Source organism: Streptomyces sp. NPDC050703 (genome assembly GCF_040654435.1).
GTDB lineage: Bacteria > Actinomycetota > Actinomycetes > Streptomycetales > Streptomycetaceae > Streptomyces.
In genome coordinates, this window is the sequence record NZ_JBFAHX010000030.1 from 1 (window position 1) to 55340 (window position 55340).

54 protein-coding genes (1 of these 54 running past the window's edge) are annotated in these 55340 nt (G+C 72.1%); 29 read left to right on the forward strand and 25 right to left on the reverse strand.

Features of this window, described 5'->3' with window-relative positions; all coding sequences use genetic code 11:
- Window positions 1–359: 359 nt before the first annotated feature.
- The 11 genes from AB0I16_RS24980 (at window position 360) to AB0I16_RS25030 (ending at window position 12097) form a co-directional block, all read left to right on the forward strand.
- Complete coding sequence (locus tag AB0I16_RS24980; RefSeq protein WP_363251773.1) at window positions 360–881, forward strand: hypothetical protein; 522 nt, start codon at window positions 360–362, stop codon at window positions 879–881.
- 131 nt (window positions 882–1012) lie between these two features.
- Window positions 1013–2260: an amidohydrolase gene (locus AB0I16_RS24985; RefSeq protein WP_363251858.1), complete on the forward strand. Its 1248-nt coding sequence runs from the start codon at window positions 1013–1015 to the stop codon at window positions 2258–2260.
- A 218-nt stretch (window positions 2261–2478) separates the two neighbouring features.
- Window positions 2479–3564 (forward strand): BMP family ABC transporter substrate-binding protein, encoded by a 1086-nt coding sequence (locus AB0I16_RS24990; protein ID WP_363251774.1) that lies wholly within the window; start codon window positions 2479–2481, stop codon window positions 3562–3564.
- A gap of 278 nt (window positions 3565–3842) precedes the next feature.
- Window positions 3843–4895: a BMP family ABC transporter substrate-binding protein gene (locus AB0I16_RS24995; RefSeq protein ID WP_363251775.1), complete on the forward strand. Its 1053-nt coding sequence runs from the start codon at window positions 3843–3845 to the stop codon at window positions 4893–4895.
- A 255-nt stretch (window positions 4896–5150) separates the two neighbouring features.
- Window positions 5151–6740, forward strand: a complete 1590-nt coding sequence (locus AB0I16_RS25000; protein WP_363251859.1) for an ABC transporter ATP-binding protein — start codon at window positions 5151–5153, stop codon at window positions 6738–6740.
- Window positions 6737–7885, forward strand: coding sequence for an ABC transporter permease (locus tag AB0I16_RS25005; protein ID WP_363251776.1), 1149 nt, complete (start codon window positions 6737–6739; stop codon window positions 7883–7885). The genes AB0I16_RS25000 and AB0I16_RS25005 overlap by 4 nt, the downstream gene beginning before the upstream one ends.
- A complete protein-coding gene (locus AB0I16_RS25010) occupies window positions 7882–9144 on the forward strand; it encodes an ABC transporter permease (RefSeq protein ID WP_363251777.1) in 1263 nt (420 codons plus the stop codon). Before AB0I16_RS25005 ends, AB0I16_RS25010 begins: the two co-directional genes overlap by 4 nt.
- Window positions 9141–9542: a cytidine deaminase gene (locus AB0I16_RS25015; RefSeq protein WP_363251778.1), complete on the forward strand. Its 402-nt coding sequence runs from the start codon at window positions 9141–9143 to the stop codon at window positions 9540–9542. The genes AB0I16_RS25010 and AB0I16_RS25015 overlap by 4 nt, the downstream gene beginning before the upstream one ends.
- A 124-nt stretch (window positions 9543–9666) precedes the next feature.
- Window positions 9667–10944, forward strand: coding sequence for a thymidine phosphorylase (locus tag AB0I16_RS25020; protein WP_363251779.1), 1278 nt, complete (start codon window positions 9667–9669; stop codon window positions 10942–10944).
- 123 nt (window positions 10945–11067) lie between these two features.
- Window positions 11068–11652 carry a Uma2 family endonuclease gene (locus AB0I16_RS25025; protein WP_363251780.1) on the forward strand — a complete coding sequence of 195 codons (585 nt, stop codon included), beginning with the start codon at window positions 11068–11070 and terminating at the stop codon, window positions 11650–11652.
- A gap of 64 nt (window positions 11653–11716) precedes the next feature.
- On the forward strand, window positions 11717–12097 hold the full coding sequence (locus tag AB0I16_RS25030) for an STAS domain-containing protein (protein WP_363251781.1): 381 nt from the start codon (window positions 11717–11719) through the stop codon (window positions 12095–12097).
- On the opposite strand, the gene AB0I16_RS25035 is transcribed toward AB0I16_RS25030, so the two are convergent.
- Together AB0I16_RS25035 and AB0I16_RS25040 are read right to left on the reverse strand one after the other, a co-directional pair.
- Entirely contained in the window at window positions 12008–12991 is a 984-nt protein-coding gene (locus tag AB0I16_RS25035) for a sigma-70 family RNA polymerase sigma factor (RefSeq protein WP_363251782.1), read from the reverse strand. The two genes, AB0I16_RS25030 and AB0I16_RS25035, sit on opposite strands and share 90 nt — an antisense overlap.
- Window positions 12992–13105: 114 nt before the next feature.
- A complete protein-coding gene (locus tag AB0I16_RS25040) occupies window positions 13106–14398 on the reverse strand; it encodes an MFS transporter (protein WP_363251783.1) in 1293 nt (430 codons plus the stop codon).
- Window positions 14399–14460: 62 nt separating this feature from the next.
- On the opposite strand from AB0I16_RS25040, the gene AB0I16_RS25045 reads away from it, so the two are divergent.
- A complete protein-coding gene (locus tag AB0I16_RS25045; protein ID WP_363251784.1) occupies window positions 14461–15420 on the forward strand; it encodes a LysR family transcriptional regulator in 960 nt (319 codons plus the stop codon).
- A 17-nt stretch (window positions 15421–15437) separates the two neighbouring features.
- Here the strand turns inward: AB0I16_RS25045 and AB0I16_RS25050 are convergent, their stop codons facing one another.
- Window positions 15438–16202: an alpha/beta hydrolase gene (locus AB0I16_RS25050; RefSeq protein ID WP_363251785.1), complete on the reverse strand. Its 765-nt coding sequence runs from the start codon at window positions 16200–16202 to the stop codon at window positions 15438–15440.
- A gap of 102 nt (window positions 16203–16304) precedes the next feature.
- On the opposite strand from AB0I16_RS25050, the gene AB0I16_RS25055 reads away from it, so the two are divergent.
- Both AB0I16_RS25055 and AB0I16_RS25060 read left to right on the forward strand, forming a co-directional pair.
- Window positions 16305–17474 (forward strand): adenosine deaminase, encoded by a 1170-nt coding sequence (locus tag AB0I16_RS25055; protein WP_363251786.1) that lies wholly within the window; start codon window positions 16305–16307, stop codon window positions 17472–17474.
- A gap of 153 nt (window positions 17475–17627) precedes the next feature.
- Window positions 17628–17981, forward strand: coding sequence for an ATP-binding protein (locus AB0I16_RS25060; protein ID WP_363251787.1), 354 nt, complete (start codon window positions 17628–17630; stop codon window positions 17979–17981).
- A 69-nt stretch (window positions 17982–18050) separates the two neighbouring features.
- Here AB0I16_RS25060 and AB0I16_RS25065 read toward each other — a convergent pair whose 3' ends face one another.
- The 5 genes from AB0I16_RS25065 to afsQ1 all read right to left on the reverse strand — a co-directional run bounded on the left by AB0I16_RS25065 (window position 18051) and on the right by afsQ1 (window position 21787).
- On the reverse strand, window positions 18051–18254 hold the full coding sequence (locus AB0I16_RS25065; protein WP_363251788.1) for a PspC domain-containing protein: 204 nt from the start codon (window positions 18252–18254) through the stop codon (window positions 18051–18053).
- A gap of 89 nt (window positions 18255–18343) precedes the next feature.
- Window positions 18344–18901, reverse strand: coding sequence for a VanZ family protein (locus AB0I16_RS25070; protein WP_363251789.1), 558 nt, complete (start codon window positions 18899–18901; stop codon window positions 18344–18346).
- Window positions 18902–18963: 62 nt separating this feature from the next.
- A complete protein-coding gene (locus tag AB0I16_RS25075) occupies window positions 18964–19566 on the reverse strand; it encodes a hypothetical protein (RefSeq protein WP_363251790.1) in 603 nt (200 codons plus the stop codon).
- Window positions 19563–21113 (reverse strand): HAMP domain-containing sensor histidine kinase, encoded by a 1551-nt coding sequence (locus AB0I16_RS25080; protein WP_363251791.1) that lies wholly within the window; start codon window positions 21111–21113, stop codon window positions 19563–19565. The genes AB0I16_RS25075 and AB0I16_RS25080 overlap by 4 nt, the downstream gene beginning before the upstream one ends.
- Entirely contained in the window at window positions 21110–21787 is a 678-nt protein-coding gene (afsQ1, locus tag AB0I16_RS25085) for a two-component system response regulator AfsQ1 (protein WP_030779097.1), read from the reverse strand. The genes AB0I16_RS25080 and afsQ1 overlap by 4 nt, the downstream gene beginning before the upstream one ends.
- A gap of 216 nt (window positions 21788–22003) precedes the next feature.
- Here afsQ1 and AB0I16_RS25090 point away from each other — a divergent pair, with 216 nt between their 5' ends.
- Window positions 22004–22729 (forward strand): SigE family RNA polymerase sigma factor, encoded by a 726-nt coding sequence (locus AB0I16_RS25090; protein WP_363251792.1) that lies wholly within the window; start codon window positions 22004–22006, stop codon window positions 22727–22729.
- Window positions 22730–22932: 203 nt separating this feature from the next.
- Here AB0I16_RS25090 and AB0I16_RS25095 read toward each other — a convergent pair whose 3' ends face one another.
- Window positions 22933–23574, reverse strand: coding sequence for an ATP-binding protein (locus tag AB0I16_RS25095; protein WP_363251793.1), 642 nt, complete (start codon window positions 23572–23574; stop codon window positions 22933–22935).
- A 216-nt stretch (window positions 23575–23790) separates the two neighbouring features.
- On the opposite strand from AB0I16_RS25095, the gene AB0I16_RS25100 reads away from it, so the two are divergent.
- Window positions 23791–24231, forward strand: coding sequence for a hypothetical protein (locus tag AB0I16_RS25100; protein ID WP_363251794.1), 441 nt, complete (start codon window positions 23791–23793; stop codon window positions 24229–24231).
- Between the two features lie 83 nt (window positions 24232–24314).
- On the opposite strand, the gene AB0I16_RS25105 is transcribed toward AB0I16_RS25100, so the two are convergent.
- From AB0I16_RS25105 to deoC, 3 genes are read right to left on the reverse strand one after another with little or no spacing between them, the layout of a single operon-like run.
- Entirely contained in the window at window positions 24315–25199 is an 885-nt protein-coding gene (locus AB0I16_RS25105; protein WP_363251795.1) for an aldehyde dehydrogenase family protein, read from the reverse strand.
- Window positions 25192–26640: an aldehyde dehydrogenase family protein gene (locus AB0I16_RS25110; RefSeq protein WP_363251796.1), complete on the reverse strand. Its 1449-nt coding sequence runs from the start codon at window positions 26638–26640 to the stop codon at window positions 25192–25194. The genes AB0I16_RS25105 and AB0I16_RS25110 overlap by 8 nt, the downstream gene beginning before the upstream one ends.
- 3 nt (window positions 26641–26643) lie before the next feature.
- Entirely contained in the window at window positions 26644–27582 is a 939-nt protein-coding gene (gene deoC, locus AB0I16_RS25115) for a deoxyribose-phosphate aldolase (protein WP_103557615.1), read from the reverse strand.
- A gap of 1260 nt (window positions 27583–28842) precedes the next feature.
- Here deoC and AB0I16_RS25120 point away from each other — a divergent pair.
- Window positions 28843–29481, forward strand: coding sequence for a PH domain-containing protein (locus tag AB0I16_RS25120; RefSeq protein ID WP_363251797.1), 639 nt, complete (start codon window positions 28843–28845; stop codon window positions 29479–29481).
- 21 nt (window positions 29482–29502) lie between these two features.
- On the opposite strand, the gene AB0I16_RS25125 is transcribed toward AB0I16_RS25120, so the two are convergent.
- From AB0I16_RS25125 to AB0I16_RS25140, 4 genes are all read right to left on the reverse strand, one after another.
- The gene (locus AB0I16_RS25125; protein WP_363251798.1) at window positions 29503–30711 is read right to left on the reverse strand and encodes a hypothetical protein; all 1209 of its coding nucleotides are present in this window, start codon (window positions 30709–30711) and stop codon (window positions 29503–29505) included.
- A 164-nt stretch (window positions 30712–30875) separates the two neighbouring features.
- Window positions 30876–32519, reverse strand: a complete 1644-nt coding sequence (locus AB0I16_RS25130) for a phospho-sugar mutase (RefSeq protein ID WP_363251799.1) — start codon at window positions 32517–32519, stop codon at window positions 30876–30878.
- 882 nt (window positions 32520–33401) lie between these two features.
- Window positions 33402–34226, reverse strand: coding sequence for a purine-nucleoside phosphorylase (locus tag AB0I16_RS25135; protein WP_363251800.1), 825 nt, complete (start codon window positions 34224–34226; stop codon window positions 33402–33404).
- Window positions 34227–34361: 135 nt separating this feature from the next.
- A complete protein-coding gene (locus tag AB0I16_RS25140) occupies window positions 34362–34799 on the reverse strand; it encodes a gamma-glutamylcyclotransferase (protein ID WP_363251801.1) in 438 nt (145 codons plus the stop codon).
- A gap of 120 nt (window positions 34800–34919) precedes the next feature.
- On the opposite strand from AB0I16_RS25140, the gene AB0I16_RS25145 reads away from it, so the two are divergent.
- Window positions 34920–36368 (forward strand): NAD(P)H-quinone dehydrogenase, encoded by a 1449-nt coding sequence (locus tag AB0I16_RS25145; RefSeq protein WP_363251802.1) that lies wholly within the window; start codon window positions 34920–34922, stop codon window positions 36366–36368.
- A 176-nt stretch (window positions 36369–36544) separates the two neighbouring features.
- Window positions 36545–37516 (forward strand): DeoR/GlpR family DNA-binding transcription regulator, encoded by a 972-nt coding sequence (locus AB0I16_RS25150; RefSeq protein WP_363251803.1) that lies wholly within the window; start codon window positions 36545–36547, stop codon window positions 37514–37516.
- Between the two features lie 67 nt (window positions 37517–37583).
- Here the strand turns inward: AB0I16_RS25150 and AB0I16_RS25155 are convergent, their stop codons facing one another.
- Window positions 37584–38198, reverse strand: coding sequence for a TetR/AcrR family transcriptional regulator (locus AB0I16_RS25155; RefSeq protein WP_363251804.1), 615 nt, complete (start codon window positions 38196–38198; stop codon window positions 37584–37586).
- Between the two features lie 330 nt (window positions 38199–38528).
- The gene (locus AB0I16_RS25160; protein WP_363251805.1) at window positions 38529–40304 is read right to left on the reverse strand and encodes a biotin carboxylase N-terminal domain-containing protein; all 1776 of its coding nucleotides are present in this window, start codon (window positions 40302–40304) and stop codon (window positions 38529–38531) included.
- Window positions 40305–40645: 341 nt separating this feature from the next.
- Between AB0I16_RS25160 and AB0I16_RS25165 the strand changes: the two genes are divergently transcribed.
- Window positions 40646–41080, forward strand: coding sequence for a hypothetical protein (locus tag AB0I16_RS25165; protein ID WP_363251806.1), 435 nt, complete (start codon window positions 40646–40648; stop codon window positions 41078–41080).
- Here AB0I16_RS25165 and AB0I16_RS25170 read toward each other — a convergent pair.
- The 4 genes from AB0I16_RS25170 to AB0I16_RS25185 form a co-directional block, all read right to left on the reverse strand.
- Entirely contained in the window at window positions 41058–41666 is a 609-nt protein-coding gene (locus AB0I16_RS25170) for a nucleoside triphosphate pyrophosphatase (RefSeq protein ID WP_363251807.1), read from the reverse strand. The two genes, AB0I16_RS25165 and AB0I16_RS25170, sit on opposite strands and share 23 nt — an antisense overlap.
- Window positions 41667–41686: 20 nt before the next feature.
- Window positions 41687–41815: a hypothetical protein gene (locus AB0I16_RS25175; RefSeq protein ID WP_363251808.1), complete on the reverse strand. Its 129-nt coding sequence runs from the start codon at window positions 41813–41815 to the stop codon at window positions 41687–41689.
- 89 nt (window positions 41816–41904) lie between these two features.
- Window positions 41905–42111 (reverse strand): acyl-CoA carboxylase subunit epsilon, encoded by a 207-nt coding sequence (locus tag AB0I16_RS25180; RefSeq protein WP_363251809.1) that lies wholly within the window; start codon window positions 42109–42111, stop codon window positions 41905–41907.
- A gap of 23 nt (window positions 42112–42134) precedes the next feature.
- On the reverse strand, window positions 42135–43709 hold the full coding sequence (locus AB0I16_RS25185; RefSeq protein WP_363251810.1) for an acyl-CoA carboxylase subunit beta: 1575 nt from the start codon (window positions 43707–43709) through the stop codon (window positions 42135–42137).
- Between the two features lie 124 nt (window positions 43710–43833).
- Here AB0I16_RS25185 and AB0I16_RS25190 point away from each other — a divergent pair, with 124 nt between their 5' ends.
- The 5 genes from AB0I16_RS25190 to hutH all read left to right on the forward strand — a co-directional run bounded on the left by AB0I16_RS25190 (window position 43834) and on the right by hutH (window position 50044).
- The gene (locus AB0I16_RS25190) at window positions 43834–44697 is read left to right on the forward strand and encodes a biotin--[acetyl-CoA-carboxylase] ligase (protein WP_363251811.1); all 864 of its coding nucleotides are present in this window, start codon (window positions 43834–43836) and stop codon (window positions 44695–44697) included.
- Between the two features lie 236 nt (window positions 44698–44933).
- On the forward strand, window positions 44934–46010 hold the full coding sequence (locus AB0I16_RS25195) for an adenylate/guanylate cyclase domain-containing protein (RefSeq protein WP_363251861.1): 1077 nt from the start codon (window positions 44934–44936) through the stop codon (window positions 46008–46010).
- Between the two features lie 154 nt (window positions 46011–46164).
- The gene (locus tag AB0I16_RS25200) at window positions 46165–46962 is read left to right on the forward strand and encodes an enoyl-CoA hydratase-related protein (protein ID WP_363251812.1); all 798 of its coding nucleotides are present in this window, start codon (window positions 46165–46167) and stop codon (window positions 46960–46962) included.
- Window positions 46963–47059: 97 nt separating this feature from the next.
- The gene (locus tag AB0I16_RS25205; protein WP_363251813.1) at window positions 47060–48229 is read left to right on the forward strand and encodes a diguanylate cyclase; all 1170 of its coding nucleotides are present in this window, start codon (window positions 47060–47062) and stop codon (window positions 48227–48229) included.
- Between the two features lie 267 nt (window positions 48230–48496).
- Window positions 48497–50044, forward strand: a complete 1548-nt coding sequence (gene hutH, locus AB0I16_RS25210; protein ID WP_363251862.1) for a histidine ammonia-lyase — start codon at window positions 48497–48499, stop codon at window positions 50042–50044.
- Here hutH and AB0I16_RS25215 read toward each other — a convergent pair.
- On the reverse strand, window positions 50025–50393 hold the full coding sequence (locus tag AB0I16_RS25215) for an LPXTG cell wall anchor domain-containing protein (protein ID WP_363251814.1): 369 nt from the start codon (window positions 50391–50393) through the stop codon (window positions 50025–50027). The two genes, hutH and AB0I16_RS25215, sit on opposite strands and share 20 nt — an antisense overlap.
- A 110-nt stretch (window positions 50394–50503) precedes the next feature.
- Between AB0I16_RS25215 and AB0I16_RS25220 the strand changes: the two genes are divergently transcribed.
- The 3 genes from AB0I16_RS25220 (at window position 50504) to AB0I16_RS25230 (ending at window position 53060) form a co-directional block, all read left to right on the forward strand.
- Window positions 50504–50863, forward strand: coding sequence for a hypothetical protein (locus AB0I16_RS25220; RefSeq protein ID WP_363251815.1), 360 nt, complete (start codon window positions 50504–50506; stop codon window positions 50861–50863).
- A 290-nt stretch (window positions 50864–51153) separates the two neighbouring features.
- Complete coding sequence (locus AB0I16_RS25225) at window positions 51154–52416, forward strand: Ig-like domain-containing protein (protein WP_363251816.1); 1263 nt, start codon at window positions 51154–51156, stop codon at window positions 52414–52416.
- A 188-nt stretch (window positions 52417–52604) separates the two neighbouring features.
- On the forward strand, window positions 52605–53060 hold the full coding sequence (locus AB0I16_RS25230) for an ASCH domain-containing protein (RefSeq protein WP_363251818.1): 456 nt from the start codon (window positions 52605–52607) through the stop codon (window positions 53058–53060).
- A gap of 15 nt (window positions 53061–53075) precedes the next feature.
- Here the strand turns inward: AB0I16_RS25230 and AB0I16_RS25235 are convergent, their stop codons facing one another.
- The gene (locus AB0I16_RS25235; RefSeq protein WP_363251819.1) at window positions 53076–53462 is read right to left on the reverse strand and encodes a VOC family protein; all 387 of its coding nucleotides are present in this window, start codon (window positions 53460–53462) and stop codon (window positions 53076–53078) included.
- Between the two features lie 170 nt (window positions 53463–53632).
- A complete protein-coding gene (locus tag AB0I16_RS25240; RefSeq protein WP_363251820.1) occupies window positions 53633–54685 on the reverse strand; it encodes an NAD(P)-dependent alcohol dehydrogenase in 1053 nt (350 codons plus the stop codon).
- 117 nt (window positions 54686–54802) lie between these two features.
- On the opposite strand from AB0I16_RS25240, the gene AB0I16_RS25245 reads away from it, so the two are divergent.
- Window positions 54803–55340 carry the 5' portion of a helix-turn-helix transcriptional regulator gene (locus AB0I16_RS25245; RefSeq protein WP_363251821.1) on the forward strand. The gene runs 383 nt beyond the window's last position, so the window shows 538 of its 921 coding nt (coding positions 1–538); its start codon is at window positions 54803–54805; the stop codon falls past the right edge of the window.

The following is a 55340-nucleotide window of genomic DNA, read 5'->3' on the forward strand; positions in this document are numbered from 1 at the left end:
CCCATTCGTGGCCGCCCGGTCAATGGCAGCTTCGCGGTGGAGCCCCGCCAGTCAAGGGTGGAGCGAAAGCGGAATCGGCGCAGCCGACGCGACCGGTAGGGAGCGCCCTTATACTGGCGGGGCGGAGGCGCCACACTTCCGGGGAACCGGGCGGCCCTGGCAACCGGGCAACGCCTCAGGCCGGCCCCACCTCCCGCCCCCACCCGGGGGAGGCGCCACACTTCCGGGGAACCGGGCGGCCCCGGCAACCAGGCAATGCCCCCGGCCGACCCCACCTCCCCCACCCGGGGGAGCCCACACCCCCCACCTCCACCCCCACGCCGACGCGCCCCCGATCGCCCGGCGGCAGCATCGAGCGCATGATGAGAATGATCGCTCTGCCCGGCGTGCCCCGCTGGGCCGCGTTCGCCGCGCACGCCGTGCCCTGGCTGACCCTGCCGTCCGGGGTGTGGCGCGTGGCCCTGGTCGCCGGGCTGCCCGTGGCCGCCGTCGAGCAGCGGGGAGCCGCTGAGGCCACGTACGTACTGATGTTGAGCGTGGTGTCGGAGGGGCTCGCGTTGCTGACGCTCGGGCTTGTGCGCGGGTGGGGTGAGATCGTTCCCGGGTGGGTACCCGGACTCGGCGGGCGACGGGTGCCGACGCTCGCCGCCGTGGTGCCGGCACTGCTCGGCGCCGCGGGGCTGTTCGCGATCGGGGGCTGGGCCTTCTACGCCCAGCTCGCCGGACTCGGAAGAGAGGGAGGTGTCACCGACGGCGCGGCGCAACACGTGCTGCTCGTGGTCTGCTACGTTCCGCTGATCGCCTGGCCGCCCCTGCTGACGGCGGTCGCCCTGGCCTATTACCGGCGCCGGACGACCCGCGCATCCTCCACGGCGGCGTAAAAGTTTACCCATCCCGACCAGCGGCCATGCGCCACGAGGCCAGAAATTCTTCCCCTAACGGGCTGAACTTTTGTTGATCGTGGGTCAGTTGACCGCTCCCCAGCCCTACCCTTCAGAGGGTGAACCAACTGATGTCCCGTGCGTCCGAACAGGAGTCCGACGACGTGTCAGGAACGGAGTCCGCTCCCGCGGAAACGCTTCCCGGCGCGCTGCCCGAACCGCTGCGCGTCGAGCTCACCGCCTTCCGTCGTGACCTCCACATGCACCCGGAGCTCGGCAACCAGGAGTTCCGTACCACCGCGGCCCTCAAGGCCCGCCTGGAGGAGGCGGGCCTCGCGCCCCGGGTGCTCCCCGCGGGGACGGGGCTCGTCTGCGACATCGGGGAGTGGGACGGCGTGCGCCCGATGCTCGCCCTGCGCGCCGACATCGACGCGCTGCCCATCCCCGACACCAAGCGCGGCGTGCCGTACCGCTCCACCGTGCCCGACCGCGCCCACGCCTGCGGCCACGACGTGCACACCACCGTCGTGCTCGGCACCGGCATCGTCCTCGCGGACCTGGCGGCGAAGGGGCAGCTGCCCTTTCCGGTGCGGCTGATCTTCCAGCCCGCGGAGGAGGTGCTGCCGGGCGGCGCCGCCGACGCGATCAAGGCGGGCGCCCTGGAAGGCGTGGGCAAGATCCTCGCCGTGCACTGCGACCCCCGCGTCGACGCGGGCCGCATCGGGCTGCGGCACGGCCCGATCACCTCCGCCTGCGACCGTCTGGAGGTCTCGCTCGACGGGCCCGGCGGGCACACCGCCCGCCCCCATCTGACCACCGACATCGTGACGGCGGTGGCCAAGGTCGCCACCGAGGCGCCGTTCCTCGTCGCCCGCCGCGTCGACGCCCGCTCGGGGCTCTCGCTGACGTGGGGCCGCATCGAGTCGGGCCACGCCCCGAACGTCGTGCCGCAACACGCGGAGCTGGCGGGGACCGTGCGCTGCCTGGACCTCAAGACCTGGCGGGAGGCGCCCGACCTGGTGCACGCCGCCATCCAGGAGGTCGCCGACCAGTACCGCGCCAAGCTGGAGATCAACTACGTACGGGGCGTCCCGCCCGTCGTCAACGCCCCCGGAGCGGCCGATCTGCTGCGGGACGCCATGGTCGCGCGGCGCGGCCCGCTCTCCGTGGAGAGCACCGAGCAGAGCCTCGGCGGCGAGGACTTCTCCTGGTACCTGGAGCACGTGCCGGGCGCCATGGCCCGACTCGGCGTACGCAAGCCGGGCGAGCGCGGGGTCCGCGACCTGCACCAGGGCGACTTCGACGCGGACGAGTCGGCGATCACGGTCGGCGTCGAACTCTTCACCGCGGCCGCCCTCCTGGACGCCGCACGCATGTGACGCGGGCCGTCACGTACGTGACGCGGGAAGCCGCGTAGGTGACGTGAGAAAGGGGAGGGGTGCCTACCGGGTGCCCCTCCCTCAGGCGTGCGACAAGTACGCGGCACGAATGGGTAACGGCCGCGCGAAAACCCGTTCCCCTCCCTTTCTACGCGCGTTAATGTGCGCCGAAATCAACGCCGCCAACGGTGCGTTGGGAAACGTGAGGAGTACGTCCTATGCGTCGTGTATCGAAACTTTCCCAGGTGGCCGTGGCGGTGGCGTCGCTCACCCTCGCGGCTTCCGCGTGCGGCAAGACGAGCAGCGAGGCGTCCAAGGACGACGGGGGCAAGGACGGCAAGGGCTCGGCCGGTTCGTCGTACAAGGGCAAGGGCATCGGTCTCGCCTACGACATCGGTGGCCAGGGCGACCAGTCCTTCAACGACGCGGCCTTCAGCGGCTACGACAAGGCCCGCAAGGAGTTCAAGATCGGTGGCGTGGACATGGAGCCGGGTGACGGCGAGTCCAGCGCCGACAAGGTCCAGCGCCTCGAACAGCTCGCCAGGCAGGGCTACGACCCGGTGATCGGCGTCGGCTTCGTCTACGCGCCCGCCGTCGAGGCGGCCGCCAAGAAGTATCCGAAGACCACTTTCGGGATCATCGACGACAACACCGTGAAGGCCGACAACGTCGCCGATCTCGTGTTCCACGAGGAGCAGGGTTCGTATCTGGCGGGTGTGGCCGCCGCGAAGGCGAGCAAGGCCAAGCACGTCGGATTCATCGGCGGAGTGGACATTCCGCTCATCCACAAATTCGAGGCCGGATTCGTCCAGGGCGTGAAGTCGGTCGATCCGAAGATCGAGATCGAGAAGCGGTATCTGACGGAGAAGCCCGAGGAGGGCGGCTTCTCCAGCCCCGACAAGGGGCAGAACGCGGCGAGCGGACAGATCGAGGCGGGCGCCGACGTGATCTACCACGCCGCCGGCCTCTCGGGGCAGGGCGTCATCCAGGAGACCGGCTCGCAGAAGAAGTGGGCGATCGGCGTCGACTCCGACCAGTACGCGCAGAAGGCGCTCGCCAAGTACAAGGACCACATCCTCGGCTCCGCGCTGAAGGACGTCGGCGGCGCGGTGTACGACCTGTCGAAGTCGGTCGTCGAGGGCAAGCCGATGAAGGGCGAGCAGCGCTACGACCTCAAGTCGGGCCGCGTCGGGTTCGCCGACTCCAACCCGAAGTACCGGGAGATGAAGGACGTCGTCGCCGCGGTCGAGAAGGCCAAGGAGGACGTCATCAGCGGCAAGGTCGAGGTCAAGACCGAGCCGTGACCCGCGGCGGCGCCGCGGCCCCGCACGTTGTACGTAGTACGCCGTCGGCACGTTGTACGTAGTACGTCCCCTGCCACCTGGGCGCCCCTGTCATCGGGGGCGCCTTTGGCGTGTTCGTGCCCCCGTCATCCCCCCGACGCCGCGTGGCCACAGGTCGATAACGGACCGGACAGAAGGGTTCTTATGTCAGGTCTACGCGCGTTACGCTGCGGCGAAATCAGCGCCAGGTGAGGCGCTCGTACGTGCTTGTGCTTGCTTGACTCAAGGAGTTCGTCTCTATGCGCCGGGTGTCTCGAATAGCTGTCGCGGGCGCCGCGACCGCGGCCCTTGCCGTCTCCGTCTCCGCCTGTGGTGGCACGTCCAGCGACGCCGCCGCCAGCAAGGACGACAAGAACAAGGGCGTCGCCATCGCCTACGACGTCGGTGGCGCCGGCGACCAGTCCTTCAACGACGCCGCGACCGTCGGCATGAAGAAGGCCGCCGCCGAGTTCAAGACCGGCGAGAAGGCCGTCGAGCCGGTCGACGGCGAGTCCGACGCCGACAAGACGCAGCGCCTGACGCAGCTCGCCAAGCAGGGCTACAACCCCGTCATCGGTGTCGGCTACGCCTACGCGCCCGCCATCAAGGAGGTCGCGGAGAAGTTCCCGAAGACCACCTTCGGCATCGTCGACGACGAGACCGTCAAGGCGGACAACGTCGCCGACCTGGTCTTCAGCGAGCAGGAGGCGTCCTACCTCGCGGGCGTCGCCGCCGCCAAGACCACCAAGTCCAAGACCGTCGGCTTCATCGGCGGCGTGGACGTCCCGCTCATCCACAAGTTCGAGGCGGGCTTCGCCCAGGGCGTCAAGGACACCGACCCCAAGGTCAAGGTCGTCAAGCAGTACCTGACGGAGAAGGCCGAGGACGGCGGCTTCTCCAGCCCCGACAAGGGCAAGACGGCCGCGCAGGGCCAGATCGAGAAGGGCGCCGACGTGGTCTACCACGCCGCCGGCCTCTCCGGCCAGGGCGTCATCGAGGCCGCCGCCGCCAAGAAGGTCTGGGCGATCGGCGTCGACTCCGACCAGTACAAGCAGGACGCGCTCGCCAAGTACAAGAAGCACATCCTGACGTCCGCCACCAAGGACGTCGCGGGCTCGGTCTACAACCTGGCGAAGGCCGTCGAGGACGGCAACGCCAAGGGCGGCGTCGTCCGCGCCGACCTCAAGTCCGGCGGTGTCGCGCTCGCGGAGTCGAACCCCGAGTTCATGAAGATGAAGGACGTCCAGGCCGCCCTCGACAAGGCCGAGGCGGGCATCAAGGACGGAAAGATCAAGGTCAAGACCACGCCGTGAGGCCAGGCCGCAAGGCCATGGCGTGACGGCGTGACGCCGTGACGGCAGCGGGATGTCCGTGCGACGGGGTGTGGGGGAGGATGGTTCACCCCGCGCCCCGTTCGCGCGGCCCGCGGCCCGACTCCCCCTCGTACGGCGGTACTTCGCACGAGGGACCTCCTCAGCAGCATCCACGAGGACCCAGCAGCACCACATAGCAGGGGCACTGCGCGCGTAGGCGGCCCCTTTCCTTCAGTTCCCCGAGGAGAGTGCGCCATCGACGCGTCCACCAACCCTCCGCCCATCGCCGTCGAACTCGTCGGCATCACCAAGCGCTTCCCGGGAGTCGTGGCCAACCACGACATCCGCCTCGCCGTCCGCAAGGGCACCGTGCACGCCCTCGTGGGCGAGAACGGCGCCGGCAAGTCGACCCTGATGAAGATCCTCTACGGCATGCAGAAGCCGGACGAGGGCACCATCACCGTCGACGGCGAGCAGGTCGCCTTCGCCAGTCCGGCGGACGCGATCGCGCGCGGCATCGGCATGGTCCACCAGCACTTCATGCTGGCCGACCAGCTGACCGTCCTGGAGAACATCGTGCTCGGCAGCGAGAAGCTGCACGGCATCGGCGGCGCCGCCCGCCGCAAGATCGCCGAGATCTCCGAGCGCTACGGCCTCGGGGTGCGCCCCGACGCGTACGTCGAGGACCTCGGCGTGGCCGACCGGCAGCGCGTGGAGATCCTCAAGGTCCTCTACCGCGGCGCCACCACGCTGATCCTCGACGAGCCCACGGCCGTGCTCGTGCCGCAGGAGGTCGACGCGCTCTTCGACAACCTGCGCGAGCTGAAGTCCGAGGGCCTGTCCGTCATCTTCATCTCCCACAAGCTGGGCGAGGTCCTCTCCGTCGCCGACGACATCACCGTCATCCGGCGCGGCACGACGGTCGGCACGGCCGTCCCCGCCGAGACGACACCGCGCCAGCTCGCCGAACTGATGGTCGGCAGCGAGCTGCCGACCCCGGAGACGGCGGAGTCGACGGTCACCGACCGGCCGATGATCCAGGTCGAGGGCCTGAAGCTGCTGGCCGACGGCGAATCGGGCCGGGCGCTGCTCGACGACATCTCGTTCACCATCCACGAGGGCGAGGTCCTCGGCATCGCGGGTGTCGAGGGCAACGGCCAGACCGAGCTGATCGACGCGCTCATCGGCCTGAAGCACGCCGACTCGGGCGTGATCCGCATGGCGGGCGAGGACATCACCGCCCACCCCACGCGCAAGCGGCGCGAGGACGGCATCGGCTACATCCCCGAGGACCGCCACCGCCACGGGCTCCTCCTGGAGTCCCCGCTGTGGGAGAACCGCATCCTCGGCCATGTCACCGAGCGGCCGAACGCCGGCGGCAAGGTGGGCTTCTGGCTGGACCTCAAGAGCGCCCAGGCCGACACGCGCCGCATCGTCGAGGAGTACGACGTCCGTACGCCCGGCATCGACGTGACGGCGGCCTCGCTCTCCGGCGGCAACCAGCAGAAGCTGATCGTCGGCCGCGAGATGAGCCACAAGCCGCGCTTCCTGATCGCCGCCCACCCCACCCGCGGTGTGGACGTCGGCGCGCAGGCGCAGATCTGGGACCAGATCCGCGAGGCCCGCCGCGAGGGCCTCGCCGTACTGCTGATCTCCGCCGACCTGGACGAGCTGATCGGCCTCTCCGACACCCTCCGCGTGATCTACCGCGGGACGTTCGTGGCGGACGCCGACCCGGCCACCATCACGCCGGAGGAGCTGGGGTCGGCGATGACGGGTGCCGCCTCCGGTCACCTGGAACACGTCGAGTCCGGTGACGGCTCCGAGGAGGACGACAACCGATGAAGAAGTTCGACAGGGAGCGCGTGCTCCTCGCGGTGGCCGGACCGGTCATCGCCCTGGTCGTGGCCGTGGCGCTGACCTCGGTCGTGCTGCTCGCCTCGGGCAAGAGCCCGATCGAGCCGTACAGCCTGATGCTGGAGCAGGCCACCTTCTCCGACATCCAGGTCCTGATCCTCAATCAGGCGGGGATGTACTACCTGGCGGCGCTCGCGGTGGCCATCGGCTTCCGCATGAACCTGTTCAACATCGGCGTGGACGGGCAGTACCGCCTGGCCGCGATGGTGACCGCCGTCGTCGGCACGCACCTCGCGCTGCCCTCGTTCCTGCAGATCCCCATGCTCATGCTGGTCGCCATGCTCACCGGCGCCTTCTGGGCCGGCATCGCGGGCATCCTCAAGACCACCCGCGGCGTCAGCGAGGTCGTCGCGACGATCATGCTCAACGCCATCGCGACGAGCGTCATCGCCTACCTCACCCTCACCGAGAACTTCGGCGTCCCGGTCGGCAACAACCAGACGACCGGTGTCATGGAGAAGTCCGGCTGGTTCCCCGGCATCAAGGTCGCGGGCGGCGAGATCTACGGCTTCGTGGTCATCGCGGTGCTCGCGGGCGTCCTGTACTGGCTGATCCTCAACCGCACCCGGTTCGGTTTCGACCTGCGCGCCACCGGCGCCTCCGAGTCGGCCGCCGCGGCCTCCGGCGTCAACGCCAAGCGCATGGTGCTCAGCGCCATGCTGATCTCCGGCGCGGTCTCGGGCCTCGCGGGCCTGCCGATCCTGCTCGGCGACACCCACACGTACAGCCTCTCCTTCCCCGCGGGCCTCGGCTTCACCGCCATCGGCATCGCGCTCCTCGGCCGCAACAACCCGGTCGGCATCGCCTTCGCGGCGCTGCTCTGGGCCTTCCTCGACAAGGCGTCGCCCGCCCTCGACTACGCCCAGCCGGAGGCGTACGACAAGGAGATCGCGGTGATCATGCAGGGCCTCATCGTGATCGCGGTCGTCGTCTCCTACGAGGAGGTGCGCCGCTGGGGCCTGCGCCGCCAGCAGCGCCGTGTCGGTGAGGAACTGGCCGCCGCCGCCCGGGCGAACGGCAACAACGGCAACAACGGCAACAACGACTCCGTGAAGGAGGTGGCTGCCCGATGAGCACGGCAACCGTCGCCAAGCCCCCGGCCAAGCAGCCCTCGCCGGGCCGCCGCCGCGTCTCGCTCCCCGTCCTGCTGCTGATCATCGCGGGCGTCCTGGTGCTGACCTCCGTGGTCCGCCTCGTCACGGGCGCGGACGGCATCACGTCCACCGGCCAGATGTCCACGGCCCTCAAGCTCGCCGTGCCGATCGGCCTCGCGGGCCTCGGCGGCCTGTGGGCCGAGCGCGCGGGCGTGGTCAACATCGGCCTTGAGGGCATGCTGATCCTCGGCACCTGGTTCGGCGCCTGGGCGGGCTTCCAGTGGGGCCCGTGGGTCGGCGTCCTCTTCGGCATCCTCGGCGGCGCGCTCGGCGGACTGCTGCACGCGATCGTCACGATCACGTTCAACGTCAACCACATCGTCTCCGGTGTCGCCCTGAACATCCTCGCCCTCGGCGCCACCCGCTACCTCGCCACCTTCGCCTTCGAGGGCGAGGAGGGCGGTACGTCGAAGCAGTCGCCGCCCGTCGAGTCGCTCGGCGACTTCTCCGTGCCGGGCCTCTCCGACTGGCTCCAGGACCTGAACGACAAGCACTGGTTCCTGGTCTCCGACCTCGCGGGCCTGGTCGGCGGCCTGATCACCGACCTCTCGCCGCTCACCGTCATCGCCGTGGCGATGGTGCCGCTGAGCTGGTGGGTCCTGTGGCGCACCTCGTTCGGTCTGCGCCTGCGCTCCTGCGGCGAGAACCCGATCGCCGCCGAGTCGCTCGGCGTCAACGTCTACAAGTACAAGTACCTGGCCGTGGTCATCTCCGGCGGCCTCGCCGGACTCGGCGGCGCCTTCCTCTCCCTGGTCGCCTCCAACATCTACCTGGAGGGCCAGACCGGCGGGCGCGGCTACATCGGCCTCGCCGCGATGATCTTCGGCAACTGGATGCCGGGCGGACTCGCGCTGGGCGCGGGCCTGTTCGGTTACACCGACAGCCTGAAGCTCCGGGGTGGCGGCACCAACGTCCACGCGCTGCTGCTGCTCCTCGCGATCCTGCTGGTCATCGGCGCGGTCTACCTCGTCTGGCGCAAGCGGTACATCCCCGCGGCGATCACCGCGGCCGTCTCCGCGCTGATGTTCGTGTGGTACGGCTTGACCGACGAGGTGCCCAACCAGGTCGTCACCGCCACGCCGTACGTGGTGACCCTGCTGGTCCTCTCGCTCTCCGCCCAGCGGCTGCGCATGCCGAAGGCGGACGGAATGCCGTACCGAAAGGGACAAGGCAAGTGACGACTGCTTCCGCGGACACCGACTGGGACGCCCTGCGGGAAGCCGCGCGCGCGGCCATGTCCCGCGCGTACGCGCCCTACTCCGGGTTCCCGGTCGGTGCCGCGGCCCTGGTCGACGACGGCAGGACGGTCTCCGGCTGCAACGTGGAGAACGCCTCCTACGGCCTCGGCCTCTGCGCCGAGTGCGGCCTGGTCTCCCAGCTCCAGCTCACCGGGGGCGGCCGGCTCACCCACTTCACGTGCGTGGACGGCAAGGGCGAGATCCTCATGCCGTGCGGCCGCTGCCGCCAGCTCCTGTACGAGTTCGGGGGCGCCGGCCTCGTCATGGAGACGCCCTCGGGGGTGCGGACGCTCGGCGATATGCTGCCGGACGCGTTCGGCCCGCAGCACCTCAACTGAACAACGGCCCCGCACCCTGGAGACTCCCGTGGTGCGGGGCCGCCTTCATCTCCGCCCTCTATGCGCGTAGAGTCCCGAACACATCCGCATACGTACGCTGTTGTACCGCTGGAAGGACATGCCAATGGACGTCATCTCCGTCATCCGCACCAAGCGCGACCGGGGCGAGCTCAGCGACGAGCAGATCGACTGGGTCATCGACGCCTACACGCGCGGCGCGGTCGCCGACGAGCAGATGTCCGCCCTCGCCATGGCGATCCTGCTCAACGGCATGAACCGCAAGGAGATCGCCCGCTGGACCGCCGCGATGATCGCCTCCGGTGAGCGCATGGACTTCTCCTCGCTCTCCCGCCCGACCGCCGACAAGCACTCCACGGGCGGCGTCGGCGACAAGATCACGCTGCCGCTCGCCCCGCTGGTCGCCGCGTGCGGCGCGGCCGTCCCGCAGCTCTCGGGCCGGGGCCTCGGCCACACGGGCGGCACCCTGGACAAGCTGGAGGCCATCCCCGGCTGGCGCGCGCTGCTGTCCAACGAGGAGATGCTGAGCGTCCTCGACGGCGTCGGCTCGGTCATCTGCGCGGCCGGCGACGGCCTGGCGCCCGCCGACAAGAAGCTCTACGCCCTGCGGGACGTGACCGGCACCGTCGAGGCGATCCCGCTGATCGCCTCGTCGATCATGTCGAAGAAGATCGCCGAGGGCACGGGCTCGCTCGTCCTCGACGTGAAGGTCGGCACGGGCGCCTTCATGAAGAACCTCGGCGACGCCCGCGAGCTGGCGTCCACGATGGTCGAGCTGGGCACCGACAGCGGCGTCCGCACGGTGGCTCTGCTGACGGACATGTCGACCCCCCTCGGCCTCACGGCGGGCAACGCCCTTGAGGTCCGGGAGTCCGTGGAGGTCCTCGCGGGCGGCGGCCCCGCGGACGTCGTCGAGCTGACCCTCGCCCTGGCCCGCGAGATGCTCGACGCGGCGGGCCTGAAGGACGCCGACCCGGCGAAGGCGCTGGCCGACGGCTCGGCGATGGACGTGTGGCGCCGCATGATCGCGGCCCAGGGCGGCGACCCGGACGCGGAGCTGCCGGTGGCCCGCGAGACGCACGTGGTGAAGGCCCCGTCGTCCGGCGTCCTGACCCGGCTGGACGCGTACGACGTCGGCGTCGCCGCCTGGCGCCTGGGTGCGGGCCGCGCCCGCAAGGAGGACGTCGTCCAGGCGGGCGCGGGCGTGGAGCTCCACGCGAAGCCGGGCGACTCCGTGGAGGCGGGCGCCCCTCTCCTCACCCTGCACACGGACACCCCGGAGCGCTTCGACTACGCGCTCCAGTCCCTGGAGGGGGCCTTCGACATCGCTGCCGAGGGGGCGTCCTTCGCGCCGACGCCGATCGTGCTCGACCGGATCGGCTGACCCCACCGCCCCGGGGCGGTGCCTTGGCCAAGGCGTACTCGTACGGGTGAACGGGACCGGTGGACCGCCACCGGTCCCGTTCGGCATGCTGGGATCGGTGACGCATCTGAGAAGGGGACCGCCATGGGCGCACTCACCGTAGGCCATGAGCCTGGTCAGAGCTGGGACGACCTCGTCCGGCTCTGGGAGGAGATGGAGTGGCCCGAGGGCAGCAAGGTGGAGATCATTGAAGGGGTCATCACCGTGTCGCCCAGTCCCTCGAACAATCACAACGAGATCGCTGAGCTGATTCACCGGCAGCTGAGTTCGATCCCATTCGAGCTTGGCATTTACCACGAGCAGACCATTCTTGTGCCGTCTCGGACGAGTGCCTACATCCCCGATCTGGTCGTGGCCCCGCGAGCGGACGTAGTGGGAAAGGGGGAGCAGCACATTCCGGCTGCTGCCGCCGAACTGGTCCTTGAGGTCACGTCACAGTCGAACGCAAGTCACGACCGCATCAGTAAGGTCGCGGGCTATGCGGCGGGTGGCGTACCTCTGTACCTGCTCGCCGACCGTTGGGCCTCCGGCGGCCCCACCATCACCCTTTACGGAGACCCCCGAGGCGGCGTCTACCGTGCGCTTCGAACCTGCAAGTTCGGCGAGGCGGTCAAGCTCCCCGCCCCCTTCGACCTGGAGATCGACACCAGCGCGTTCCCCGTGGACTGACGCACGCAGGCTTCACCGGGCGGCCCCACCGATGAGTTCCGCCCGCCCCGCCGGTCCACCCTGCATGGCCGACCCCGAAGCGCACCCCCGAGCACACCTCATCCGCATCGCGGGCCCTCTGCGCCCGGAGGACGTGCCCCGCCTCTGCGAAGAGGTGACCGCCGCGAGGCACGGCCCCGGTGCCGACGTCATCTGCGACGTCACCGCCGTGACGACCTCCGACCTCGCGACCGTCGACGCCATCGCCCGGCTCCAACTGGCCGCCCGCAGAGCGGGGAGACGGATACGGCTCCGCAACCCCGCCCCCGCCCTGCTCGCCCTCCTCGGCCTCCTCGGACTGACCGAACTCCTCGGCCTAGTCGTCGAGGTGGAGCGGCACCCCGAAGAGGGGGAACCACCGCTGGGTGTCCAGGAAGCAGTGGAAGCCGGCGATACGGCCCTGTGAGATCTCGATGACCTGGATCGACCAGGGCATGTAACCGCCGTTCTCCGGGTCGGGCTTGTACTGCGCGAAGCCCGGCGTGCCGTTCACGTCCACCGGCAGGAGGCGGCCGTTGGCGCACGCGGCGCCCATCGTGGACATGAAGCCCGTGATGTCCCCGGTGCCCCGCAGCCACAGGTCGAACGGCGGCATCGTCATGACGGCGTCCTCGGCGAGCAGCGCCGTGAGCGCCGCCATGTCATAGCCCTCGAAGGCGGCGACATAGCGGTCGAGGAGCTTCTGCTGCTCCTCGTCGAGCGGGTCGGAGACGGCGGTGTCGTCCTCCGGGCGCTCGGCGAGGGTGGCGCGGGCCCGCTGGAGAGCGCTGTTGACCGAGGCCACGGAGGTGCCGATCAGCTCGGCGACCTCACTGGCCTTCCACGCGAGGACCTCGCGGAGGATCAGCACGGCCCGCTGCTTCGGCGGCAGGTTCTGCAGGGCCGCGACGAACGCCAGGCGCACCGACTCCTTGGCGACGGCCGCCTCGGCGGGGTCGTGGAGCGACGGCAGGACGCGGGCGTCCGGCATCGGCTCCAGCCAGGTGTTGTCGGGGCGCGGGGTGAGCGCCGCCTGCGCCAGCGGGGCGGCGGCGGTCAGGTCCATGGGGCGGGCGCGGCGGTTGCCCGCGTTCAGCATGTCCAGGCAGACGTTCGTCGCGATGCGGTACAGCCAGGAGCGGACGCTGGAGCGGCCCTCGAACTTGTCGAAGCCGCGCCAGGCCCGCACCATCGTGTCCTGCACGGCGTCCTCGGCCTCGAAGGCCGAACCCAGCATCCGATAGCAGTACCCGGTCAGCTCGACCCGGTGCTTCTCCAGCGTGACGTCCAGATCGGTCGTCGTCCCTGCCATGTCGCTCATCCCCACCCCTGAAGCCATGTCCGAACGGCCCCGCGAAGGGCCTGCATCGGAAGCTACAGCAGCCCACCGACAACGGCCCCCCGAGTCGGAGAACCCGCAGGCCGGGGCCTGTTGTCAGGCCGACGCGGGGACGGCCCGCCCGCTCGCGCGGGCCGCGCGCGAACCCCACAGAGTGACCGACACGACGCCAAGCACCGCCAGGAGCCCGAGCCCCACGGTCCAGGACCAGCCGCCCGCGTGGAAGGCGACGGCACCGAGCGTGCCGCCCGCGCTGGACCCCAGGTAGTACGCGGACTGGTACAGGGCGGAGGCCTGCGCGCGGCCCGTGGCCGCCGTACGGCTCACCGACGACGACGCCACCGCGTGCCCGGCGAAGAACCCGGCGGTGATCAGCACCAGGCCGAGCAGCACCAGGCCCAGCGAGGGGGAGAGGGACAGGAGCAGCCCGCCCGCGGTCGTGCTCACCGCCAGGTAGAGCGCGCCGCGCCGGCCGAGCCTGGCCACCAGCTTGCCCGCGGCGGCGGAGGAGACCGTACCGACGAGGTAGACGAGGAAGACCGAGCCGATGACGCCCTGCGGGAGCGAGAAGGGCGCCTCGGTGAGCCGGTAGCCGATCACGGTGTAGACCGCGCCGAAGACGGTCATGAACAGCGCCCCGATCGCGTACAGCCTGCACAGCAGCGGGTTCGACAGGTGCGTACGGACCGTGCGCCCCAGGGCCCTCGGGCTCAGGGAGGCCGGGGTGAAGTGCCGCGGCGCGGGCAGCAGCGCGCGGAAGGCGACGGCGCACAGGACGGCGACGACGCCCACGACGCCGAGCGCCGCGCGCCAGCCCCACGCCTGCGCGACCCAGCCGGTCACGATGCGCCCGCTCATGCCGCCGATGGAGTTGCCCGCGACGAACATGCCGATGGCGGCGACCAGCGCCTTCGGCCGCACCTCCTCCGCGAGGAACGCCATCGCCGACGCGGGGAGCCCCGCCAGGGCCGCGCCCTGCACGGCGCGCAGCGCGATGAGCACCTCGACCGACGGGGCGAAGGGGACCAGGAGGCCGACGGCGACCGCGACGGTCAGCGAGGCGGTCATGACCGCGCGCCGCCCGAAGCGCTCGCTGAGCGCGCTGAGGGGGAGGACGAGGAGAGCCAGTGCGCCCGTCGCCGCCGACACCGTCCAGCTCGCCGTGCTCGCGCTCACCCCGAAGTCGTCGGAGACGAGGGGGAGGAGGGCCTGCGTGGAGTAGAGGAGGGCGAAGGTGGCGACGCCCGCGAGGAAGAGCGCGAAGCTCATCCTGCGGTAGCCGGGCCCGCCGGGCGCCATGCGCGAGTCGGCGGCCGAGGGGGCGGGGGACGACGGGGTGAGGGCGACCGCTGGGGTGGTGGCGGGCGCCCCGCTACTGGCAGGAGGCATGCCCCGAACGTACGACCGCGTTTCTGATGCGTCCAATGCATGGAATCGCCATAATCGTTCCCATGCAGCATCAGCACAGGCCGGCGGCGCGCGTGTCACACGACAGTGACCCGGAGGACATCGTGACGCTGCTCGCCCCACGCCTCGCGTACTTCGCGGGCGTCGCGCGTACCGAGCACGTCACGCGCGCCGCCCAGGAGATGCAGATCCCCCAGTCGACGCTCTCCCGCGCCCTCGTACGCCTCGAAAGGGACCTCGGGGTCGAGCTGTTCGCGCGCCGCGGGCGCACCGTCTCGCTCACCCCGGCCGGCCGCACCTTCCTCGCCCCGGTCGAGCGTGCCCTCGGCGAGGTGGAGCGCGCCGCCGAGTCGGTGCGGGCCGACGCCGACCCGGAGACCGGCAAGGTCGCCTTCGGCTTCCTGCACACCATGGGCTCGGAGACCGTGCCGGGGCTGCTCCGCGCCTTCCGCGCCGACCACCCGCGGGTGCGCTTCAGCCTCGTGCAGAACTACGGCGAGGCGATGCTGGAGCGGCTGCGCGCCGGTGAACTCGACCTCTGCCTCACCTCGCCCGTGCCCGACGCCCCCGACCTGGTCGCCCGGCGCCTCGACGAGCAGCGGCTGCGCCTGGTCGTCCCCGACGACCATCGCCTGGCCGCGCGCAGGCGCGTCCGCCTCGCGGAAGCCGCCGAGGAGGCCTTCGTGACCCTCGAACCCGGCTACGGCCTGCGCCGCATCACGGACGACCTCTGCCAGGAGGCGGGCTTCAGGCCCCGCGTGGCCTTCGAGGGCGAGGAGGCGGAGACCCTGCGCGGCCTGGTCGCGGCGGGCCTCGGCGTGGCGCTCCTGCCCCCGCCCGCCGTGCCGCGCCCCGGCGTGGTGGAGCTGACGGTGACGGGCCAGCGGGCGGTGCGCGAGATCGGCGTCGCGTGGCTGGACGGCCACCCGGACACGCCGCCGGTGACGGCCTTCAAGGCGTTCCTGCTGAGCAGGAAGGGCAAGCTGCTGCAGCAGTCGACGTGACCGGGCCGGCCACCGCCTCACCGCCGGAGCGACTGCCCGAAGCCGGAGGCCAGCGGCATCCGGAGCCCCAGGGGCGGCGGAGCCGCCAAGGCGTCCTCCAGGGGCCGGGCGAACCCGGCACCGAACAGCGTCCCCATCACGAAGTCGGAGGCCAGCGCGAGGACTTCGCCGTGGTGCTGGCTCAGCCGGTGCCCGTCCGAGTGCACCTCGAACCGGCACACGTCGCGGTTGGCCTTCTTGGCCCGCTGCGCGAGCCGGAACGACAGCTCCGGATCGGTGCGTTCGTCGTTCGTGCCGTGCACGATGAGGACCCGCCGCCCCGCGAGCTGCTTCACCGGTTCGGGCGGCGCCGCCATGTCCTCCTCCGGCAGCCAGGGCGCCAGCGCGAGGACGGACTCGACGGCGCTGTGCCCGCCGGCGCGCAACGCCGCCCTGCCGCCCATGTCCACCCCGGCGAGGCAGACGGGGACGTCGCCGTAGAGGCGTACGATCTCGTCCGCCGCCCAGGACGCGTCGTGGGCGAGCTGCGCCTGCGCGCCGTTCCAGCCGCGGCTGCGGTAGTGCACGACGTGCGCGGCGAGCCCCGCCGCGCGCCCGTCGTGGGCCAGCCTGCGGCCGAGCGCGCGCACGGCGCCCGCCGCGAGCGGAGAGGGTCTGCGCGTGGATGTCTCGGTGCCGCCGGGCAGCAGCAGGACCGCGCCGCTCACCGCCGAAGGAGCCGTTCCGACCACGCGCCCGAGCCTGGGCGCGCCCGCGGGCCCCGCCGTCCCATGCTGTGCCATGACAGAACAGTGTCAGAAGCGACGGTGTACGCCACCCGTCCGCAGGGTCACTGTTACGTATCGACCAGTGAGTTCTACGCGCGTAGGCGCTACAGTGCCGAAATGACGAGCCAGACTCACACGCCCGGTCACACGGACCGCGAGACGCCCAGCGCCGAACAGATCCGCCGCGCCCCCAAGGTGCTCCTCCACGACCACCTGGACGGCGGCCTGCGCCCCGGCACGATCGTCGAACTCGCCCGGGAGAACGGGTACGGGGCACTGCCCGAGACCGACCCCGACAAGCTCGGGATCTGGTTCCGCGAGGCCGCCGACTCCGGCTCCCTGGAGCGGTATCTGGAGACCTTCGCCCACACCTGCGCGGTCATGCAGACGAAGGACGCCCTCAAGCGCGTCGCCGCCGAGTGCGCCGAGGACCTCGCCGAGGACGGCGTGGTCTACGCCGAGATCAGGTACGCCCCCGAGCAGCACCTGGAGCAGGGCCTCACCCTCGAAGAGGTCGTCGAGGCCGTCAACGAGGGCTTCCGCGAGGGCGAGCGCCGCGCGAAGGAGAACGGCCGCCGCATCCGCGTGGGCGCCCTGCTCACCGCCATGCGGCACGCCGCCCGCGCCCTGGAGATCGCCGAACTGGCCAACCGCTACCGCGATCTCGGTGTCGTCGGCTTCGACATCGCGGGCGCGGAGGCGGGCTTCCCTCCCACCCGCCACCTCGACGCCTTCGAGTTCCTGAAGCGCGAGAACAACCACTTCACGATCCACGCGGGCGAGGCGTTCGGCCTGCCGTCGATCTGGCAGGCCCTCCAGTGGTGCGGCGCCGACCGCCTCGGCCACGGCGTGCGCATCATCGACGACATCGAGGTCGCGGAGGACGGCAGCGTCCGCCTCGGCCGCCTCGCCTCCTACGTACGGGACAAGCGCATCCCCCTGGAGCTCTGCCCGACGTCGAACCTCCAGACGGGCGCCGCGACCTCGTACGCCGAACACCCCATCGGCATGCTGCGGAAGCTGCACTTCCGGGCCACGGTGAACACCGACAACCGGTTGATGTCCGGCACGAGCATGAGCCGCGAGTTCGAGCACCTGGTCGACACGTTCGGCTACACGCTCGACGACATGCAGTGGTTCACCGTCAATGCGATGAAATCAGCATTCATTCCTTTCGATGAGCGCCTCGCCATGATCAACGACGTGATCAAGCCCGGCTACGCCGAGCTGAAGTCCGAGTGGCTCTTCCGCCAGACCGTGTCCACCGGCACGTCTGCCGCGAAGTAGCGCACGGTCCGCGCGGCGCCGCGGAGCACGGGAGCGGCCGGGGCCGTACGTCACCCGGCCGCTTTTTCGCGTCCCGCCGCCCGTGATCCGGCGGCGGCCCGGTCGTTGAACCGCCCGGATACCCGTCATCGAATTCGCAAGGACGCCCTGAAGATGAAGCAGTCCGCCGCCAAGACCCTCGGTGTCGCCGCTCTCGGTGTCGCCTTCGCCGCCGCGGGAGCCGGTGCGGCGAACGCCGCCGCGGCCCCCGTCGTACCCGCCCCCGCGGCCCTCGGCACCCTCGCGTCGGCCCTCCCGGTCGGCCAGATGGCCGACACGCGGCCCGAGGGCGGCGCCGAGTCCGTCGCCGCCAGGCAGGGCGCCCTCCTGGGCGGCATGGCCGCCGCGCGGCCCACCGCGGAAGGGGCCGTCCAGTCGCTCACGTCGACGGAGCGCGAGCATGCGCTCGGCGCCGTGCTCGACGGCCTGCCGGTCAACGGCAGCGGACTGAACGGCATGCCGCTCTAGGGCCACGGCCGACGCGGCCGACGAAGGGGCGCCCCTCCCGCCGCGGGAGGGGCGCCCCTTCGTCTTCGGTCACCAGGCCGTGCGGCCGGCCTTGTCCTCGGAGGGCAGCAGGAACCACATGGCCAGGTAGAGCAGGAACTGCGGGCCCGGCAGCAGGCAGGAGACCAGGAAGATCACGCGCATCGTCTTCGCGGAGGTGCCGAAGCGCCTGGCGAGGGCTGCGCACACTCCGCCGATCATCCGGCCGTGGGTGGGGCGGGCAAGGGCGGTCATGTCGGGCTCCTTCTCGAACCGTGGGCGGGAGGACTCTGGTGTGCCTCGATGTCTCCAAGCTACGGCCGAAACCGGAACGAAGCGTCGCTCTACGGTGCGATCCCGACCCTGGGAATCGTCGGGGTCGGACCCTGAGATGCCTCCTCCCGCGGGAGGGCGGTGCCGCGCTCCGTCCCGAGGCGGTGGCGGAGCCTGGCCCGCGCCGCGGGCACCACCGCGAGGTGGACGGCCGCCACGCCGAGCGTGTTCAGGAGCAGCGAGTCGATGTCGACGACCTGGCCGGGCACGCCGGTCTGCAGCAGCTCGATGCCGAGCGAGAGCAGCGCCGCGGCGGCGACGGTTCGCACCAGGGAACCCCACGGCGACACGACGAGCCGGCCGCCGGCCAGCGGGAGCAGCACGCCGAGGGGCGCGAGCAGCAGCACGGCCTCGCCGATCCTGCGGGTGGCCTGCACCCCGCCGAGCGCCAGATCCGCCTTGATCCCGGCGAGCGGCTGCAGATTCGCGGCGCTCACCCAGGGCACGTCCAGCGGACGCAGCGTGATCCATCCGACGAGCAGAAGATGCGCGGCGAGGAGGAGTCCTCCCGCCGCACGGAAGCGGATGGCGGCAGTACGGCCGCCCGAGCCTTGACGCACGCCCCCCAAGACGTCATGGGCGGCAGGATCGGTTCCGCGTCCACGCGCCTGTTACCCGGCGGTCGCTTCTGTTACCGCACCGTCTCAGAGGGCGGCTCCACCGAGCCGGGCCGCGACCGGACCTCCGGCGCGCACGTGTAGCGCCGCAGCGGATCGCCACCGGGGCCGCCCATGATCACTGTCTGGTCCTCGGCCGACGCGGCACTGTCGGCCAGGGTGCACACGATCTGCGCGAGCGCGAAGGCGGAAAGGTCCTGCGGCGGCCTGCTCAGGCGCACCGCCTCCTCGGGCTCGCCCCGCGAGGGCCCGGTGACCGTGACGCCGCCGCGTACGTCCGTGGCGAAGCCGGCCTGCTTCTCGGCCTCCGAAGGGGGCGCGGCCAACTCGTCGAGCAGGGCCTGCGCGATCCGAACCCGGTCGCTGGCCGCCCTGGACTCGTGGACCCGCACGGCACGGTCGACGGTCACGAGCTGGGCCGCGCAGACCAGGAAGACCTGCACGGGGACCTCGCTGCCCGACTGCGACGCGATGCTGGAGCCCGACATCAGGCACGGCACCCGCGACGGGGCGGGCCCGAAGTCGGTCGGCACCTCCGTGGACCTGATCCCGCATCCGGCGAGCCCGGCGGTCAGGACGGCGGTGACGACCGCGGCGCGTATCCGACGCCCGGTCATGCGGCGCCTCCCTCGGTCTCGGCACGCTCTTCGGGGCTCCCGCCGTCCCGCGGCAGCCGCAGCGTGAAGACCGCTCCGCCCTGCGGGCAGTTGGCCGCGGAGATCTCACCGCCGTGGATGTGCGCGTTCTCCAGGGCGATGGACAGCCCCAGACCGCTGCCCTCGGACCGAGGCCGGGACGCGCTCGCCTTGTAGAAGCGGTCGAAGACGTGCGGCAGGACCTCCTCGGGGATACCGGGACCGTGATCGCGTACGTCGATGACCAGCTCCGCGTCCTCCAGGCGGACGGAGACCTTCACCGGGGAGCCGCCGTGCTTGAGGGCGTTGCCGATCAGATTGGCGAGGATCACGTCGAGCCGGCGCGGGTCGAGCCGTACGGTGATGCCGCGCTCGGCGTCCAGCTCGACCGCGTCCAGCCAGGCGCGGGCGTCGATGCACGCGGTGATCTGGTCGGCGATGTCCACGTCGTCCAGGACCAGGCGCGCGGTGCCCGCGTCGAAGCGGGTCACCTCCATGAGGTTCTCCACGAGGTCGTTCAGGCGGCGCGTCTCGCTCACCACCAGGCGTACGGCGGGCTCGATCATCGGGTCCACCGAACCGGTCTCCGCGTCCAGCTCCTCCTCCAGGACCTCGGTCACGGCCGTGATGGCGGTCAGCGGGGTGCGCAGCTCGTGCGACATGTCGGCGACGAAGCGGCGCGACGCCTCCTCGCGGGCGCTCATGTCGGCGACCTTCTTCTCCAGGTTCTCCGCGGTCCTGTTGAACGTGCGGGAGAGGTCCGCCAGTTCATCGGTGCCGGAGACGCGCAGCCGGGTGTCGAGCTTGCCCTCGCCCAGCCTGCGCGCGGCGACCCCCAGGCGGTGCACCGGTTTGAGCACGGTCGTCGCGGCGGCCTGGGCGAGCAGCGCGGAGCCGATCAGGGCCAGCGCGGTGGCGATCGCGAGGGACCAGCCGAGCGAACTGAGGTCCTTGGCCTCCGGTTCGAGGGACTTCAGCATGTAGCCGGTCGGGCCGCCGCCGATCACCTTGGCGCCGCCGACCAGGTACGGGGTGCCGTGCTCGGAGGTCCGCTGCCAGTACAGGTGGTAGGCACTCTTGTTGCCCGACGTGACCGGCTGCCGCTTGGTCACCGCCTTCTGGAGCGCCCCAGGGACCTTGGCGAGCGTGAAGGCGTCCAGGTCGGAGTAGCCGACTATCCGGCCGCCGCCCTTCTTCTCGGCGACGAGCAGCACGCTGTAGCGCTGGCTGCTGCTCGCCATCTGCCCGGCCGCGATCTGCAGTTCCTCCTGCGAGGGGCTGGCGCGCAGCGCGCCGGCCCGTGTCTGCATCTGCTGCCGGAAGTCCTTCAGCGCGGCGTCCTGCGCACGCGTCAGCACGGCCTCGCGGTTGAGCCAGTACGCGATGCCGGACGCGGAGACGGCGGCGGTGAGCGCCACCAGCGCGAACACCAGGACGAGCCGGAGCCGCAGACTCGTGAGGCGCCACCCCGCCAGGAGGGCCTTGCGTGCCGCGGGCAGACCGCGGACCCTGCCTTGCGCGTCGGTCACTGAGGCGTGTCCAGCCGGTATCCGACGCCGCGCACCGTACGGATCAGGGTGGGCGACGACGGCACGTCCTCGACCTTGGCGCGCAGCCGCTGCACGCACGCGTCGACGAGCCGGGAGTCACCGAGGTAGTCGTGCTCCCAGACCAGGCGCAGCAACTGCTGCCGCGACAGGGCCTGACCCGGCCTGCGGCTCAGCTCCAGGAGCAGCCGCAGCTCGGTCGGGGTGAGCTGGAGGTCCTCGCCGTTCTTCGTCACCGTCATCGCGGCGCGGTCGATGACCAGCGAACCGAACGTCGCCGCGTCATTGGCCTCGCGCTCGCCGCGCCGCAGCACGGCCCGGATACGGGCGTCGAGGACGCGGCCCTGCACGGGCTTGACCACGTAGTCGTCGGCGCCGGACTCCAGGCCCACGACCACGTCGATGTCGTCGCTCCGCGCGGTGAGCAGGATGATCGGCAGCTGGTCGGTGCGCCGGATGCGACGGCACACCTCGAACCCGTCGATGCCCGGCAGCATCACATCCAGCACGATCAGGTCCGGCCGCTGCTCGCCGAGCAGCTTCAGGCCGTCCTCGCCGGTGGCAGCAGTGGCGACCCGATGTCCCTGGCGCGTCAGCGAAAGCTCCAGGGCCGTCCGGATGGCGTCGTCGTCCTCGATCAGCAACAGGGAAGGCACGGACGTCATTCTGTCCCATGGCAGGGCTCCAGTACGACTGCTGGAGCGCTCCCTCACCTCACCCTCACGCACGGAAGGGGCGCCGGACCCCTGTGACAGGGCTGTGACAGTCGGCGGACACCGTCATGAAGTCGGTCCGGCAATCTTTTGGTCAGACGGAAGAAGCACCACAGCACAGACCGAACGAACCGGACTCCACCCGACGGGGGGCGCGAGATGAACACGCTGCACAGCACCAGGTCAAGCGCAGTTGTCACGCGTCTCCACGACGTCGGCCGGAGCACTGAGAAGTCCGGTGCCGTGAGCGGGCGGGGGTGCGCTCGCGGCACCGGGCGTCAGCACACCGCGTACATGACGGTGGTTGACGCGCCGCACGGGGGAACCGCGTACGGAGAGGCCCCGGGGGAGCGGAAGACCTTGTCGGAGGCGGAGTTCACCGCCTACGTCCAGGAACGCCGCGCCTCTCTGTACGCCACCGCCTACCACCTGACCGGTGACCGGTACGAGGCCGAGGACCTGCTGCAGAGCGCCCTCTTCTCCACGTACCGGGCCTGGGACCGGATCAGTGACAAGGCCGCGGTCGGGGGCTACCTCCGCCGCACCATGACGAATCTGCACATCAGCGCGTGGCGCCGCCGCAAGCTGAACGAGTACCCGACCGAGGAGCTGCCGGAGACGGTGGGCGACACGGACGCGATGCGCGGCACCGAGCTGCGCGCCGTGCTGTGGCAGGCCCTGGCCCGGCTGCCCGAACTCCAGCGCACGATGCTGGTCCTCCGCTACTACGAGGGCCGCACCGACCCGGAGATCGCGGACATCCTCGACATCAGCGTTGGCACGGTGAAGTCCAGCATCTGGCGGTCGCTCCGCCGGCTGCGCGAGGACGAGGTCCTCAGCTTCGGCCGTGACCAGGAGGAGTCCTTCGGCGAGTTGGTCGCCTGAGGATCGGGGGGAAGCACGGGGGAAGCACGGGGGACGCCGCTCCGGGGGGACGCGGCGGAGCACGGGGGAACAACGGGGGATCACGGGGGAAACAGGTAGCGGGACCGGAAGGCCGGGGGGTCTTTCCGGTCCTTCTGCCTTTCCGGTCCTTCTGCCTTTCCGGACGCGGAGCGGGCGGGTCCCCGCGCGGTGAGCGGTCCGGCTCAGCCCACGTCGGCGCGGGCCGCCGCGCGCAGGCCCGCCGCCGCGGCGGCGGCGACCCGCCCCAAGGCCTCGTCGGCCCCGCACGGGTGCGCCCCGAGGGCGGCCTGCCGCGCGACGATCTCGCGCTCCGCGCGCATGAGCCGCCACCCCCTGCGCAGCAGGAACGCCACGGACTTGCGCCCCTCGCGCAGATCGCGGAGGAGCCGCCGCCGGAACGTGGTGGAGGGCCGCCCCCGCAGGCAGATCGCGTCGGCGAGCACGCCGGTCTCCCGGCACCGCTCCACGATGTCCGCCGCGAAGATGCCCTCGGCGATGAACAGCGGCGAGTGCCCGATGTCCAGCGCCTCCCGGCCGACACGCGAGCTGGTCGCGATGGAGTACACAGGGACCTTCGTGTGCCCCGTACGGCACAGCTCCTCGATGGCGGCGAGCGCCACGTCCGCGTCCCAGGAGGCGGGGGAGTCCCAGTCGATGTCCGAGCTGCCCGGGACCTGCGGCAGCGTCGGGTCGTCGCCCTCCTTGTAGAAGTCGTCGAGGCAGAGCACGGGGAGCCCGGAGCGGGCGGCGAAGACGGACTTGCCCGAGCCCGAGGGGCCGCAGAGCAGCACGACGCGCGTGGGTATCGGGGGATGGGAGCCCAATGCACTGACCCTTTTCAGATGTTGGTTCGCCTCGGCGTGGTCGGAAGTCATTATCAACGGCGCGGCGAAGGCTGCCCATACCGGCCGTGAACGGGCCACGAAGCGGGGTGCGAACGCATGTCCGGGCCGCGCGTCGCCGGTGGCGCCCCACGGACGCCGTCAACTACGGTACGTGCTCGCGCGCTTACTCACCTCACCTGGACAAGGGCGGTACTGATGGCACGACAGGCGGCACACACGTCACCCGGGCCCGGCGCCCGCGCACTGCTGCGCGCGGGCCTGACGCTCACCGCGGCCGGTGCCGCGCTCGGCGTGGGCGGTACGGCCGCCGGGGCCGCGGAGTCCGCCCCCGCGCCGGACACGGTCTCCGCGCCGGACACGGTCTCCGCGCCGGACGGTGCCGGGCGCACCTCGGCCGTCGGGGGCCTGACGGGCGCGGTGGGCAGTGTGGCGGGGAGCGGCGTCGCCCCCGTCACGTCGTTGCAGCTGGACCCGCTGGCGAACACCGGCGCCGACCCGCTCGACAACTCCCTCGGCACACAGGTCGCGGACTTCCGGCCGGTCAGCACGGCCGCCGTCACCGACCCGGTCGCCCGGGGCGCCTCCCTGGACGACCTGCCGGTGGTGGGCGCGGCGGCGGGACTGCTGCCCGGCTAGGTGCCGGCAGGACGGCGGCGGACATGGCGGAGCCCCGGTCTCCTGGACGGCGGAGGCCGGGGCTTCGGTGTGCCCGGAAGCGGCTAGTAGGCCGAGCCCGACGCGCCCAGGGAGCCCGTGGGGTGCCAGACCGTCTTCGTTTCGAGGAAGGCTGTCAGGCGGTGCGTGCCCGGGTCGGCGGAGAAGTCCACAGGCTGTGGACGCAGCACGCGCTTGAGGTTGTCGGCCGCGGCGATCTCCAGGTCGCGCGCGAGGTCCGCGCCCGCGCCCGTCAGGTCGATCGCGTTGACGTCCTGGTGGGCGGCGAGCGGCGCCGCGATCTCGGCGGTCTTCCCGGTGAGGATGTTGACCACACCGCCGGGCACGTCGGAGGTCGCGAGGACCTCGCCCAGCGAGAGCGCGGGCAGCGGGCACTTCTCCGAGGCGATCACCACGGCGGTGTTGCCCGTCGCGATCACCGGGGCGAGCACCGAGACCAGGCCCAGGAACGACGACTCCTGGGGCGCGACGACCGTGACCACACCGGTCGGCTCGGGCGTCGACAGGTTGAAGAACGGGCCCGCGACCGGGTTCGCCCCGCCCGCCACCTGGGCGATCTTGTCGGTCCAGCCCGCGTACCAGACCCAGCGGTCGATCGCCGCGTCGACCTGTGCGGCGGCCTCGGACTTGGAGATGCCCTCCGCGTCCCTGACCTCCCGCACGAACTGGTCCTTGCGGCCCTCCAGCATCTCCGCGACGCGGTAGAGGACCTGGCCGCGGTTGTACGCGGTCGCGCCCGACCAGCCGCCGAACGCCTTGCGGGCGGCGACGACCGCGTCACGGGCGTCCTTGCGGGAGGAGAGGGGGGCGTTCGCGAGCCACCTGCCCTTTGAGTCGTTCACCTCGTACACCCGGCCGCTCTCGGAGCGGGGGAACTTGCCCCCGACGTACAGCTTGTAGGTCTTCAGAACCGTGAGTCGGTCAGACATCGAGGTACGCCTCCAGCCCGTGCCGGCCGCCCTCGCGGCCGAAGCCCGACTCCTTGTAGCCGCCGAACGGCGACGTCGGGTCGAACTTGTTGAAAGTGTTGGCCCAGACGACGCCCGCCCGGAGCTTGTTCGCGACCGCGAGGATGCGCGAGCCCTTCTCCGTCCAGATGCCGGCGGAGAGGCCGTACTGCGTGTTGTTAGCCTTGGCGACCGCTTCGTCCGGCGTGCGGAACGTGAGGACGGACAGCACCGGGCCGAAAATCTCGTCGCGGGCGATGGTGTGTGCCTGCGTGACGTTGGTGAAGAGGGTCGGCGCGAACCAGTAGCCGCTCTCCGGCAGGTCGCACGGCGCGGACCAGCGCTCGGCGCCCTCCGCCTCGCCGGTCTCGGCGAGCGCGGTGATGCGGGCGAGCTGCTCGGCGGAGTTGATGGCGCCGATGTCGGTGTTCTTGTCCAGCGGGTCGCCCAGGCGCAGGGTCGAGAGGCGCCGCTTGAGCGAGTCGAGCAGCTCCTCCTGGACCGACTCCTGTACGAGGAGACGCGACCCGGCGCAGCAGACCTGGCCCTGGTTGAAGAAGATGCCGGTGACGATGCCCTCGACGGCCTGGTCGACGGGGGCGTCGTCGAAGACGATGTTCGCGCCCTTGCCGCCCAGCTCCAGCGTGACCTTCTTGTCCGTGCCCGCGACCTGGCGCGCGATGGCCTTGCCGACGGCGGTCGAGCCCGTGAAGGCGACCTTGTCCACGTCGGGGTGGGCGGTCAGGGCCGCGCCCGCGTCGCCGTACCCGGGAAGGATGTTGACGACGCCGTTGGGCAGGCCGGCCTGGCGGCAGATGTCCGCGAAGAACAGCGCCGACAGCGGAGTCGTCTCGGCGGGCTTCAGGACGACCGTGTTGCCGGTCGCGAGCGCCGGAGCGATCTTCCAGGCCAGCATCAGGAGCGGGAAGTTCCACGGGATGACCTGCCCCGCGACGCCGAGCGGCGCGGGGTTCCTCCCGTACCCGGCGTGGTCGAGCTTGTCGGCCCAGCCCGCGTAGTAGAAGAAGTGCGCGGCGACCAGCGGGAGGTCGGCGTCGCGCGTCTCCTTGATGGGCTTGCCGTTGTCCAGGGTCTCCAGAACGGCCAGCTCGCGGCTGCGCTCCTGGATGATCCTGGCGATCCGGAAGAGGTACTTGGCGCGCTCGGCGCCCGGCAGCGCCGACCACGTCCCGAACGCCTTGCGGGCGGCGCGCACCGCGCGGTCGACGTCGGCCTCGCCGGCCTGCGCGACCTCGGAGAGGACCTCCTCCGTGGCGGGGGAGACCGTCTTGAAGACCTTGCCGTCGGCGGCCTCGGTGAACTCGCCGTCGATGAACAGGCCGTAGCTCGGCGCGATGTCGACGACCGAGCGGGATTCCGGCGCGGGCGCGTACTCGAAGGGAGTGGAGGTCAGGGAGCTCATGGGTCAGTCCACCGTCACGTAGTCGGGGCCGGAGTAGCGGCCGGTGGCCAGCTTCTGCCGCTGCATCAGCAGATCGTTGAGGAGCGACGAGGCGCCGAAGCGGAACCAGTGGCTGTCCAGCCAGTCGGGCCCCGCCGTCTCGTTGACGAGCACGAGGAACTTCACCGCGTCCTTGGTCGAACGGATGCCGCCGGCGGGCTTCACGCCGATCTGCACCCCGGTCTGCGCGCGGAAGTCGCGGACGGCCTCCAGCATGAGCAGGGTGTTGGCCGGGGTGGCGTTGACGCCGACCTTGCCGGTCGAGGTCTTGATGAAGTCGGCGCCCGCGATCATGCCGATCCAGCTCGCGCGCCGGATGTTGTCGTACGTCGACAGCTCGCCCGTCTCGAAGATGACCTTCAGGCGGGCGGTGCCGCAGGCCTCCTTCACGGCGCGGATCTGCTCGAACACCGTCATGTAGTCACCGGCGAGGAACGCGCCGCGGTCGATGACCATGTCGATCTCGTCGGCGCCCGCGGCAACGGCCTCGCGCACGTCGCCGAGCTTCACGTCGATGGCGGCGCGGCCCGCGGGGAAGGCGGTGGCCACGGAGGCGACCTTCACGCCGCTGTCCCCGACGGCCGCCTTGGCGGTGGCGACCATGTCCGGATAGACGCAGACGGCGGCGGTGCGCGGTGTGCCGCGGTCGGTGGGGTCGGGGTTGACGGCCTTCGCGCCGAGCGCCCGGACCTTGCCGGGGGTGTCGGCGCCTTCGAGGGTCGTCAGGTCGATCATCGAGATGGCCAGGTCGATGGCGTACGCCTTGGCCGTGGTCTTGATCGAACGGGTTCCGAGCGAGGCGGCACGCGCCTCCAGGCCGACCGCGTCGACGCCGGGCAGCCCGTGGAGGAAGCGGCGGAGCGTGCTGTCGGACGCGGTCACGTCAGCGAATGCAGTGGGCATGGTCACGAGCTGAGCATATCTACGCGCGTAGCGGCTGTACAGGGGGCCCTGCCGGCCCCCCCTCACGGCAACACCCCCCTCACGACAACGGCCCCCGGCCCCCGGCACCACCCCTCGCGGCGGTCGCCGCGGGGTGCCCCGTGGTCCGTTCCTCGCGGTGGTCGGTCGCTGCGGGGCCCTGATCTGTTCCTCGCAGTGGTCGCTCTCGGGTGGCCCCGCGTCTGCCCTCTCCCGGCGCTCCGCGCCGGATCTCTCCCACCCACCCGCCCATTACTCCGGGGCTTCGGGGGGATGGGTGGGCCTGGGGGGTCGGACGGAACCCCAGGGGGCTGGGGGGACCTCGGGGGAGGGTGGGCGCGAATTGAAACCTCGGGGGTGGGGTGGGTCTGGGGTGGAACCTCCGGGGTTGGGTGAGCCTGGGGTCGGACGGGACCCCAGGGGGCTGGGGGGATCTCGGGGGAGGGTGGGCACAGATTGAAACCCCGGGGGTCAGGTGGGCCTGGGGCGGAACTTCGGGGGTTGGGTGGGCCTGGGGTGGAACTCCGGGGGTTGGGTGGGACAGGTTGAAACCTCGGGGGTGGGGTGGACCCGGGGCGGAACCTCGGGGGTCGGGTGGGCCTGTGGTGGAACCTCCGGGGTTGGGTGGGCCTGGGGTCGGACGGGACCCCAGGGGCTGGGGGGACTGGGGAGGCGGGCGGTGCTGGGCGGTCGTCGGTGGGCGGGAGCCGATCGGTGCCGCAGACGCGATCCGGCCGGAGGGGACGTGTCGGTATGTCCGCCCGGAGCACGGTACGCATGGCTTCGGAGCCCCGAAGTGACCCGGCGGCCACGCAGGCGATAGCGAGGACGGACATACCGGCGCGGCCCCGCCCCACACCCGGACAGCAGGCGACCGACGGCCCCACGACCGGTCGGTGCTGCCCCAACAGTCACCCGAGCCGGGGCGGCGGCAGCGGCGCGCCCCCGCCCCACACCCGGACAGCAGGCGGCCGACGGCCCCGCGACCGGACGGTGCGGCCCCAACAGTCACCTGAGCTGGGACGGCGGCGGCGCAGCCCCGCCCCACACCCCGACAGCAGGCGACCGACACCCCCACGACCGGACGGTGCGACCCCCACAGTCACCCAAGAAACAAGACGGCGGCGCCGCCGCCCCGCCCCGCACCCGGACAGCAGGCGACCGGCACCCCCGCGACCGGGTGATATCACCCCACAGTCACCCACCACGCCCCCCACCCCCGGCGTCAGGCAGAATCGGGGTATGAGCGACCCTCAGAACCCCGTGGCCGAGCCCGGGTACAAGGACCGTACCTTCCGGTCCCCCGCCGGCATCGCGGGCGGCGCCCTGCTGCTCGCCCTGGGCGCCTGGCTCGGCATCGACGCCGTCATCCGCGGCGAGGGCCGCACCCCGTGGCTCGCGCTCGCCGGACTGCTCGTGGCGGTACCGCTGGTCGTCGCGTTCACCGTGCGCCCCGCCGTGTACGCCAACGACGACCGGCTCCGCGTCCGCAACCCCTTCCGCACCATCACGCTGCCCTGGGCGTCCATCGCGACGCTCCGCTCCGGCTACTCCAACGAGGCACTCACCACGTCCGGCGCCAAGTACCAGCTCTGGGCCATCCCCGTCTCCCTCCGCGGCCGCAAGAAGGCCGCCCGCAGGCAGTCGCAGGCCGCGGCGGCGGGCGACCCGGTGACGGGCGGCCGGCCCTTCCTCGACCCCACGGCCAAGCCCACCCGCTCCGACGGCGACCAGGCCATGGACGAGCTGCGCGAGCTGGCCGAGCGGCAGGCCGACGCCGAGACCGCGCAGGGCGAGCCCACGGTCCGCTGGGCCTACGAGATCGTCGCGCCGAGCATCGTCGGAGCGGTCCTGCTCGCGGTCCTGCTCGCGGTCACCTGACCGATCCCCCACCCGCCGGTCTCACGGCGGCCCGTGCCACCCCAGCAGCATGTGGCCGCCGAACACGGCCGACGCGAGCGCCGCCGCGCCCAGCAGCGTCACGCGTACGTGCGCCCTGGCGCGGGCCAGGGCCACGGCGACCGGCAGCAGCAGCGGGAAAGCGGGCAGCACGAAGCGGGCCCGGGGGAAGTAGACGCCGCTGCTGCCGAGCACGATCGCGAGCAGCAGCCCGCTGAAGACGAGCAGCGGCAGCGGCTGCCGGTCGCCCGCCGACAGGACGAAGAGCACGACCGAGCCGAGCAGGACCACCGTCACCATCGCCACGAACAGCGCCGGCCGCTCGGTGACGAACAGGTCCCGCATCCGCCGCAGCGTCCCGACGCCGCCGTCCCACTCGTTGCGCCACAGCTTCTGTACGGCGAAGTAGCCGTCCCAGCGGCCGAGCCGCAGGCCCACCCAGGCGACGTACGAGAGCCAGCCGAGGGGCGCGACGACGGTGCCGAGGAGCGGTCGTACGGCGAAGGAGCGCCGCAGCGCGAGCAGGCCGGTCAGGGACACCGCCGCGGCCACCGCGACGCCCGTGGGGCGCGTGAGGCCCGCGAGGGCCGCCAGGGAGCCCGCCCACAGCCACCGGCCGCTGAGCACCGCGTACAGCGACCAGGCGCAGAGCGCCGTGAACAGGGACTCCGTGTAGCCCATCCACTGCACCAGGGCCACCGGCAGGCTGCCCCAGAGCACGGCGAGGACGACGCCGGCCCGGCGGCCGTACAGCCGGTCGCCCACCGCGAAGATCCCCCACGCCGCGAGCAGCGAGGCGGCCAGCGACACCGAGAGGCCCGCCGCGCCCCTCGGCAGCCAGGGCAGCAGGGCGTCGCCCGCCCTGACGAGCAGGGGGTAGAGGGGGAAGAAGGCGAGGTTGTTGCCGTCGATGCGGGTGCCGAGCTCGTGGGCGTAGCCGTCGCTCGCGATCCGCAGGTACCAGTCGCAGTCCCAGGATTCCATGAGGAGGTGCCGCGCCCCGCGGTGCTCGCGGTGCGCCCACACGGTGAACACCAGCAGGCCGAGGCCGCGTACCGCCGTGTATCCGGCGAGGGCGGGCCAGGCCCGGCGCAGGGCGCGGACGGCGCGCCACGCCGGGCCGTGCGGTGCGTGGCCGGCGTTCTGCGGGCTTCTCGACGCGGGGACGCGCGACGGGGCGGCGGTCGAGGGCTCGAAGAATCCGTACGGCACGCGGCGGCTCCCGGAACGTGAAAGTGCGCTACCGGTCCTCCCTTCCTGGGGGACCGGCAGCGCACCGGGGCACTGCGGCAGTTGCTCCGGCGGAATCACTCGGAGGGGTGGTCAGCCGGGCTGTGCCGAGCCGGGCCGGGCCGCACTTCGGCCGTGCCTTCGCCTCAGATGCCCGCCGCCGCGGAGAGGTCGCGCTTGATGGCCGTCAGGAGGTCCGTCGCCCGCGTGCGGGCCGCCGGCAGGGCGGACTTCTCCGCCACCGGGACGACCACCTCCAGGTAGCACTTCAGCTTCGGCTCGGTGCCGCTCGGGCGGACGATGACGCGGGCGCCGTCGAGGGTGTAGCGCAGGCCGTCCGTGGGCGGCAGCGTCTCCGTGCCGCGCGTCAGGTCCTCCGCCCGCGTCACGGGCAGCCCCGCCAGCTCCGTCGGCGGCTGCTCACGCAGGCGCCGCATGGCGTCCGTGATCAGCGACAGGTCCTCCACGCGGACCGACAGCTGGTCGGTGGCGTGCAGACCGTGCTCCACGGCCAGGTCGTCGAGCAGGTCGAGGAACGTGCGGCCCTCCTCCTTCAGCTCGGACGCCAGCTCCGTGAGCAGGAGCGCCGCCGTGATGCCGTCCTTGTCGCGTACGCCATCGGGGTCCACGCAGTAGCCGAGCGCCTCTTCGTAGCCGTAGCGCAGGCCGTCGACGCGGGCGATCCACTTGAAGCCCGTCAGCGTCTCCTCGTACGGGAGGTCCGCCTTCGCCGCGATCCTGCCCAGGAGGGAGGAGGAGACGATCGACTCGGCGAACGTGCCGTGTGCGCCGCGCTTGACCAGGTGTGCGGCGAGGAGCGCCCCTACTTCGTCGCCGCGCAGCATCCGCCACTCGGTGCCGTCCTCGACGGCCGCGGCGCAGCGGTCCGCGTCCGGGTCGTTGGCGATGACCAGGTCCGGGGCGGGGCTCGTACGGGCGGCTGTCGCGAAGGCCAGGTCCATCGCGCCCGGCTCCTCCGGGTTCGGGAACGCGACCGTCGGGAAGTCCGGGTCCGGCTCCGCCTGCTCTGCCACCAGGACCGGGGCGGGGAAGCCCGCGCGGTCGAACGCCGCGAGGAGGGTTTCCTTGCCGACGCCGTGCATCGCCGTGTAGACGGCGCGGGCGGTGCGGGGGGACCGGGGGGACAGGACCGCGTCCGTGCGGGCCAGGTAGGCGTTCAGGACGTCGTCGGTGAGCGTCTCCCAGCCGGTGTCCGGGCGCGGGACGTCGTTCAGGCTGCGGATCGCGTCGATCTCCGCGGCGATCTCCGCGTCGGCGGGCGGGACGATCTGGGAGCCGTCGCCCAGGTACACCTTGTAGCCGTTGTCGCGCGGGGGGTTGTGGCTGGCCGTCACCTCTACGCCTGCCGCCGCGCCGAGGTGGCGTATGGCGAAGGCGAGTACGGGGGTGGGGAGGGGGCGGGGGAGTACGGCCGCCCGCAGGCCGGCGCCCGTCATCACGGCGGCGGTGTCGCGGGCGAAGTCGGCGGACTTGTGGCGGGCGTCGTAGCCCACGACGACCAGGCCGTCGGTCTGGCCCTTGGCCTTGAGGTAGGCGGCCAGGCCGGCGGCGGCGCGGATGACGACGGAGCGGTTCATGCGCATGGGGCCTGCGCCGAGTTCGCCCCGGAGGCCGGCGGTGCCGAACTGGAGGGTGCCGGTGAAGCGTGCGGTCAGCTCTTCGGTGTCCTCGGCGTCGATGAGCTTGGCCAGCTCGTCGCGGGTCTCGGGGTCCGGGTCCTCGGCCAGCCAGGCCTTGGCCCGCGCGATGAGTTCGGAGTTGTCCTGCACGTGTCGTCAGCCTTTCGTTGCGGCTTCGCTGTCTGTGGGGCTGGGGCTGGGGGTTGGGGGGCGCGGTCCGGGGATCGTGGGGCTGCGGGCTGCGGGCTGCGGGCTGCGGGCTACGGGCTTGCGGGTTGCGGCTGCGGGTTGCGGGCTGGGTGGTACCGACCGGTTGTGGGGGCGTCGGTCGCCTGCTGTCCGGGTGTGGGGCGGGGCCGCGCCGGTATGTCCGTCCTCGCTATCGCCTGCGTGGCCGCCGGGCCGCTTCGGGTCTCCATAGCCATGCGTACCGTGCTCCGGGCGGACATACCGACACGTCCCCTCCGGCCGGATCGCGTCTGCGGGTCATCCGTCCCTCACCAGGTCCTCCCTCTCGGGTTTCCGCGGGTCCGTGCCGACCGTTCCGGCGGGTTCGTGCCGACCAGTCCCGCGAGTCCGCGCCGACCGCTCCTGCGGGTCCGCGCAGACCATTCCCGCGGGCCCGTGCCGACCAGTCCCGAGAATCCGCACCGACCAGTCCCGAGAATCCGCACCGACCTGCCCGGGAGTCGTGCCGACTGGCCTTCCCAGATCCCGTCCCTTCCGGGCTCCGGTTCGCCTCAACGGCCCTCGGCCGGCCCCCGGTCCACCTACCCGGCTCCCAAGGCCCTGGTACGCCCTTTCGGCTTCCCAAGACCCAGTTCGCCTTTCCGGCCCCCGGGTGGCCCTCCCCGTTCCCAGGTCGTCCCCAGGCCACCGGCCCCTCCCGGGTCCCCCCAGTTCCCCTGGGGGGCATGTTTCCTGGGGGCCCCATCCCCCCGAAGCCCCGGAGTAACGGGTGGGTGGGAGAGATCCGGCGCGGAGCGTCGGGGCGGGGTGGATGCGGGCTGCGGGCCGGCGGCCTTGGTGGGGTCAGATCCGGGTGAGGACCTGGCCGAGGAGCTCGCCCATGCGCGTGGCGCTGTCGCGGCCCGCCTGGAGCACCTCCTCGTGGTTGAGGGGCTCCCCCGTCATGCCCGCGGCAAGGTTCGTGACCAGGGAGATGCCGAGGACCTCCGCCCCGGCCTCGCGCGCGGCGATCGCCTCCAGGACGGTGGACATGCCGACCAGGTCCGCACCGATCGTGCGGGCCATGCGGATCTCCGCCGGAGTCTCGTAGTGCGGGCCGGGGAACTGCGCGTAGACGCCCTCCTCCAGGGAGGGGTCGATCTCCTTGCAGAGCGTCCGCAGCCGCGGCGAGTACAGGTCGGTCAGGTCCACGAAGTTCGCCCCGACGATCGGCGACGTCGCCGTGAGGTTGAGGTGGTCGCTGATCAGTACCGGCTGGCCGGGCCGCATGCCCTCGCGCAGGCCGCCGCAGCCGTTGGTCAGGACGACCGTCTTGCAGCCCGCGGCCACCGCGGTGCGCACGCCGTGCGAGACGGCGGCCACGCCGCGGCCCTCGTAGTAGTGGGTGCGGCCCAGGAAGACCAGCGCCCGCTTCTCACCGATCTTGAGGGAGCGAATGCTGCCGCCGTGGCCCTCGACCGCCGGCGGCGGGAAGCCGGGCAGCTCGGTGACGGGGAACTCCGCCTCCGGCTCGCCCAGCGCGCCGACGGCCGGCGCCCAGCCGGAGCCCATCACGAGGGCGACGTCGTGGGTCTCTGCGCCCGTCAGCTCGCGCAGGCGCGCGGCGGCGGCGTCGGCGGCGGCGTAGGGGTCGCCCTGGATGCTGTCCGGAATAACTGAAGCGTTCACGCCGACGAGAGTAGCCGCTCTCGCCCTACGCGCGTAGATGACGATGCTCACGGGAATCCGATTGTTGTGTTGTCGTTTCCGACGAAGGGCCGGGCGAGGGCCGGGCGAGGGTCCCTCGCGGGGGCCCAGCGGGGCCTAGCAGGGCCGTTTGCGGAGCTCCATCACGTAGTCGTGCGGCGCGCCCGCCGACTCCGCGGCGTCCGCGATCTCGCCGAGGTACCGCGCGGAGGGGAGCCCGCCCTCGTAGCCGTTGAGCACGTACACCCAGGCGGGTTCCTCCGCGTCCAGGGTGTGGACCCGGACGCGCATGCGGCGGTAGATGTCCAGGCCCACGCCCTCCCAGCGGTCCATGGACTCCTCGTCCATGGGCGCGATGTCGTAGAGCGTGACGAAGACCTGCGAGCGGGGCGCCTCCACGATCGTGGCGAGCGCGCCCTCCCACCCCATGTGCTCCCCGCCGAAGGTGAGCCGCCAGCTGTTCAGCCAGCCGGTCGCGCGCAGCGGTGAGTGCGGGGCGCGGCGTGACATGAGCCGCGGATCCAGATTGCCGGCGTACGCGGCGTAGAGCGACATGGTGACGAGGGTACGGCAGCAATCCGGTGCGTCCCTCCCGCAACGTGAGGAGCGCCCGTACGAGGACGCCACACCGGCGACGGGGCCCCGGCGCGTGCGCACCTTGAAGCGTGCGGGACAATGGAGTACGTGACTCGGATCGTGATCATTGGCGGCGGACCCGGCGGCTACGAGGCGGCACTGGTGGCCGCCCAGCTCGGCGCGGAGGTGACCGTCGTCGACTGCGACGGTCTGGGCGGGGCGTCGGTGCTGACCGACTGCGTGCCGTCCAAGACTCTGATCGCGACGGCCGAGGTGATGACGACCTTCGACTCCTCGTACGAGGAGCTGGGGATCATCGTCGCGGACGACACCCCGCACATCGACAGCCCCGCCCGGGTCGTCGGCGTGGACCTGGGGAAGGTCAACCGCCGGGTGAAGCGGCTCGCGCTCGCCCAGTCCCACGACATCACCGCCTCCGTCACCCGGGCCGGCGCGCGCGTGCTGCGCGGTCGCGGACGGCTCGAAGGGCAGCAGGAGGCCGACGGTTCCCGCAAGGTCGTCGTGCGCGCCGGCGACGGCAGCGAGGAGACCCTCGTCGCCGACGCCGTGCTCATCGCGACCGGCGGCCACCCGCGCGAGGTCCCCGACGCCCAGCCCGACGGCGAGCGCATCCTGAACTGGACCCAGGTCTACGACCTCGACGAGCTGCCCGAGGAGCTCATCGTCGTGGGTTCGGGTGTGACCGGCGCCGAGTTCGCCGGCGCCTACCAGGCGCTCGGGTCGAACGTGACCCTGGTGTCGAGCCGTGACCGCGTGCTCCCCGGTGAGGACCCGGACGCCGCGGCCGTGCTGGAAGACGTCTTCCGGCGGCGCGGGATGAACGTGATGTCCCGTTCGCGCGCCGCCTCCGCCAAGCGGGTCGGCGACCGGGTCGAGGTCACGCTCGCCGACGGGCGCGTCATCTCCGGCACGCACTGCCTGATGGCTGTGGGCGCCATCCCGAACAGCAGCGGCATGGGCCTGGAGGAGGCCGGGGTCCGGCTCAGGGACTCGGGGCACATCTGGACCGACAAGGTCTCCCGTACGTCCGCTCCCGGTGTGTACGCCGCCGGTGACGTGACCGGGGTCTTCGCGCTCGCCTCCGTCGCCGCCATGCAGGGGCGCATCGCGATGTACCACTTCCTGGGCGACGCCGTGCAGCCGCTGGACCTGAAGACCGTCTCGTCGAACGTCTTCACCGACCCCGAGATCGCGACCGTCGGCTACAGCCAGGCCGACGTCGACGCGGGCAAGATCGACGCCCGCGTCGTCAAGCTGCCGCTGCTGCGCAATCCGCGCGCGAAGATGCAGGGCATCCGCGACGGATTCGTCAAGATCTTCTGCCGTCCCGGTACGGGCATCGTGGTCGGCGGTGTGGTGGTCGCCCCGCGCGCCTCGGAACTGATCCACCCCATCTCGATCGCGGTCGACAACAATCTGACGGTCGAGCAGATCGCGAACGCCTTCACCGTGTACCCGTCCCTTTCGGGGTCGATCGCCGAGGTGGCGCGGCAGCTGCACACGCGGAAGACGGCCGGCGACAGCTGATCGAACCGGCGGCTTGAAACAACGCGCCGCAGGTCACACACTGTTGCCGACCGGCCGGGCCGCAGGGGCACGGGGAGTGGGCAGCTATACCACCTTCCACGCTGCCGTGCGAACAACTTCTGTAATTCGGCGCATACTGCTGAAAGCAGACGGTCGTTGGGGTTACTGTCAGTTTCGTGTTCGCTGCAGAACGTCGCCAATTGATCCTCGAAATGGTGCGGGCCAACGGAGCGGTATCGCTCCGTGAGCTCGCCCGCGTCGTCCAGACCTCCGAAGTGACCGTACGGCGGGACGTGCGCGCGCTGGAGGCAGAAGGACTCCTCGACCGCAGACATGGCGGTGCGGTATTGCCGGGCGGATTCACGCGGGAGTCCGGCTTTCCGCAGAAATCACATCTCGCGACCGCCGAGAAGACGGCCATCGCCGATCTCGCGGCGGGTCTCGTCGAAGAGGGCGAGGCCATCGTCGTCGGGGCCGGTACGACCACGCAGGAGCTGGCCCGACGGCTCGCGCGGGTCCCCGGCCTCACCGTGGTCACCAACTCCCTGCTGGTGGCCCAGGCGCTGGCCCACGCCAACCGGGTCGAAGTCGTCATGACCGGCGGCACCCTGCGCGGCTCGAACTACGCGCTCGTGGGCAGCGGGGCCGAGCAGTCCCTCCAGGGGCTGCGCGTCTCCCGGGCCTTCCTCTCGGGCAGTGGTCTGACCGCGGAGCGCGGCCTGTCCACGTCCAACATGCTCTCCGCGAGCGTCGACCGCGCACTGGTGCAGGCGGCGGCCGAGGTCGTCGTCCTCGCCGACCACACCAAGCTCGGCACCGACACGATGTTCCAGACGGTGCCGACGGACGTGATCACGCGTCTGGTCACGGACGAACCGCCCGCGCACGACGACCGCGCGGGCACGGAACTGCAGGCCCTGGCCGACCAGGGCGTACAGATCGCGGTCACGGGCGGCTCCGCCGGCCCTGAGGCCGGGCCCGGTGCCGACTCCCTCCCGGCGGGGCGCCAGCCGCGCCGGGACGTGCCCCTGCCGGGTCAGCGGCGCAACCACGGGGCGGGCTCGGGCCAGCAGTTGCGGAGCGCGCTCCTCGGGGAGCAGCCGCCGGGGGAGCGGACCGCGCGCGTCGCGGACATGCGCCGCCGCTGAGCGGAACGGCATCCGCCCCCGCCGAGCGGAACGGCATCCGCCCCCCGCCGAGCGGCACGGGCGGAACCTACGCCGCCGGCCGGTCCTCGGCCCGCAGGCCGCGCAGGGTCAGGGTGAGCAGGCGGTCGGCAAGCTCCGGGTCGTCTGGGGTCTCCTCGGCCGCCAGCGAGATCGCGTTGGTCAGCTGGAGCAGGTCGGAGATGGAGACGTCGGGCCGCACGGACCCCGCCTCCTGCGCGCGGGCGAGCAGCGCCGCGCCCGCCTCGCGCATGGGCCTGCTGCACCGGGCGAGCGCCGAGGTGTCGTCGTGCGACGCCGCCATGAGGGCGCTGGACAGGCCGCGGTACTCACCCGCGTGCGTGACGATGGCGCGCAGCCACGTCACCAGTGCCGAGCAGGGGTGCGGGTCGTCGAGCAGGGCGTGCGAGCGGGCCAGGAGGTCGCGTACGGCGTCCTCCCAGACCGCGCTCATCAGCGCGTGGCGGTTGGGGAAGTGCCGGTAGAGCGTGCCGATGCCGACGCCGGCGCGGCGCGCCACGTCCTCCAGGGACGTCCCGGTGCCGTGCTCGGCGAACGCGGCCCTCGCCTCGCCGAGCAGCCGGTCGTAGTTCCGGCGCGCGTCGGCCCGCTGTGCTCTGGCCTGGGGGCCGATGCTGGCCTGGGGGCCCATGGCTGTCGTCATTCCCCGCACCTCCGGTCGCTCTTGGCGCTATCCAGAATGCCACTGCTCGCGGGGGCGCGGGTGGGGGGTCCTCCGCTGCCGGGGTCCTGGCTCGGTCTGTCACCGGCTGCGCCGGGTTCGTCCTCAAGCGCCGGACGGGCTGGGATTCCCCGCCGGGGGCGCGGGCAGGGGTCCTCCGCTGCCGGGGTCCTGGCTCGGTCTGTCACCGGCTGCGCCGAGTTCGTCCTCAAACGCCGGACGGGCTCACCCGGCCCCCCGGCACCGCGCAGAAACGCGCCCCGGGCCCGGCTGGAGGCCAGCTCGGGGCCGGGGCGCGTCCTGGGACCGCTGTCAGTCCTTGATCTCGCAGATCACCGCGCCGGAGGTGAGGCTCGCGCCGACCTCCGCGGTGAGGCCCTTGATCGTGCCCGAGCGGTGGGCGTTCAGGGGCTGTTCCATCTTCATCGCTTCGAGGACGACGACCAGGTCGCCCTCGTTGACCTCCTGGCCCTCCTCGACCGCGATCTTCACGATCGTGCCCTGCATGGGCGAGGCGAGGGTGTCGCCGGAGGCGGCGGGGCCGGACTTCTTGGCCGCGCGGCGCTTCGGGCGGGCGCCGCCCGCCGCGGCGGTGCGTGCGATCGTCATGCCGAGGGAGGAGGGCAGGGAGACCTCCAGGCGCTTGCCGCCCACCTCGACGACCACCGTCTCGCGGCCCGGCTCCTCGTCGGACTCGGCGTCCGCCGCGGGCGCGGTGAACGGCGGGATCTCGTTGACGAACTCGGTCTCGATCCAGCGGGTGTGGACCGTGAACGGGTCGCTCGAACCGGTCAGCTCCGGCGCGAACGCCGGGTCCTTGACGACCGCGCGGTGGAAGGGGATGGCCGTGGCCATGCCCTCGACGTTGAACTCGGCGAGGGCGCGGGCGGCGCGCTGCAGTGCCTGCTCGCGCGTCGCGCCGGTCACGATCAGCTTGGCCAGGAGGGAGTCCCAGGCCGGGCCGATGACCGAGCCGGACTCGACGCCCGCGTCCAGGCGGACGCCGGGGCCCGACGGCGGCGCGAAGGTGGTGACGGTGCCGGGCGCGGGCAGGAAGTTGCGGCCGGGGTCCTCGCCGTTGATGCGGAACTCGAAGGAGTGGCCGCGCATCGGCGGGTCGTCGTAGCCCAGTTCCTCGCCGTCGGCGATGCGGAACATCTCGCGGACCAGGTCGATGCCGGTGACCTCTTCGGTGACCGGGTGCTCCACCTGGAGACGGGTGTTGACCTCCAGGAAGGAGATCGTGCCGTCGGCGCCGACGAGGAACTCCACGGTGCCCGCGCCGACATAGCCGGCCTCGCGCAGGATCGCCTTGGAGGCGGTGTAGAGCTGTTCGTTCTGCTCGGGCGTCAGGAACGGCGCGGGCGCCTCCTCGACGAGCTTCTGGTGGCGCCGCTGGAGCGAGCAGTCACGGGTGGAGACGACCACGACGTTGCCGTGCTTGTCGGCGAGGCACTGGGTCTCGACGTGCCGCGGCTTGTCGAGGTAGCGCTCCACGAAGCACTCGCCGCGGCCGAAGGCCGCCACGGCCTCGCGCACCGCGGAGTCGTACAGCTCGGGGACCTCTTCGAGGGTGCGGGCGACCTTGAGACCGCGGCCGCCGCCGCCGAAGGCGGCCTTGATCGCGATCGGCAGGCCGTTCTCCTCGGCGAAGGCGACGACCTCGTCGGCCCCGGAGACCGGGTCCGGGGTGCCTGCGACCAGCGGGGCGCCGGCGCGCTGCGCGATGTGCCGCGCGGCGACCTTGTCGCCCAGGTCGCGGATGGCCTGCGGGGGCGGGCCGATCCAGTTCAGGCCCGCGTCGATGACGGCCTGCGCGAAGTCGGCGTTCTCCGAAAGGAAGCCGTAGCCGGGGTGGATCGCGTCCGCCCCCGCGTCCTTGGCCGCGGCCAGCACCTTGGAGATGTCCAGGTAGCTGGTGGCCGGAGTGTCACCGCCCAGCGCGAACGCCTCATCGGCCGCCCGGACGTGCAGAGCGTCCCGGTCGGGGTCTGCGTATACGGCTACGCTCGCGATCCCTGCGTCCCGGCATGCCCGGGCAACGCGGACAGCGATTTCGCCACGGTTGGCGATGAGCACCTTGCGCACGATGGCTCCCTCCTTGAAACAAGCCGAGTTTAGGGACTGTGGACACGGCTGTACGACCCGTCCCCAAGGGTGAGCTTGCCCACACGGAGTGTGATGCGCCGCCCGCTCGGTCCGCGAAAACCCTTGTCCTACCACGGTAGCCAGGGGTACTTGCCGGAAGCGTAGCCCGCGGGTGTGGTCAAGGTCTCTGTGAACCAGTGCTGCGGCAGAGGGGCTTTCTTTGTGGAGTCCCTACGAATGGCCCAATGATTCTTTGCCCGCGACGCGGCTCTTGTCCCGCCCTCTACCAGTGAGTAGCGTGCGCGATGCAGCGGACGTACCAGCGGTAACAGCAGCGTGGAATGGGGTGGGGTGCCGTGGCGCGCAGACCGGTGGCCTGGTTGGGCGCGATCGTCCTCCTCGTGGAGGCGGTCGGCATCGTGCTCCTGAACTGGTTCCTCGGGATGGTCGTCGACAAGCAGGAGATGTCCCTCGCCGGACTCGATCCGCACGCGATGACCGTGTCGACGTGGATCGCCGGCGCCGTCTTCGGCGGCTACCTCGCGCTCTGCGCGTCCGTCCTGGCCCGCGCCGCCGCCCGCGACCGGGCGCCGGGCGGCTTCGGGCGGGTGCTGCTCATCACCTGTGCCGTCGTCCACGGGGTGCTCGGCGCCTTCTGCGTGGGCCTGGTCGGCTGGCCCGCGTTCGCCTTCATGATGGCCGTGCTCGGCCTGATCGTGCTGCCCCTGGTGGCCTACGACAGGGCCGGCCGGGCTACGGCGCCCACAACTGCGTGACGCTGACGCCCAGTTGACCCAGCAGGCGGCGCAGCAGCGGCAGTGAGAGGCCGATGACGTTGCCGTGGTCGCCCTCGATGCCGTCGATGAACGGGGCGGAGCGGCCGTCCAGGGTGAACGCGCCCGCCACGTGCAGCGGTTCGCCGCTCGCCACGTACGCGGCGATCTCCTCGTCGGAGGGCTCGCCGAAGCGGACGACGGTCGACGCCGTCGCCGAGGCGTACGTCCCCGCGGCCGTGTCGCGGACGCAGTGGCCCGTCTGCAGGACGCCCGCGCGTCCGCGCATGGACTTCCAGCGGGCGGTCGCCTCCTCGGCGTCGGCGGGCTTGCCGAGCGCCCGCCCGTCCAGTTCGAGGACGGAGTCGCAGCCGATGACCAGGGCGCCCTTGGCCTCGGGCCGCGCGGCGACCACAGACGCCTTGGCCTCGGCGAGGGCGAGGGCGAGTTCGGCCGGCGTCGGCGCGGTCACCTTGTCCTCGTCGAAGCCGCTGACGATGACCTCGGGGGCGAAGCCCGCCTGCCGCAGCAGACCGAGGCGCGCGGGCGACTGCGAGGCGAGGACGAGACGGCGGGGCTGATCACTCATGCCGTCAGGGTAGTTCCCGCTCAGCGGATGCCGAGCACGAACATCGCCACCACCATGGCGAGGGCGAGGACGCAGCCCGCACGGCGCATCTTCGCCTGCATGTCCCGCATGTCCTTAGGCGGGTCGTTCTCCGGGTCGGACCACAGCATGACGTCGATGGTGCGCCCCGGCCGGGCCGGGGCGCCTGAGTACGCGTACTCAGGTTCCCGGCCGGTCAGCCCGGGAGGAGGGCGAAGGGCTACGAGGGCCAGTAGGTGCGGCCCCACGCGGTGGGGCCCGGCGCCGGGAGCCGGTCCCTGGCGACGCGCGCCGGGTCGGCCCAGGAGTCGGGCGGCACGGGCGCGCCGGACGGCTGGTTCGCCACCGCCGCGGCGCGCGCCTGGACCACCGCGAGTGCGGCGGCCAGCTCCTCAGGGGTCGGGTTGCCCCGAACGACCTTGATCACGAGGGCTCCTTGGGGATCGCGGCTTACAGGGGGATGTTGCCGTGCTTCTTCGGAGGCAGGGATTCCCGCTTCGTGCGCAGCTGACGCAGGCCGCGCACGAGGTGGGAGCGGGTCTCCGACGGCATGACCACGGCGTCGATGTAGCCGCGCTCGGCCGCGGTGTAGGGGTTGAGCAGGGCGTCCTCGTACTCCTGGATGAGCCGCGCGCGGGTCGCCTCCTGGTCGTCGGCCGCGGCGATGGTGCGGCGGTGCAGGACGTTGACCGCGCCCTGCGCGCCCATGACGGCGATCTGCGCGGTCGGCCAGGCGAGGTTCAGGTCGGCGCCCAGGTGCTTGGAGCCCATGACGTCGTACGCGCCGCCGAAGGCCTTGCGGGTGATGACGGTGATGAGCGGGACGGTGGCCTCGGCGTAGGCGAAGATCAGCTTCGCGCCGCGGCGGATGATGCCGGTGTGCTCCTGCTCGACGCCCGGCAGGAAGCCGGGGACGTCCACGAAGGTGACGACCGGCACGTTGAACGCGTCGCAGGTGCGCACGAAGCGCGCGGCCTTCTCGGAGGCGTCGATGTCCAGGCAGCCGGCGAACTGCATCGGCTGGTTGGCGACGATGCCCACCGGGTGGCCCTCCACGCGGCCGAAGCCGGTGATGATGTTCGGCGCGAAGAGCGACTGCGTCTCGAAGAACTCCGTGTCGTCGAGGACGTGCTCGATCACCGTGTGCATGTCGTACGGCTGGTTCGCGCTGTCCGGGATCAGCGTGTCCAGGGCCCGGTCCTCGTCGGTGAGGGCGAGGTCGGCCTCCTCGGGGAACGCGGGCGGCTCGCTGAGGTTGTTCGAGGGCAGGTAGGAGAGGAGCGACTTCACGTACTCGATGGCGTCCTTCTCGTCGCCCGCCATGTGGTGCGCCACGCCCGACGTCGCGTTGTGGGTGCGGGCGCCGCCCAGCTCCTCGAAACCGACGTCCTCACCGGTGACCGTCTTGATCACGTCCGGGCCGGTGATGAACATGTGCGAGGTCTGGTCGACCATGACCGTGAAGTCGGTGATGGCGGGCGAGTAGACCGCGCCGCCCGCGCAGGGGCCGACGACCAGGCTGATCTGCGGGATCACGCCGGACGCGTGGGTGTTGCGGCGGAAGATCTCGCCGTACATGCCGAGGGCCATGACGCCCTCCTGGATGCGGGCGCCGCCGGAGTCGTTGATGCCGATGACCGGGCAGCCGGTCTTCAGGGCGAAGTCCATCACCTTGACGATCTTCTGCCCGAACACCTCGCCGAGCGCGCCGCCGAAGACGGTGAAGTCCTGCGAGAACACCGCGACGGGGCGGCCGTCGACGGTGCCGTAACCGGTCACGACGCCATCGCCGTAGGGCCGGTTCTTCTCCAGGCCGAACTGGGTCGAGCGGTGCTGCGCGAACTCGTCGAACTCGACGAACGAGCCCTCGTCGAGCAGCAGCCCGACCCGCTCACGCGCCGTCAGCTTCCCCTTGGCGTGCTGCTTCTCGACCGCGCGGGCCGACCCCGCGTGCGTCGCCTCCTCGATGCGGCGCTGCAGGTCCGCGAGCTTGCCGGCGGTCGTGTGGATGTCGATCTCGGACATAGGGATGCGGCTCCCTGCCTGCTCAAAGGTGCGTATGGCGGCTTACGGCTGGCTACTGACCCGTAGCGTATCGGCGCGGATACCGTTCGGCAGTGCGGCATTTACCACACCTAGGGTGGCTTGCATGACGCCGCCAGATGCTCAAGACAACCGCTGGTCCGACCTCGACCGCCCGCCCCTGAACACCGCATCCCTGCGGCGCGCGCTCGTGCGCGAGGGAGGTCTGTGGACCTCCCTGGACGTGGTGACCGCCACCGGGTCGACCAACACCGACCTCGCGGCGCGGGCCGACGGCCTCCCCGAGGGAGCGGTGCTCGTCGCCGAGGAGCAGAGCGCGGCCCGCGGACGCCTCGACCGGAAGTGGTCGGCGCCCGCCCGCTCGGGCCTCTTCTTCTCCGTGCTGCTCAAGCCGGCCGAGGTGCCGGTCGAGCGGTGGGGCTGGCTGCCGCTGCTCACCGGCGTGGCCGTCGCCACGGGGCTCTCGCGGGCCGCCGGGGTGGACACCGCACTCAAGTGGCCCAACGACCTCCTGGTCACCGTGGGTGACGCGGAGCGCAAGGCCGGCGGCATCCTCGCCGAGCGGGCGGGGAGCGCGGCCGGCGGCGGCGTGGTCGTCGGCGTCGGCCTCAACGTCACGCTGCGTGCCGACGAGCTGCCGGTGCCGACGGCCGGTTCCCTCGCCCTCGCCGGGGCGCGGGCCACGGACCGCGACCCGCTGCTGCGGGCCGTGCTGCGCTCCCTGGAGCAGTGGTACGGCGACTGGCGCGCGGCGGGCGGCGACCCCGCCGCCTCCCGGCTCCAGGAGGCGTACGCGGCGGGCTGCGCCACGCTCGGCCGCCGGGTGCGGGCGGAGCTGCCGGGCGACCGTTCGATCGTCGGCGAGGCCGTCGCGGTCGACGGCGACGGGCGCCTCGTCCTCGCCACGGAGGAGGGCGTGCAGCAGCCCGTCGGGGCGGGTGACATCGTCCACCTGCGGCCCGCCGGGTGACCGGCGGCAGCGCGCGCCGGGGGGCGGCCGGGCCCCGGGCGCGCCCGGGGAGGGGGGACGGGTCACGGGAGTCGGGAGTGAGCTGCGGCACACCTGCCGTAAAGTTGACGCCGGTCGATACCTGACCGCGGCAGATCGGAAGGGCAGCAGGCGTGACCGTCGACGACACGGGCTCCGGCGCGGGCGCAGAGCGTGGCCCCGACGACGGGCCGGGCGGCGCGGCCGGCGTTCCCGAGGTGCAGGACGAGAACAAGGAAGGCGAGTCCGCCAAGGACCCCCTCGCCCTCCGGCTCGAAGGGCTCATCCTCGGCGCGGACCGCCGCTACACCCCCTTCCAGGCCGCCCGCAGCGCGGGCGTCTCGATGGAGCTCGCGTCCCGCTTCTGGCGGGCCATGGGCTTCCCCGACATCGGCCAGGCCAAGGCGCTGACCGAGGCCGACGTGCTGGCCCTGCGCCGCCTCGCGGGCCTCGTCGAGGCGGGGCTGCTCAGCGAGGCCATGGCGGTGCAGGTGGCCCGGTCCACGGGGCAGACCACCGCGCGGCTCGCGGAGTGGCAGATCGACTCCTTCCTTGAGGGGCTCACGGAGCCGCCCGAGCCCGGCATGACCCGTACGGAAGTCACGTATCCCCTGGTGGAGCTGCTCCTGCCGGAGCTGGAGGAGTTCCTCGTCTACGTCTGGCGCCGCCAGCTCGCCGCCGCCACGGGGCGCGTCGTGCAGGCCGCCGACGACGAGGAGATGGTCGACCGGCGGCTCGCGGTGGGCTTCGCCGACCTCGTCGGCTTCACGCGCCTCACGCGGCGCATGGAGGAGGAGGAGCTGGGCGAGCTGGTCGAGGCCTTCGAGACCACGGCGGCCGACCTCGTCGCCGCGCACGGCGGACGGCTCATCAAGACCCTCGGCGACGAGGTCCTGTACGCCGCCGACGACGCGGGCGTGGCCGCCGAGATCGCCCTGCGGCTCATCGAGACGATGGCGAACGACGAGACCATGCCCGAGCTGCGCGTCGGCATCGCCTTCGGCACGGTCACCACGCGCATGGGCGACGTCTTCGGTACGACGGTGAACCTCGCGAGCCGCCTGACCTCGATAGCGCCCAAGGACGCGGTTCTCGTCGACGGGGCGTTCGCGGAGGAGCTGAAGCGGTCGGGCGACGCGCCCGCCTCCGAGGCGGAGGCGGCAGAGGCCGCGGCCGCCGCCGAGAAGGAGGGCGAGGACCCGCCCTCGTACCGCTTCGCGCTCCAGCCCATGTGGCAGCGGCCCGTGCGCGGTCTCGGCGTGGTCGAGCCGTGGCTGCTCGCACGGCGCGGCTGAGGCTCGCACGGCGCGGCTGAGGAGTCCCTTCCTGCGGCCCGGGCCCCTTCCCCGGCCCGGGTCCCTTCCCGTGGCCCGATTCCCTTCCCCCTGGGCGGGCGCGGCTGACATGATCCTCCGGTAACGGCCGTTAACCGGAGGTTCAGGAGGCGTCATGGGTGACGAGCAGCGGTACGGGGAGCATGTGGCGGTCCGGCGGCACGGCCACGTCGTCGAGCTCGTCCTGGACCGCCCCAAGGCCATGAACGCCGTCTCCTCGGAGATGGCCCGCTCCATCGCCGCCGCCTGCACGGCCCTGGCGGACGACGCGGACGCCCGCGTCGTCGTCGTGACGTCCACGCACGAGCGGGCGTTCTGCGTCGGCGCCGACCTCAAGGAGCGCAACTCCTTCAGCGACGCCGAGCTGCTGCGCCAGCGCCCCACGGCGCGGGCCGCCTACACCGGCGTACTGGACCTGCCCATGCCCACGATCGCCGCCGTGCACGGCTTCGCGCTGGGCGGCGGCTTCGAGCTCGCGCTCTCCTGCGACGTGATCGTCGCCGATCCGACCACGGTCGTCGGACTGCCCGAGGTGTCCGTCGGCGTCATCCCGGGCGGCGGCGGCACGCAGCTCCTGCCGCGCCGGGTCGGCGCCGCCCGCGCCGCCGAGCTGATCTTCTCGGCGCGGCGGGTCGAGGCGCCGGAGGCGCGGGAGTTGGGCCTGGTCGACGTGGTCGCGGAGGAGGGCGGGGCGCGTACGGAGGCGCTCGCGCTCGGCGCCCGCATGGCCGCCAACTCGCCCGTGGGCCTGCGCGCCGCCAAGCGCGCCCTGCGCCTCGGGCACGGCCTCGACCTGCGCACGGGCCTTGAGGTGGAGGACGCGGCATGGCGCACGGTGGCGTTCTCGGGCGACCGGGCGGAGGGTGTCGCGGCGTTCAACGAGAAGCGGAAGCCCACGTGGCCGGGGGAGTGACCCGCGGGGCCCGGTCCCCGCGGCCCGGGGCCCGTCGGCCGCGGCTCGCGATATGTCTCGAAGTTCCACATTGCCGTGAATCTCCTAGCCTAGGGTGATGGGAGAGGACGTGCGGCTGCGAGCCGTGGTGGAGCTGGCGCAGGGGATGGCCGCCGCGCGGACCCCGCGCGAGACCTGGCGGGCGGCGGCCTCGGGCGCCTGCCGCGCGCTGGACGGGAGCTTCGCCGCGCTCTCCCTGTGGGAGCGCGAGCTGGGCAGGCTCCGGGTGCTCGTGAACACGGGCGAACGGAGCGAGGGCGAGGAGGAGTTCCCCGAGTGCGAGGCGTACCCCGTCCACCAGTTCCCGGAGATCGCCGAGTTCCTGCACGAGCGCTGGGCGGGCGGCGGCGAGCCCAACGCCTGGGTCGAGACCGCCGGCGGCCCCGCGGACGGCCGCTTCGCGGGCTACTGCCATCAGCGTGTCACCGCACTGCGCAGGCGGGGCCGCGGCTGCTGTGTGGTCGCGCCGGTCGTGCTGCACGGGCGGGCCTGGGGCGAGCTGTATGTGGCGCGCCCGCTGGGGGCGCCGGTCTTCGGCCGCGCGGACGCGGACTTCGCCACCGTCCTCGCCTCGGTGGTGGCCGCGGGCATCGCGCAGACCGAGCGCCTTGAGGAGGCGCGCAGGCTGGCCTTCACGGACGCGCTGACCGGGCTCGCCAACCGCCGCGCCGTCGATCTGCGCCTCGATGAGGCGGTGGAGCGGCACCGCGCCGAAGGGGCCGAGGTCAGCCTGGTCGTCTGTGACGTGAACGGACTCAAGCGCGTCAACGACACCCTGGGCCACGCGGTCGGCGACCGCCTCCTCGAACGCTTCGGCTCGGTCCTCTCGCTCTGCGGCGCGATGCTCCCCGGCACGCTGGCCGCGCGCCTCGGCGGCGACGAGTTCTGCCTGCTCTCCGTGGGCCCGACCGCCGACGAGGTGGTCAGGGTCGCCGACGAACTGTGCGCGCGGGCGGCCGAGTTGGAGCTCGGCGACGGGGTCGCCTGCGGGGTCGCGTCGACCGGCGACCCGATCGGGCCGGTGCGCTCGGCGCGCCGCCTCTTCCGCCTCGCCGACGCGGCGCAGTACCGAGCGAAGGCGGCGCACGCGGTGAAGCCGGTGGTCGCGGGCCGGGAGGGCGGCGCCGGGGATGACGACCCGGTGCTCAGGCTCGCCGACGCGCCGCCGGCACCGGTCGACGCGGGGGAGCGGCGCACGTTCCGGGGCCGGGAGCAGCCGCCTTCCTGAAGCGGTGCCTCCGGCCGCCGGGCGCGGTGGACGTGCCCCGGCCGCGATCGGTGCTGCGGGGCCTCGCGGTCCTCCGGCTCTTCGCGACGCGGTGGTGGCGGCGCCGCCCGCCGGGCCGTACGCGTTCCTGCTCGGGGTGCTCGGGGCGCTCGGGGCGCTCGGGGCGCTCGGGCGCGGCGGAGCCGGCCCGGCCCGGCCGGTAAGTGGTCCCTCCCGGCCTCACCCGTGACACTTGGCGATTCAGTCCGTACGCTGCTGAATATGAGTATGCACAGTGTGGGCACCGTGGCCCTTGGGACGTCCGGGACGACCGCGGCGGACGTCATCGCCGTCGCGCGCGGTAACGCGCGGATCGAACTGACCGATGAGGCGCTGACCGCCCTCGCCGCCTCGCGCGAGATCGTCGACGCGCTCGCCGCCAAGCCCGACCCGGTCTACGGCGTATCGACCGGCTTCGGCGCCCTGGCCAGCCGCCACATCGGCCCCGAGCTGCGGGCGCAGCTCCAGCGCAACATCGTCCGCTCGCACGCCGCAGGCATGGGCCCGCGGGTGGAGCGCGAGGTGGTGCGCGCGCTGATGTTCCTGCGCCTGAAGACGGTCTGCTCGGGCCACACGGGCGTGCGGCCCGAGGTCGCGCGGACCATGGCGGACGTACTGAACGCCGGGATCACGCCCGTCGTGCACGAGTACGGCTCGCTGGGCTGCTCCGGCGACCTCGCGCCGCTCAGCCACTGCGCGCTCGCGCTGATGGGCGAGGGCGACGCCGAGGGACCCGACGGCGAGGTGAAGCCCGCGGGCGAACTGCTCGCCGCGCACGGCATCACCCCCGTCGAGCTGCGGGAGAAGGAGGGCCTCGCCCTCCTCAACGGCACCGACGGCATGCTCGGCATGCTGATCATGGCCCTCGCCGACCTCGGCACCCTCTACAAGTCCGCGGACATCACGGCCGCCCTGACACTGGAGGCCCTGCTCGGCACGGACAAGGTCCTCGCACCCGAGCTGCACGCCATCAGGCCGCACCCGGGCCAGGGCGTGTCCGCCGCCAACATGCTCAAGGTGCTCGCCGGTTCCGGGCTCACCGGCCACCACCAGGACGACGCGCCGCGCGTCCAGGACGCCTACTCCGTGCGGTGCGCGCCGCAGGTCGCGGGCGCGGGCCGGGACACCATGGCGCACGCCGGGCTCGTCGCCGAGCGGGAGCTGGCCGCCGCCGTCGACAACCCCGTCGTCCTGCCCGGGGGCCGCGTCGAGTCCAACGGCAACTTCCACGGCGCCCCGGTCGCCTACGTCCTGGACTTCCTCGCCATCGCCGCCGCCGACCTCGGCTCGATCGCCGAGCGCCGCACCGACCGGCTCCTCGACAAGAACCGCTCGCACGGCCTTCCGCCGTTCCTCGCGGACGACGCGGGCGTCGACTCCGGCCTGATGATCGCCCAGTACACGCAGGCGGCCCTGGTCAGCGAGTTGAAGCGGCTCGCGGTCCCGGCGTCGGCCGACTCCATCCCGTCCTCCGCGATGCAGGAGGACCACGTGTCCATGGGCTGGTCCGCCGCCCGCAAGCTGCGCACGGCGGTGGACAACCTGACCCGCGTCCTCGCGATCGAGCTGTACGCGGCCACGCGCGCCGTCGAACTCCGTGAGGACCTGACGCCCGCGCCCGCGACCCGCGAGGTCGTCGCGGCGCTCCGCAAGGCGGGCGTGGAAGGCCCGGGGCCGGACCGCTACCTGGCGCCCGACCTGGCGGGGGCGGACGCGTTCGTCCGCTCGGGCGCCCTGGTGGCGGCGGTCGAAGGGGTTACGGGGCCGCTGGCCTGACGTCCCCGCCCGTCCGCTCCCTGCGCGCCGAGAACGCCACGAAACCGGCGCCGAGGCCCAGGAACGCCGTCCCGCCGATGACGTACGGGGTCGTGTCGAAACCGCCCGTGTCGGCCAGGCGGGCGGTGCCTCCGTGGGCCTCGGGGCCGGCGGCCGACACCTGGTCGGCGTGCCGGTCCTGGCCGGCGGCCCCCGTGGCGGCGGCCGAGGCGGAGGCGGCGGAGGCGGCCGAGGCGGGAGGCGAGGAAGGGGGCGCGGGCGACGTCGCGTTCGCGGAGGGGACGAACCACAGGGCGCCGAGAAGGGCTCCGGCGGCGGTGGCGGTCAGCAACGATCGGCGTGCGGACACGGAATCGGATCCCCCTTGTGGCGCTGGCGAATTGGCCGTGTGGGGCGATGGTAATGAAAGGCGCGGGTCGTGGGAAAGCCGCGGGGGAGGCGGGCCGTACGCTCCCTCGTATGACTGGAGACGAGACATCACGGTTTGTGCGGCTGCGCGTCGAAATGGTGGTCGAGGTCGACGACACCGGGAAGCTGACCGGCGCCGCGCTCGGCCGCATCGCGGACGACGAGCAGATGCCGGCGGAGGAGAGGGCCCACGCCGAGGCCGCGGTCAGGGACGACGCCGCCGAGGCGCTCGCCTACCTGGTGGACCCGTTCGACCTGGTCAGCCAGGTCCCCGGCGTCGAACTCACCCAGGCGTCCTGGAGCAGCGAGACGATCGACTACGACCCCGACGCGCCGGACTGGGAGCACGACGACGACGGTGCCGACGACGACGTGGACGGTGCCGACGACGAGGACGACGAACTGATCTGACGGCGGACGCCGGATTGAGGCAGCCGGAATCGGGGACCCCGGACAGCAACCGCTGTCCGGGGTTCCGTCGTCCCTGTCGGCGTCCGTCGTGCACAGTGGGCGGTTGACCCGTCGGCCGCCTCCGGGTGCACAGTGGGCGCAGGAGGGGCGGAGATCCGGTCCAGCACTCGGAACGTGGTGTTCCCCACATTCCGCGCGGTAGTGGAACGGGACGAACCGGGCAGGACGTTAGCGGGTCTACGGGGACTCTCGGGTTTGTTCGGGATTCGGCAACTATGGAGATGTGTGTGATGACGGACAGTAGGCGCCGGACGACGGGACGCGGACGCAAGGGCCTCGCGGCCGTGTCCGCTCTCGTGGGCGGCGTGCTCGTGCTCTCGGCGTGCAGCGACGACGGCGGCGACAAGGCCTCCGGTGGCAAGGAGTCGCAGAACCAGGTCGACGAGGCCGCCGCCAAGAAGACGTCGGTCGCCCAGATCAAGATCGCGCCGAAGAACGGCTCCGACAACGCGAGCATCAACAGCGCGGCGGCGGTCACCGTCAGCAAGGGCACCCTGACCGACGTGACCATGGAGACCGCCGACGGCACCGCCGTGGCCGGTCGGATATCCGCCGACAAGAAGAGCTGGAAGCCCGGCAAGCAGCTCGAACGCGCCACGAAGTACAAGATCTCGGCGACGGCCACGGACTCCGAGGGCCGCAAGGCGCACGAGAACTCGACGTTCACGACCGTGTCGCAGGCCAACAGCTTCATCGGGAACTTCACGCCCGAGGACGGCTCCACGGTCGGCGTCGGCATGCCCGTGTCGATCAACTTCGACAAGGGCATCACCGACAAGAAGGCCGTGCAGTCCGCCATCAAGGTGTCGTCCGACAGCGGCCAGGAGATCGTCGGCCACTGGTTCGGCAACAACCGCCTGGACTTCCGCCCCGAGGACTACTGGAAGGGCGGCTCCACGGTCACCCTGAAGCTGGCCCTCGACGGCGTCGAGGGCGCCGACGGTGTCTACGGCGTGCAGCAGAAGACCGTCCAGTTCAAGATCGGACGCAACCAGGTCTCCATCGTCGACGCCAAGAGCAAGACGATGAAGGTCACCCGGGACGGCAAGGTCGTCAAGACCATCCCGATCTCCGCCGGTTCGCCCGAGAACAAGACGTACAACGGCAAGATGGTGATCTCCGAGAAGTTCAAGGAGACCCGCATGGACGGTGCCACCGTCGGCTTCAAGGACGGCGACGGCAAGGGCGAGTACGACATCAAGGACGTACCGCACGCCATGCGCCTGTCGAGCTCGGGCACCTTCATCCACGGCAACTACTGGGGCTCGCCCTCGATCTTCGGCAACGCCAACACCAGCCACGGCTGCATCGGCCTCCAGGACGCCAAGGGCGCCGACGACAAGAGCACCCCGGGCTCCTGGTTCTTCGAGAACACCATCACCGGTGACGTCGTCGACGTCCGCAACACCGGCGACAAGACCATCGCCCCGGACAACGGCCTCAACGGCTGGAACATGGACTGGGCGCAGTGGAAGGCCGGCTCCGCCGTCTGACCTGACCCGAGGAACCCGCCGACGCGGCGCCGAAGGGACTGTCGATCACGTATCGCCAGTACCCCTCGGCGCCGCGTCGCGCCACGTCCGTGGCCATGGCGCGCACCTCGCCGTCACCGATCCCCCAGTCCACGACGAGCGGCGCGATCTCCACGCCGCCGGGGGGCGACCGTGCGTAGGGTGGCGCCATGACCACGACGCCGCCCCCGCCGTACGACCACGCCTGCCTGCCCAAGGCGGAGTTCGCCTTCCCCGGGCCGCTGCGCGACCGGCTCGTGGCGGCCGTCCTTGACGGGTCCAAGACCTCGACCACGGGCCTGCTCGCCGACTACGAGCACGAGGGCGAGCCCCTGCCGACGGCCGGTGAGCGCGCCGTCGTCGTGGACTCCGACGAGCGGTCCGTGGCCGTCATCGAGATCACCGGGGTGCGGGTCGCGCGGCTGGCCGACGTGGACCTCGCCCACGCCGTGGACGAGGGCGAGGGGTTCACCACCGTCGCCGAGTGGCGGGCCGGACACGAGGCGTACTGGCACAGCGCCGAGATGCGCGAGGCCCTCGGCGACCCCGCGTTCACCGTCGACGACGGGACCGAGCTGGTCCTGGAGCGGTTCCGCGTCGTCGCCGACCTCCGGCCGGGCGCCTGAGCGGCACGGCCCGGCTCAGGCGCCGCTGCCGTAGGGCCGGGTGAGGATCTCCAGGTTGTGGCCGTCGGGGTCCTCCCAGTACACGCCCCGGCCGCCGTCGTTCGTGTTGATCTCGTCCGGGCGGTGGTGGTGCGGGTCCGCCCAGTAGGGCAGCTCCCGGTCCTTGATGCGCCCGAAGATCGCGTCGAACTCGTCCTCGGAGACCAGGAACGCGTAGTGCTGCGGCACGAGCGGCCCGTCGACGCCCTCGTAGAAGTCGAGCGTGACGCCGTTCGGGATCTCCACCGGGATGAACGGGCCGTACTCGGGGCTCACGTCGAGCCCCAGGATGTCCGCGAGGAACCGCGCCGACGCCTTCTTGTCCGTCGCCGCGACGATGGTGTGGTTCAGCGAGATGGTCATCGTGCGCTCTCCTTGTCCGCCTGGACTGACGGGAACGACGCTATGTCCGGCGGACCGGACGACGCATCGGTCGCCGGTACCGGTCCGCGGAGCCATGCGGACCAGGACCGGCGACCGAGACGCGTTCAAGCCACCCGCGCCCCGCGGGGCGCGGGGCGCGGGTGGCGGGATCAGATCGTGGCGGCGTCGATCACGAAGCGGTAGCGCACATCGCTGGCGAGGACCCGCTCGTACGCCTCGTTGACCTGCTCGGCGCGGATCAGCTCGATCTCGGAGCCGAGGCCGTGCTCGGCGCAGAAGTCCAGCATCTCCTGGGTCTCGGCGATACCGCCGATCATGGAGCCCGCGAGGGTCTTGCCGCCGCCGATCACGGAGAAGAGGTTCAGCGAGACCGGCTCCTCGGGGGCGCCGACGTTGACGAAGGCGCCCTCGGAGCGCAGCAGGCCCAGGTACTTGTCCAGCGGCAGCGGCGCCGACACCGTGGAGAGGATCATGTCGAAGGAGCCCGCGAGCTGCTCGAACGTGGCGTCGTCGCTGGTCGCGTAGTAGTGGTCAGCGCCGAGCCGCAGGCCGTCGTCCTTCTTGCGCAGGGACTGCGACAGGACGGTCACCTCGGCACCGAGCGCGTGCGCGATCTTGACGGCCATGTGGCCGAGCCCGCCGAGGCCCACCACGGCGACCTTCTTGCCGGGGCCCGCCTGGAAGCGCTTGAGCGGCGAGTACGTGGTGATGCCCGCGCAGAGCAGCGGCGCGGCGACGTCCAGCGAGATCCCCTCGGGGATGCCGACGGTGAACGCCTCGTCGACGACGATGTGCGTGGAGTAGCCGCCGTACGTCGGCTCGCCGCCGTGGTCGAGGCCGTTGTACGTCGGGACGTTGCCCCGCACGCAGTACTGCTCCAGGCCGGCCTTGCAGTTGTCGCACTGGCGGCAGGAGTCGACCATGCAGCCGACGCCCACGCGGTCGCCGACGGCGAACTTGGTCACTCCGGGGCCGACCTCGGCCACGACACCGGCGATCTCATGGCCCGGCACCATCGGGAAGATGCCCTCGCCCCAGCCGTCACGGGCCTGGTGGATGTCGGAGTGGCAGATCCCGGCGTACTTGATGTCGATCAGCACGTCGAACTCGCCGACGGCGCGGCGCGGCACGGTGGTCCGCTCCAGGGGCGCGTTGGCGGTGGGAGCGGCGTAGGCGGAAACGGTGGTGATCTGCTGAGTCATGCCTTCGAGGCTGCCAGCCGCCGCGGCGGCCACCCAGACACCCGTTCCGCCTACGACCAGCGGTCCTACCACTGGCGGGGACAGTCTCATCGGCGTACGAGCCGGGATACTGGAAGCATGGACGACACGCACGAGACGCCTGCCGGGCACCCTCGCGGGGCCGATGCCGCACCGCTGGACGGCCGGGCCGAGCTCAGCGAGTTCCTGCGCACCCGCAGGGCCCGGCTGCGGCCCGCGGACGTCGGCCTCCCGGAGTACGGCAGGCACCGCCGGGTGCCGGGCCTGCGCCGCGAGGAGCTCGCGCAGCTCGCCGGGGTCTCCGTCGCGTACTACACGCGCCTGGAGCAGGGCAACGGCCGCAACGTCTCGGCCGAGGTGCTCGACGCCATCGCCCGCGCCCTGCGCCTCACCGACGCCGAGCAGGCCCATCTCACGCGGCTCGCGAAGCCGAAGACGGTGAAGAAGAAGCGTGCCGCGCGCCCGCAGCACATGCGGCCCGCGCTCCAGCAGCTCCTGGACTCCGTGGCCGGTGTCCCGGCGTACGTCGTCGGGCGCCGCTCGGACATCCTCGGGTGGAACGCGCCGGCGGCGGCCCTCTTCGGGGACTGGAGCGAGCTGGCGCCCGAGCACCGCAACTGGGCGCGGATCTGCTTCC

Excerpts from the sequence above, each read along its gene's own strand:
- AB0I16_RS24980 (WP_363251773.1), top strand. The coding sequence starts at position 360 with ATGATGAGAATGATCGCTCTGCCCGGCGTGCCCCGCTGGGCCGCGTTC.
- AB0I16_RS24985 (WP_363251858.1), top strand. The coding sequence starts at position 1,013 with ATGTCCCGTGCGTCCGAACAGGAGTCCGACGACGTGTCAGGAACGGAG.
- AB0I16_RS24990 (WP_363251774.1), top strand. The coding sequence starts at position 2,479 with ATGCGTCGTGTATCGAAACTTTCCCAGGTGGCCGTGGCGGTGGCGTCG.
- AB0I16_RS24995 (WP_363251775.1), top strand. The coding sequence starts at position 3,843 with ATGCGCCGGGTGTCTCGAATAGCTGTCGCGGGCGCCGCGACCGCGGCC.
- AB0I16_RS25005 (WP_363251776.1), top strand. The coding sequence starts at position 6,737 with ATGAAGAAGTTCGACAGGGAGCGCGTGCTCCTCGCGGTGGCCGGACCG.
- AB0I16_RS25010 (WP_363251777.1), top strand. The coding sequence starts at position 7,882 with ATGAGCACGGCAACCGTCGCCAAGCCCCCGGCCAAGCAGCCCTCGCCG.
- AB0I16_RS25020 (WP_363251779.1), top strand. The coding sequence starts at position 9,667 with ATGGACGTCATCTCCGTCATCCGCACCAAGCGCGACCGGGGCGAGCTC.
- AB0I16_RS25025 (WP_363251780.1), top strand. The coding sequence starts at position 11,068 with ATGGGCGCACTCACCGTAGGCCATGAGCCTGGTCAGAGCTGGGACGAC.
- AB0I16_RS25030 (WP_363251781.1), top strand. The coding sequence starts at position 11,717 with ATGGCCGACCCCGAAGCGCACCCCCGAGCACACCTCATCCGCATCGCG.
- AB0I16_RS25035 (WP_363251782.1), bottom strand. The coding sequence starts at position 12,991 with ATGAGCGACATGGCAGGGACGACGACCGATCTGGACGTCACGCTGGAG.
- AB0I16_RS25040 (WP_363251783.1), bottom strand. The coding sequence starts at position 14,398 with ATGCCTCCTGCCAGTAGCGGGGCGCCCGCCACCACCCCAGCGGTCGCC.
- AB0I16_RS25045 (WP_363251784.1), top strand. The coding sequence starts at position 14,461 with ATGCAGCATCAGCACAGGCCGGCGGCGCGCGTGTCACACGACAGTGAC.
- AB0I16_RS25050 (WP_363251785.1), bottom strand. The coding sequence starts at position 16,202 with ATGGCACAGCATGGGACGGCGGGGCCCGCGGGCGCGCCCAGGCTCGGG.
- AB0I16_RS25055 (WP_363251786.1), top strand. The coding sequence starts at position 16,305 with ATGACGAGCCAGACTCACACGCCCGGTCACACGGACCGCGAGACGCCC.
- AB0I16_RS25060 (WP_363251787.1), top strand. The coding sequence starts at position 17,628 with ATGAAGCAGTCCGCCGCCAAGACCCTCGGTGTCGCCGCTCTCGGTGTC.
- AB0I16_RS25065 (WP_363251788.1), bottom strand. The coding sequence starts at position 18,254 with ATGACCGCCCTTGCCCGCCCCACCCACGGCCGGATGATCGGCGGAGTG.
- AB0I16_RS25075 (WP_363251790.1), bottom strand. The coding sequence starts at position 19,566 with ATGACCGGGCGTCGGATACGCGCCGCGGTCGTCACCGCCGTCCTGACC.
- AB0I16_RS25090 (WP_363251792.1), top strand. The coding sequence starts at position 22,004 with ATGAACACGCTGCACAGCACCAGGTCAAGCGCAGTTGTCACGCGTCTC.
- AB0I16_RS25100 (WP_363251794.1), top strand. The coding sequence starts at position 23,791 with ATGGCACGACAGGCGGCACACACGTCACCCGGGCCCGGCGCCCGCGCA.
- AB0I16_RS25105 (WP_363251795.1), bottom strand. The coding sequence starts at position 25,199 with ATGTCTGACCGACTCACGGTTCTGAAGACCTACAAGCTGTACGTCGGG.
- AB0I16_RS25110 (WP_363251796.1), bottom strand. The coding sequence starts at position 26,640 with ATGAGCTCCCTGACCTCCACTCCCTTCGAGTACGCGCCCGCGCCGGAA.
- deoC (WP_103557615.1), bottom strand. The coding sequence starts at position 27,582 with ATGCCCACTGCATTCGCTGACGTGACCGCGTCCGACAGCACGCTCCGC.
- AB0I16_RS25120 (WP_363251797.1), top strand. The coding sequence starts at position 28,843 with ATGAGCGACCCTCAGAACCCCGTGGCCGAGCCCGGGTACAAGGACCGT.
- AB0I16_RS25140 (WP_363251801.1), bottom strand. The coding sequence starts at position 34,799 with ATGTCGCTCTACGCCGCGTACGCCGGCAATCTGGATCCGCGGCTCATG.
- AB0I16_RS25145 (WP_363251802.1), top strand. The coding sequence starts at position 34,920 with ATGGAGTACGTGACTCGGATCGTGATCATTGGCGGCGGACCCGGCGGC.
- AB0I16_RS25155 (WP_363251804.1), bottom strand. The coding sequence starts at position 38,198 with ATGACGACAGCCATGGGCCCCCAGGCCAGCATCGGCCCCCAGGCCAGA.
- AB0I16_RS25165 (WP_363251806.1), top strand. The coding sequence starts at position 40,646 with ATGGGGTGGGGTGCCGTGGCGCGCAGACCGGTGGCCTGGTTGGGCGCG.
- AB0I16_RS25170 (WP_363251807.1), bottom strand. The coding sequence starts at position 41,666 with ATGAGTGATCAGCCCCGCCGTCTCGTCCTCGCCTCGCAGTCGCCCGCG.
- AB0I16_RS25175 (WP_363251808.1), bottom strand. The coding sequence starts at position 41,815 with ATGCTGTGGTCCGACCCGGAGAACGACCCGCCTAAGGACATGCGGGAC.
- AB0I16_RS25185 (WP_363251810.1), bottom strand. The coding sequence starts at position 43,709 with ATGTCCGAGATCGACATCCACACGACCGCCGGCAAGCTCGCGGACCTG.
- AB0I16_RS25190 (WP_363251811.1), top strand. The coding sequence starts at position 43,834 with ATGACGCCGCCAGATGCTCAAGACAACCGCTGGTCCGACCTCGACCGC.
- AB0I16_RS25200 (WP_363251812.1), top strand. The coding sequence starts at position 46,165 with ATGGGTGACGAGCAGCGGTACGGGGAGCATGTGGCGGTCCGGCGGCAC.
- AB0I16_RS25205 (WP_363251813.1), top strand. The coding sequence starts at position 47,060 with ATGGGAGAGGACGTGCGGCTGCGAGCCGTGGTGGAGCTGGCGCAGGGG.
- hutH (WP_363251862.1), top strand. The coding sequence starts at position 48,497 with ATGCACAGTGTGGGCACCGTGGCCCTTGGGACGTCCGGGACGACCGCG.
- AB0I16_RS25220 (WP_363251815.1), top strand. The coding sequence starts at position 50,504 with ATGACTGGAGACGAGACATCACGGTTTGTGCGGCTGCGCGTCGAAATG.
- AB0I16_RS25225 (WP_363251816.1), top strand. The coding sequence starts at position 51,154 with ATGACGGACAGTAGGCGCCGGACGACGGGACGCGGACGCAAGGGCCTC.
- AB0I16_RS25230 (WP_363251818.1), top strand. The coding sequence starts at position 52,605 with ATGACCACGACGCCGCCCCCGCCGTACGACCACGCCTGCCTGCCCAAG.
- AB0I16_RS25235 (WP_363251819.1), bottom strand. The coding sequence starts at position 53,462 with ATGACCATCTCGCTGAACCACACCATCGTCGCGGCGACGGACAAGAAG.
- AB0I16_RS25240 (WP_363251820.1), bottom strand. The coding sequence starts at position 54,685 with ATGACTCAGCAGATCACCACCGTTTCCGCCTACGCCGCTCCCACCGCC.